The sequence below is a fragment of the Dongia sp. genome (assembly GCF_041909655.1).
Lineage (GTDB): Bacteria > Pseudomonadota > Alphaproteobacteria > Dongiales > Dongiaceae > Dongia.
Genome location: NZ_JAYRDA010000001.1, coordinates 458,770 through 515,075 on the forward strand (window position 1 = coordinate 458,770; position 56,306 = coordinate 515,075).

Annotated in this window: 55 protein-coding genes (2 of these 55 only partly in view); 25 read left to right on the plus strand and 30 right to left on the minus strand. The window is 60.1% G+C overall.

Annotated elements, in window-relative coordinates; genetic code table 11:
* Nucleotides 1-435, minus strand: partial view of a CDP-diacylglycerol--glycerol-3-phosphate 3-phosphatidyltransferase gene (pgsA, locus tag ACE3PR_RS01990; protein ID WP_374367594.1) — the 5' portion only. Its footprint begins 135 nt before the window's first position; the window shows 435 of its 570 coding nt (coding positions 1-435); its start codon is at nt 433-435; its stop codon lies off the left edge, out of view.
* A 121-nt stretch (nt 436-556) separates the two neighbouring features.
* Between pgsA and ACE3PR_RS01995 the strand changes: the two genes are divergently transcribed.
* Nucleotides 557-886 carry an SMR family transporter gene (locus ACE3PR_RS01995; RefSeq protein WP_374367596.1) on the plus strand — a complete coding sequence of 110 codons (330 nt, stop codon included), beginning with the start codon at nt 557-559 and terminating at the stop codon, nt 884-886.
* Between the two features lie 8 nt (nt 887-894).
* Here the strand turns inward: ACE3PR_RS01995 and uvrC are convergent, their stop codons facing one another.
* Nucleotides 895-2,766, minus strand: a complete 1,872-nt coding sequence (gene uvrC, locus ACE3PR_RS02000; protein WP_374368073.1) for an excinuclease ABC subunit UvrC — start codon at nt 2,764-2,766, stop codon at nt 895-897.
* On the opposite strand from uvrC, the gene ACE3PR_RS02005 reads away from it, so the two are divergent.
* Nucleotides 2,749-2,877 carry a hypothetical protein gene (locus tag ACE3PR_RS02005; RefSeq protein ID WP_374368083.1) on the plus strand — a complete coding sequence of 43 codons (129 nt, stop codon included), beginning with the start codon at nt 2,749-2,751 and terminating at the stop codon, nt 2,875-2,877. The genes uvrC and ACE3PR_RS02005 overlap by 18 nt on opposite strands.
* 426 nt (nt 2,878-3,303) lie before the next feature.
* Here the strand turns inward: ACE3PR_RS02005 and ACE3PR_RS02010 are convergent, their stop codons facing one another.
* The 3 genes from ACE3PR_RS02010 to ribB form a co-directional block, all read right to left on the minus strand.
* Nucleotides 3,304-3,723: a dihydroneopterin aldolase gene (locus ACE3PR_RS02010; RefSeq protein ID WP_374367598.1), complete on the minus strand. Its 420-nt coding sequence runs from the start codon at nt 3,721-3,723 to the stop codon at nt 3,304-3,306.
* 150 nt (nt 3,724-3,873) lie between these two features.
* Nucleotides 3,874-4,647, minus strand: coding sequence for an SDR family oxidoreductase (locus tag ACE3PR_RS02015; protein ID WP_374367600.1), 774 nt, complete (start codon nt 4,645-4,647; stop codon nt 3,874-3,876).
* Nucleotides 4,648-4,650: 3 nt separating this feature from the next.
* Entirely contained in the window at nt 4,651-5,730 is a 1,080-nt protein-coding gene (gene ribB / locus ACE3PR_RS02020; protein ID WP_374367602.1) for a 3,4-dihydroxy-2-butanone-4-phosphate synthase, read from the minus strand.
* Between the two features lie 395 nt (nt 5,731-6,125).
* Between ribB and ACE3PR_RS02025 the strand changes: the two genes are divergently transcribed.
* A complete protein-coding gene (locus ACE3PR_RS02025) occupies nt 6,126-7,820 on the plus strand; it encodes an ABC transporter substrate-binding protein (RefSeq protein WP_374367604.1) in 1,695 nt (564 codons plus the stop codon).
* A gap of 55 nt (nt 7,821-7,875) precedes the next feature.
* Here ACE3PR_RS02025 and ACE3PR_RS02030 read toward each other — a convergent pair whose 3' ends face one another.
* The 10 genes from ACE3PR_RS02030 to ACE3PR_RS02075 form a co-directional block, all read right to left on the minus strand.
* Entirely contained in the window at nt 7,876-8,124 is a 249-nt protein-coding gene (locus tag ACE3PR_RS02030) for a cold shock domain-containing protein (RefSeq protein ID WP_374367606.1), read from the minus strand.
* Entirely contained in the window at nt 8,102-8,935 is an 834-nt protein-coding gene (locus ACE3PR_RS02035; RefSeq protein ID WP_374367608.1) for an ABC transporter permease, read from the minus strand. Before ACE3PR_RS02035 ends, ACE3PR_RS02030 begins: the two co-directional genes overlap by 23 nt.
* The gene (locus tag ACE3PR_RS02040) at nt 8,925-9,845 is read right to left on the minus strand and encodes an ABC transporter permease (RefSeq protein WP_374367610.1); all 921 of its coding nucleotides are present in this window, start codon (nt 9,843-9,845) and stop codon (nt 8,925-8,927) included. The genes ACE3PR_RS02035 and ACE3PR_RS02040 overlap by 11 nt, the downstream gene beginning before the upstream one ends.
* Nucleotides 9,846-9,854: 9 nt before the next feature.
* The gene (locus ACE3PR_RS02045; RefSeq protein ID WP_374367612.1) at nt 9,855-10,901 is read right to left on the minus strand and encodes an ABC transporter ATP-binding protein; all 1,047 of its coding nucleotides are present in this window, start codon (nt 10,899-10,901) and stop codon (nt 9,855-9,857) included.
* Between the two features lie 106 nt (nt 10,902-11,007).
* Nucleotides 11,008-12,171, minus strand: a complete 1,164-nt coding sequence (locus ACE3PR_RS02050; RefSeq protein WP_374367614.1) for an ABC transporter substrate-binding protein — start codon at nt 12,169-12,171, stop codon at nt 11,008-11,010.
* Nucleotides 12,172-12,377: 206 nt separating this feature from the next.
* The gene (locus ACE3PR_RS02055) at nt 12,378-13,484 is read right to left on the minus strand and encodes a GTP-binding protein (RefSeq protein ID WP_374367616.1); all 1,107 of its coding nucleotides are present in this window, start codon (nt 13,482-13,484) and stop codon (nt 12,378-12,380) included.
* Nucleotides 13,481-14,578: a COX15/CtaA family protein gene (locus ACE3PR_RS02060; RefSeq protein ID WP_374367618.1), complete on the minus strand. Its 1,098-nt coding sequence runs from the start codon at nt 14,576-14,578 to the stop codon at nt 13,481-13,483. The genes ACE3PR_RS02055 and ACE3PR_RS02060 overlap by 4 nt, the downstream gene beginning before the upstream one ends.
* Before the next feature lie 70 nt (nt 14,579-14,648).
* On the minus strand, nt 14,649-15,134 hold the full coding sequence (locus ACE3PR_RS02065; protein ID WP_374367620.1) for a cytidine deaminase: 486 nt from the start codon (nt 15,132-15,134) through the stop codon (nt 14,649-14,651).
* On the minus strand, nt 15,124-15,723 hold the full coding sequence (locus ACE3PR_RS02070) for a Crp/Fnr family transcriptional regulator (RefSeq protein ID WP_374367622.1): 600 nt from the start codon (nt 15,721-15,723) through the stop codon (nt 15,124-15,126). The genes ACE3PR_RS02065 and ACE3PR_RS02070 overlap by 11 nt, the downstream gene beginning before the upstream one ends.
* Before the next feature lie 295 nt (nt 15,724-16,018).
* A complete protein-coding gene (locus tag ACE3PR_RS02075) occupies nt 16,019-16,372 on the minus strand; it encodes a DMT family protein (protein ID WP_374367624.1) in 354 nt (117 codons plus the stop codon).
* 346 nt (nt 16,373-16,718) lie between these two features.
* Here ACE3PR_RS02075 and ACE3PR_RS02080 point away from each other — a divergent pair, with 346 nt between their 5' ends.
* Nucleotides 16,719-17,789, plus strand: a complete 1,071-nt coding sequence (locus ACE3PR_RS02080) for an alkene reductase (RefSeq protein WP_374367626.1) — start codon at nt 16,719-16,721, stop codon at nt 17,787-17,789.
* Between the two features lie 60 nt (nt 17,790-17,849).
* On the opposite strand, the gene ACE3PR_RS02085 is transcribed toward ACE3PR_RS02080, so the two are convergent.
* Nucleotides 17,850-18,344: an Hsp20/alpha crystallin family protein gene (locus ACE3PR_RS02085; RefSeq protein ID WP_374367628.1), complete on the minus strand. Its 495-nt coding sequence runs from the start codon at nt 18,342-18,344 to the stop codon at nt 17,850-17,852.
* 295 nt (nt 18,345-18,639) lie between these two features.
* On the opposite strand from ACE3PR_RS02085, the gene ACE3PR_RS02090 reads away from it, so the two are divergent.
* The gene (locus ACE3PR_RS02090) at nt 18,640-21,042 is read left to right on the plus strand and encodes an FAD-dependent oxidoreductase (protein ID WP_374367631.1); all 2,403 of its coding nucleotides are present in this window, start codon (nt 18,640-18,642) and stop codon (nt 21,040-21,042) included.
* A gap of 176 nt (nt 21,043-21,218) precedes the next feature.
* The gene (locus ACE3PR_RS02095) at nt 21,219-21,491 is read left to right on the plus strand and encodes a hypothetical protein (RefSeq protein ID WP_374367633.1); all 273 of its coding nucleotides are present in this window, start codon (nt 21,219-21,221) and stop codon (nt 21,489-21,491) included.
* Nucleotides 21,492-21,530: 39 nt separating this feature from the next.
* On the opposite strand, the gene ACE3PR_RS02100 is transcribed toward ACE3PR_RS02095, so the two are convergent.
* Both ACE3PR_RS02100 and ACE3PR_RS02105 read right to left on the minus strand, forming a co-directional pair.
* Nucleotides 21,531-23,570: an FAD-dependent oxidoreductase gene (locus ACE3PR_RS02100; protein WP_374367635.1), complete on the minus strand. Its 2,040-nt coding sequence runs from the start codon at nt 23,568-23,570 to the stop codon at nt 21,531-21,533.
* Nucleotides 23,571-23,605: 35 nt separating this feature from the next.
* Nucleotides 23,606-25,141 carry a trimethylamine methyltransferase family protein gene (locus tag ACE3PR_RS02105; protein WP_374367637.1) on the minus strand — a complete coding sequence of 512 codons (1,536 nt, stop codon included), beginning with the start codon at nt 25,139-25,141 and terminating at the stop codon, nt 23,606-23,608.
* 97 nt (nt 25,142-25,238) lie between these two features.
* On the opposite strand from ACE3PR_RS02105, the gene ACE3PR_RS02110 reads away from it, so the two are divergent.
* On the plus strand, nt 25,239-26,171 hold the full coding sequence (locus tag ACE3PR_RS02110) for a LysR substrate-binding domain-containing protein (RefSeq protein ID WP_374367639.1): 933 nt from the start codon (nt 25,239-25,241) through the stop codon (nt 26,169-26,171).
* Between the two features lie 4 nt (nt 26,172-26,175).
* On the opposite strand, the gene ACE3PR_RS02115 is transcribed toward ACE3PR_RS02110, so the two are convergent.
* A complete protein-coding gene (locus ACE3PR_RS02115) occupies nt 26,176-27,105 on the minus strand; it encodes a diguanylate cyclase domain-containing protein (protein WP_374367641.1) in 930 nt (309 codons plus the stop codon).
* A gap of 108 nt (nt 27,106-27,213) precedes the next feature.
* A complete protein-coding gene (locus ACE3PR_RS02120; RefSeq protein WP_374367643.1) occupies nt 27,214-29,022 on the minus strand; it encodes a hypothetical protein in 1,809 nt (602 codons plus the stop codon).
* 303 nt (nt 29,023-29,325) lie between these two features.
* Here ACE3PR_RS02120 and ACE3PR_RS02125 point away from each other — a divergent pair, with 303 nt between their 5' ends.
* From ACE3PR_RS02125 to ACE3PR_RS02165, 9 genes are all read left to right on the plus strand, one after another.
* Nucleotides 29,326-29,511, plus strand: coding sequence for a Flp family type IVb pilin (locus ACE3PR_RS02125; protein ID WP_374367645.1), 186 nt, complete (start codon nt 29,326-29,328; stop codon nt 29,509-29,511).
* 116 nt (nt 29,512-29,627) lie between these two features.
* Nucleotides 29,628-30,128: a prepilin peptidase gene (locus tag ACE3PR_RS02130; RefSeq protein WP_374367647.1), complete on the plus strand. Its 501-nt coding sequence runs from the start codon at nt 29,628-29,630 to the stop codon at nt 30,126-30,128.
* 267 nt (nt 30,129-30,395) lie between these two features.
* Entirely contained in the window at nt 30,396-31,358 is a 963-nt protein-coding gene (gene cpaB / locus ACE3PR_RS02135) for a Flp pilus assembly protein CpaB (RefSeq protein ID WP_374367649.1), read from the plus strand.
* Nucleotides 31,359-31,385: 27 nt separating this feature from the next.
* Nucleotides 31,386-32,855, plus strand: a complete 1,470-nt coding sequence (locus ACE3PR_RS02140; protein WP_374367651.1) for a type II and III secretion system protein family protein — start codon at nt 31,386-31,388, stop codon at nt 32,853-32,855.
* Between the two features lie 13 nt (nt 32,856-32,868).
* A complete protein-coding gene (locus tag ACE3PR_RS02145; protein ID WP_374367653.1) occupies nt 32,869-33,537 on the plus strand; it encodes a CpaD family pilus assembly protein in 669 nt (222 codons plus the stop codon).
* 213 nt (nt 33,538-33,750) lie between these two features.
* A complete protein-coding gene (locus tag ACE3PR_RS02150) occupies nt 33,751-34,740 on the plus strand; it encodes a CpaE family protein (RefSeq protein ID WP_374367655.1) in 990 nt (329 codons plus the stop codon).
* Between the two features lie 46 nt (nt 34,741-34,786).
* The gene (locus ACE3PR_RS02155) at nt 34,787-36,208 is read left to right on the plus strand and encodes a CpaF family protein (protein WP_374367657.1); all 1,422 of its coding nucleotides are present in this window, start codon (nt 34,787-34,789) and stop codon (nt 36,206-36,208) included.
* Entirely contained in the window at nt 36,201-37,214 is a 1,014-nt protein-coding gene (locus tag ACE3PR_RS02160; RefSeq protein WP_374367659.1) for a type II secretion system F family protein, read from the plus strand. Before ACE3PR_RS02155 ends, ACE3PR_RS02160 begins: the two co-directional genes overlap by 8 nt.
* A 9-nt stretch (nt 37,215-37,223) precedes the next feature.
* On the plus strand, nt 37,224-38,192 hold the full coding sequence (locus ACE3PR_RS02165) for a type II secretion system F family protein (protein ID WP_374367661.1): 969 nt from the start codon (nt 37,224-37,226) through the stop codon (nt 38,190-38,192).
* 8 nt (nt 38,193-38,200) lie between these two features.
* Here the strand turns inward: ACE3PR_RS02165 and ACE3PR_RS02170 are convergent, their stop codons facing one another.
* Nucleotides 38,201-38,986 (minus strand): tetratricopeptide repeat protein, encoded by a 786-nt coding sequence (locus tag ACE3PR_RS02170; protein ID WP_374367663.1) that lies wholly within the window; start codon nt 38,984-38,986, stop codon nt 38,201-38,203.
* Nucleotides 38,987-39,153: 167 nt separating this feature from the next.
* On the opposite strand from ACE3PR_RS02170, the gene ACE3PR_RS02175 reads away from it, so the two are divergent.
* Complete coding sequence (locus ACE3PR_RS02175; RefSeq protein ID WP_374367665.1) at nt 39,154-39,720, plus strand: pilus assembly protein N-terminal domain-containing protein; 567 nt, start codon at nt 39,154-39,156, stop codon at nt 39,718-39,720.
* A gap of 118 nt (nt 39,721-39,838) precedes the next feature.
* Nucleotides 39,839-41,641, plus strand: coding sequence for a pilus assembly protein TadG-related protein (locus ACE3PR_RS02180; protein WP_374367667.1), 1,803 nt, complete (start codon nt 39,839-39,841; stop codon nt 41,639-41,641).
* A 6-nt stretch (nt 41,642-41,647) separates the two neighbouring features.
* Here ACE3PR_RS02180 and ACE3PR_RS02185 read toward each other — a convergent pair whose 3' ends face one another.
* From ACE3PR_RS02185 to ACE3PR_RS02200, 4 genes are all read right to left on the minus strand, one after another.
* A complete protein-coding gene (locus ACE3PR_RS02185) occupies nt 41,648-42,208 on the minus strand; it encodes a hypothetical protein (RefSeq protein WP_374367669.1) in 561 nt (186 codons plus the stop codon).
* A gap of 7 nt (nt 42,209-42,215) precedes the next feature.
* On the minus strand, nt 42,216-42,779 hold the full coding sequence (locus ACE3PR_RS02190; RefSeq protein WP_374367671.1) for a TadE/TadG family type IV pilus assembly protein: 564 nt from the start codon (nt 42,777-42,779) through the stop codon (nt 42,216-42,218).
* 207 nt (nt 42,780-42,986) lie between these two features.
* Nucleotides 42,987-43,457 (minus strand): DNA polymerase III subunit chi, encoded by a 471-nt coding sequence (locus ACE3PR_RS02195; RefSeq protein ID WP_374367673.1) that lies wholly within the window; start codon nt 43,455-43,457, stop codon nt 42,987-42,989.
* Between the two features lie 7 nt (nt 43,458-43,464).
* Complete coding sequence (locus ACE3PR_RS02200; RefSeq protein ID WP_374367675.1) at nt 43,465-44,964, minus strand: leucyl aminopeptidase; 1,500 nt, start codon at nt 44,962-44,964, stop codon at nt 43,465-43,467.
* A gap of 339 nt (nt 44,965-45,303) precedes the next feature.
* Here ACE3PR_RS02200 and ACE3PR_RS02205 point away from each other — a divergent pair, with 339 nt between their 5' ends.
* Both ACE3PR_RS02205 and rsmA read left to right on the plus strand, forming a co-directional pair.
* Nucleotides 45,304-46,590, plus strand: coding sequence for a peptidylprolyl isomerase (locus ACE3PR_RS02205; RefSeq protein ID WP_374367677.1), 1,287 nt, complete (start codon nt 45,304-45,306; stop codon nt 46,588-46,590).
* Nucleotides 46,590-47,435, plus strand: a complete 846-nt coding sequence (gene rsmA, locus ACE3PR_RS02210) for a 16S rRNA (adenine(1518)-N(6)/adenine(1519)-N(6))-dimethyltransferase RsmA (RefSeq protein WP_374367679.1) — start codon at nt 46,590-46,592, stop codon at nt 47,433-47,435. Before ACE3PR_RS02205 ends, rsmA begins: the two co-directional genes overlap by 1 nt.
* Nucleotides 47,436-47,438: 3 nt before the next feature.
* On the opposite strand, the gene gmk is transcribed toward rsmA, so the two are convergent.
* Entirely contained in the window at nt 47,439-48,044 is a 606-nt protein-coding gene (gmk, locus tag ACE3PR_RS02215) for a guanylate kinase (protein WP_374368075.1), read from the minus strand.
* Between the two features lie 66 nt (nt 48,045-48,110).
* A complete protein-coding gene (locus ACE3PR_RS02220; protein ID WP_374367681.1) occupies nt 48,111-48,983 on the minus strand; it encodes a YicC/YloC family endoribonuclease in 873 nt (290 codons plus the stop codon).
* A gap of 119 nt (nt 48,984-49,102) precedes the next feature.
* Here ACE3PR_RS02220 and ACE3PR_RS02225 point away from each other — a divergent pair, with 119 nt between their 5' ends.
* Nucleotides 49,103-49,864: an SDR family NAD(P)-dependent oxidoreductase gene (locus ACE3PR_RS02225; RefSeq protein ID WP_374367683.1), complete on the plus strand. Its 762-nt coding sequence runs from the start codon at nt 49,103-49,105 to the stop codon at nt 49,862-49,864.
* 2 nt (nt 49,865-49,866) lie between these two features.
* Here ACE3PR_RS02225 and ACE3PR_RS02230 read toward each other — a convergent pair whose 3' ends face one another.
* From ACE3PR_RS02230 to ACE3PR_RS02240, 3 genes are all read right to left on the minus strand, one after another.
* Nucleotides 49,867-50,559 carry a hypothetical protein gene (locus ACE3PR_RS02230; protein WP_374367684.1) on the minus strand — a complete coding sequence of 231 codons (693 nt, stop codon included), beginning with the start codon at nt 50,557-50,559 and terminating at the stop codon, nt 49,867-49,869.
* A gap of 172 nt (nt 50,560-50,731) precedes the next feature.
* Entirely contained in the window at nt 50,732-52,039 is a 1,308-nt protein-coding gene (locus ACE3PR_RS02235; protein ID WP_374367686.1) for a methyl-accepting chemotaxis protein, read from the minus strand.
* Complete coding sequence (locus ACE3PR_RS02240; RefSeq protein WP_374367688.1) at nt 52,014-52,538, minus strand: PAS domain-containing protein; 525 nt, start codon at nt 52,536-52,538, stop codon at nt 52,014-52,016. Before ACE3PR_RS02240 ends, ACE3PR_RS02235 begins: the two co-directional genes overlap by 26 nt.
* 377 nt (nt 52,539-52,915) lie before the next feature.
* Between ACE3PR_RS02240 and ACE3PR_RS02245 the strand changes: the two genes are divergently transcribed.
* The 4 genes from ACE3PR_RS02245 to ACE3PR_RS02260 form a co-directional block, all read left to right on the plus strand.
* Nucleotides 52,916-53,560, plus strand: a complete 645-nt coding sequence (locus tag ACE3PR_RS02245; protein ID WP_374367690.1) for a FecR domain-containing protein — start codon at nt 52,916-52,918, stop codon at nt 53,558-53,560.
* Nucleotides 53,561-53,585: 25 nt separating this feature from the next.
* Nucleotides 53,586-55,520, plus strand: coding sequence for a CHASE2 domain-containing protein (locus tag ACE3PR_RS02250; RefSeq protein WP_374367692.1), 1,935 nt, complete (start codon nt 53,586-53,588; stop codon nt 55,518-55,520).
* A gap of 69 nt (nt 55,521-55,589) precedes the next feature.
* A complete protein-coding gene (locus ACE3PR_RS02255) occupies nt 55,590-56,273 on the plus strand; it encodes a TVP38/TMEM64 family protein (protein ID WP_374367694.1) in 684 nt (227 codons plus the stop codon).
* On the plus strand, nt 56,266-56,306 hold the start of the coding sequence (locus tag ACE3PR_RS02260) for an NAD(P)/FAD-dependent oxidoreductase (protein WP_374367696.1). It continues 1,423 nt past the right edge of the window; 41 of the gene's 1,464 nt are visible here — the first part of the coding sequence; its start codon is at nt 56,266-56,268; the stop codon falls past the right edge of the window. The genes ACE3PR_RS02255 and ACE3PR_RS02260 overlap by 8 nt, the downstream gene beginning before the upstream one ends.

A 56,306-nucleotide genomic window follows, 5' to 3' on the forward strand; every position in this document is an offset into this window, starting at 1 on the left:
ACCGGCCGTGCCGACGATCAGGAAGCCCAAGGCAACCATCTGCGCTGTGGTCTTCCATTTTGCGAGCATGGTGACAGGTACGCCGACCTTGAGCTCGGCCAGGTATTCCCGCAGGCCGGAAACCATGATTTCGCGGCACATGATGATGAGTGCCGGCAGCACCGACCAACCATCGATTTGCTGCGTTGCAACCATGGCCATCAGGATGGCGCCCACCACAAGCTTGTCGGCGATCGGATCAAGGAAACGGCCGAGTGCCGAAACCTGGTCCATGCGCCGGGCGATATACCCGTCGAAGAAGTCCGTGATGCAGGCGATTGCGAACAATGTCAGCGCTGACCAGCGGAAAATCGGCTGTTCCAGGAACAGGAGCGCTGCGATCAACGGAATGGCGGCAATCCGCGACAGGGTGAGGATATTGGCGATATTAGGCATGACAGCTTTCAGCGTAGCGGAGAAGCGAGGTGACAGTAGCAGGAATGGCTTGCTATGTCACAGGGGGCAGACGCATGGCCCGCCTGCATCCAGGTCGGCTCAAAGGGCTATCGGGGACAACATGCATCAATTTCATTTGATTCTGGCAATCGTGTTCGAGGTCATTGGTACCAGCCTGCTGAAACAGGCCGACGGGTTCAGCCGGCTCTGGCCCACCCTCGGCACCGTCGCCAGTTATGCTGCGACCTTCTACTTTCTTGGGCTTGCCCTGAAGGTGGTGCCGATGGGGCTGGCCTACGCCATCTGGTCCGGCCTCGGTATCGTTCTGGTGGCGTTGATCGGTCTCTTCGTCTTTGGTCAGAAACTTGATCTCTGGGCGGTGCTCGGCTTGGCCCTGATCCTGGCGGGCGTGTTCGTCATCAATATGCTGTCGCGCAGCGTACCGCATTGAAGACGGACTCAGCTTTGATGGAAATGGTCGTAAACTTTCTTTGCGACCGTTTCCGAGATTCCTGGAACGGATGCGAGGTCCGTCAGGCCGGCTTGGGCGACGGCGCGCGCCGAGCCGAAATGCAGCAGCAGCGCTTTTTTGCGTTTGGCACCGATGCCGGCCACATCGTCCAGGGGTGATTTGGAAATGTCGGCTGATCGTTTGGCCCGATGAGTGCCGATGGCAAAGCGATGCGCCTCATCGCGCAGGCGCTGCAGGTAATAAAGCACCGGGTGCTTGTGATCGAGGCTGAAGGGCTCGCGTCCGGGCATAAAAAAACGCTCGCGGCCGGCATTCCGATCCGGCCCCTTGGCGATCGCTGCCAGAGTGACGTCGTCGATGCCGAGTTCGGCAAAAACTTCCATTGCGACATTTAGCTGTCCCTGGCCACCGTCGATCAGTACCAGATCCGGCCAGGTGTCGCGCGCATCGTCGGGGTCCTCTTTGATCGCGCGGGTGAAGCGGCGCATGAGTACCTGACGCATCATCGCATAATCGTCGCCAGGCTCGATCGGCGCCTCTCCCGCTTCTTCATTGGCCGGCCGGATGCTGAACTTGCGGTACTGGTTCTTCATGAAGCCGTCGGGGCCGGCAACAATCATGCAGCCATAGGCATTGGTGCCGGAGATATGGCTGTTGTCGTAGACCTCAATCCGCTTGGGCGGTGTCTCCAGATCGAACACCTCCGCCATGCCCGCCATCAGCTTGGCCTGGGACGCACTTTCAGCCATGCGGCGCGCGAGTGCTTCCTTGGCGTTGAGCATGGCATGCTCGACCGGCTTTCTTTTATCGCCGCGCTTTGGCTCCAGGATCTCGACCTTGGCACCGGCCCGTAACGAAAGCGCTTCGGTCAGCAAGCCAAGTTCTGCCGGCATTTCGTTGACCAGGATCAGGCGCGGCGGTGTTTTATTCTCATAGAACTGCGCCATGAAGGCCGCCAGGATTTCCGGCGGCTCGGTGGTCTTGTCATGGGCCGGGAAATAGGCGCGGTTGCCGTAATTGCCGTGATTGCGGAAGAAGAATACCTGGATGCAGGTGTGTCCGCTCTCGTGATAGGCCGCAATGATGTCGGCCTCCTCGACGCCCTCCAGATAGATGTCCTGACGGCTTTGGATAAGCGCGAAGGCTTGTATGCGGTCACGCAACTTTGCGGCGCGCTCGAACTCCAGCGCATCCGATGCGGCCTGCATCTCGGTGCTCAGACGTTGCTTGACCTTGTCGCTCTTGCCGGTGAGGAAGTCGCGCGCCTCTTCGACCAGAACTGCATAATCTTGTTCCGAAATGCGGCTGACACAGGGTGCCGAGCAACGCTTGATCTGGTACTGGAGGCAAGGCCGAGTGCGGCTGGCGAAGATCGAATCGGAACAAGGGCGCAACAAAAAGGCGCGCTGCAGGGCGACGATGGTTCGGTTGACGGCGCCGGCCGAAGCAAAGGGGCCGAAATACTGCCCTGGCCGGTTGCGGGCACCGCGATGCTTGGCAATCTGCGGCGCCGGATGATCCGCGGTGATCAGAATATAGGGGAAGCTCTTGTCGTCGCGCAGCAGAACATTGAAGCGCGGTCGATAGCGCTTGATCAGGTTCGCTTCCAGCAGCAGCGCCTCGACCTCGGTATGGGTCGTCATGAATTCCATGGTCGCCGTCTCGGCGATCATGCGCTGGATACGATTTGCCTGCCGATTGGGCAGGGTATACGAGGTCACCCGTTTCCTGAGATCCTTGGCCTTGCCGACATAGAGAACCTCGCCGCTGGCCGATATCATCCGGTAGCAACCGGGTGTGTTGGGTAGGGTCCGTACCTTGGCACGAATGATCGAGGCACCATGCGCGAGCCGACTCATGCCTTTGGGGCGAGCTTGGCCCCCTTCCAGGGTCTCGATTTCATCGAGGTCGAGGCCGTCGTCATCTGCAAGTTCTGGATCGTCAATCATGCGCATGGGCTTGTCGCGTAACGGATATTTGTTCGCGGAAAATGGTGGTGGCGGGGGCCAATTGCATCCGTCGGACCCTAGCAGGAGCATGTGGTCAAGTTAACTTCAGGGATATCCACCAAATCTGTGGATAAGTCTGTCGATATCGCCGCGACCAGCTTATTGCATGTCCGGGAATCAAGCTCTCGCTTATTCTGCTTAAAAAATAGGCATGACAGTTAACTTATTGGAATAATTAGTTTTATACTAATGGAAATGCAACATTGCGGTCATCAAGGGGATTCAGTCTTGACTCTTACGGCTGCTTGGGACTCGACCTCGGCATTGTGAACAACTTGCCTCAGGAATCGTCCTTTAGAGGCCTGAAAGGTTTAACTTTTGGTCAAAACGAGGTGAAAATTTCGACCCCGAATCGGAAAAACCTGACCGAATTGCGGAAGGGCCGGTTCAGCGCCCGATTCGGTGCCGTTCGATCTCCACGCCGACGCTGTAGGCCTCCTTGAAGACTTCCAGTTTGTCGATCCGCACCTTGGCGCTGAGCACCCGGTGGTCGCGGAGGCAGATCGTGGCAATCCGGTCCGCCAGGGTCTCGACAAGATTGGTATGGCCGTCGGCCACCACGGCCTTGATCCCCATTACCGCCGTTGCGTAGCAGACCACGTTATCAACATCGTCATTGATGTCGGGGTGTTCCAGACAGGTCATCTCGACATTGATCTGGATGCGCTGCTGCGCCAGGCGTTCATGTTGATGAATGCCGATACTGCAAGGCAGAACGAGATCACGGATAAAAACCCGCATGGTTGGAGCGGGTGCAGCTTGAGGCGCTACGCTCTGTAAAGACGTGATTTTTTCCACGGTATTCATGTTTGCTGGACCTCCTGGATCCTGGTTACGTCACCCGCGGCGCCGCACTCTGGAGCGCCTGTGGTGGATCGGAGGGCCGCACCCTGGGGCCCGCATGAATGATCAACATTATAGGCGCCGGGCGGGTTCCTGGCTATTGCTTCGGGCCACCTATTCGCGGGGCTGAAAGCCCTTGTTGGGCACTTGCCAACCGAGATGTTCGCCGCCGTCCAATGCTATCATTTGGCCGGTCATCGACGACGACCCCAAAATATAGAGAACGGTCTCGGCGATCTCTTCCGGCGTGGCGCCATGGCCCAACGGCATGGCGGCGGATTGTGCGGCAAAATGTTCGGGCGATTGACGCGGGCTGGGCAAGGTCGGGCCGGGACCGATCGCATTGACGCGGATCTTCGGCGCCAGGGCGAGAGCCATGGTCCGGGTCAGGGTCCAAAGTCCCATTTTGGCAACCGTATAGGACATGAAATAGGGGGTTAGTTTCCAGACCCGCTGATCCAGCATGTTGATGATGTTCCCGGTTACCCCTTCTGGAAGGGCGCGCGCCATCGCCTGAGAGAGCACGAAGGGGGCCCGCAGATTGATTTCGATATGCCGGTCCCAGCTCTCGCGGGTCACGGTATCGATCTTGTCCATCTCGAAAACCGAGGCGTTGTTGACCAGGCAGGTCACCGGCCCCAGTTCGCGATGGGCGGCTGGGACCAAGTCCTGGACCTGCTCTTCCCGTCCGAGATCGGCCTGCAGCAAAATCGACCGCCGGCCCAGTGCGCGGATGTCACTGGCGGTTGCCTCAGCCTCGTCTCGGGAGTGGTGATAGTGGATCGCAATATCCCAGCCCTCCGACGCCAGTTTCAGCGCGATGGCGCGGCCGAGCCGTTTGGCCCCCCCCGTTACCAGGGCGACATGGGCTGGAGATGGGGGCGCCATGCGTCAGAGCCGCTCGGTGCTGAGGATTTCGACGCCGAAACCGGAAAGACCCATATATTGCCGTTCCTTGGTGGCCAGTACACGGATCGATTTTACCCCCAGGTCTTTGAGAATCTGGGCGCCCAAGCCGATCTCGCGCCATTGTTCCAGGCGCGAGGCCTCGCTGCCGGCGGGTTGCTTGGCGGGCGGGGTGACGCCGACGGCTCCTTCGCGCAAATAGATGATCACACCGCGGCCGGCCGCCTTGATACGTTCCAGGGCGCGGGCCACGCTGCTATGGGCTGGGTCGAATACGTCGGCAACGGCGTCTTCCTGTTGCAGGCGGATCACGATGTCCGTGCCATCAGAAATGTCGCCATAGATGACGGCGATATGGTGGGCGGAATCAAAAGCCGTTGAATAAACGATGGCCCGTGCCGCGCCGATCGAGGTCTTTACCTCGCCTTCGGTGGTGCGCGTGATCAGCGATTCCCGCTGCTGGCGATAGGCGATGAGATCGTCGATCGAGACCACCAGCAATTTATGCTCTTTGGCGAAGGTCAGAATATCCGGCAGCCGCTTCACGCTGCCGTCGTCATTAACCAGCTCGGCGATGAGGCCAACCGGTGGCAGGCCGGCCAGGCGTGACATGTCGACGGCCGCCTCGGTATGGCCGGAGCGGATAAGAACGCCGCCTTCGCGGGCAATGAGCGGGAAAATATGGCCGGGGCGGACGAAATCCTCGGCACCGACATTGGGATTGGCGAGTGCGCGGATGCAGGCACAGCGCTCCTGGGCGGAAATCCCGGTGGTAAGATCTTTGGCGTAGTCGATCGAGACGGTAAAGGCGGTGGCATGCGGGGCGACATTGTCGGCCACCATGGGCGTCAGATGCAGCCGCCGGGCGTCAGCCCGGGTGATCGGGGTGCACAGGATGCCGCTGGTGTGCCGGATAAAAAAGGCCACATGCTCTGGTGTCGCCTTGGACGCGGCCATGATGAGGTCGCCCTCGTTTTCGCGATCTTCGTCGTCCACCACAATCACCGGGTGTCCGGCGGCGATGGCGGCAATGGCGTCTTCGATCTTGTCGAGCTTGCTGGTCATGCGGCCTCGGTCGTCAAAAATAGCTTGGAAATCGAGCTGTCCGGGCAATAGCGCGTCCCACCGGCGGCTGCAAGCCCCTCTGGCGGCGGCAGCCGGCCGCCAACCGGGTGGTCTGCCTGACCGTTCAGTGCCCGGCTACCCGTTCAGAACCAATGACTCAGGCTCAGGACAGGATGCGTTTTTTGCATGCACGATTGACGATGGAATGATTTTCGGTCGAGACTGTATGAAACTAAGATTAACAAGACGCCGCCAACCCAAACCAAGTGGGTAAGATCAATCGGAACGAACCAGGGTGGGCGTTCCGGAAAACAAAGGCGGTCATCACGGGATAGCAGGCCTCGATCCGGGGTCTGTTCCCTCACAGGGACGTTTCACCATAGGGAGGTTTCAAAATGACTTTTCGATCTGGCAAGGGCGACGGCTACCATCCGGAGATCCCCAGATTGGTCGAGGCGCTGGAAAAGCGGCATATCGGTCGCCGTGACTTCCTGCGCACTGCCACATTGCTGGGCATGAGCGCCGGCGCGGCCTATGCCATCGCCGGCAAGGTCATCGGCGGCGACATGATCGGTGCCGCCAAGGCGCAGACACCCAAGAAGGGCGGCGTGCTTCGAATCGGCGCCCGCGTGCCGGCAACCGACACGCCGGCGACATTCTCCTGGGTCTACGATTCCAATATCGTGCGCCAGGCCAACGACTACCTGACCCGCACCAAGGGCGATGGCATCACCATCCCCATTCTGCTTGAAAGCTGGGAGCCCAGCGAAGATCTCAAGACCTGGACACTCAAAGTCAAGAAGGGCGTGAAATGGTCGAATGACGAAGATCTTGTCGCCGATCACATCATCTGGAACATCACGCGCTGGCTCGATCCGAATGTCGGTTCGTCGGTTCTGGGCCTCTTTCAGGGCTTCATGCTGAAGGAAATCGAGACCGGCGAGAAAGACGAAGCCGGTAATCCGAAGAAGACCACCGAGCTGTGGGATGCCAACGCGATCGAGAAAGTCGACGACTTCACGATCAAATTGAATGGTCAGGCTTCGACGCTCGCGATTCCCGAGAACCTGTTCCATTATCCGGCTTTCATCCTGCATCCGAAGGATGACGGTAAATGGGGGCCGGGAGCGATCGGCACCGGTGCCTTCGAACCGGTCGAAATCGAAGTCGGCAAGAAGGCCGTGCTCAAGGCCCGCTCCAAGTATTGGGGCGAAGGACCGTTCCTCGACGAGGTGCAGTTCATCGATCTCGGTGACGATCCCGCAACCAAGCTTGCGGCTTTGGCCTCGAAGCAGGTCGACGGGCTGTATGATGCCGACATCAAGATCTACCCCAGTGTCCAGAAGCTGGAGCATGTCGAGCTGCACAAGATCAACACGGCGCAAACGGCGGTCGCCCGTATGCATTGCAACGAGAAGCCGTTCGATGACGCACGTGTCCGCAAGGCCATGCGTCTGGCCATCGATTGCGAAGCGGTATCCAAGATCGCCTATGGCGAATTGGGCACGCCGGCACAGCACCACCATGTGTCGCCGGTCCATGCCGAGTTCGTCGACATGCCGATGCCGCGTGATCTTGATGCCGCCAAGAAGCTGCTGGCGGATGCCGGCTATCCGGATGGCATCGATGTCGAACTCCATGCCAAGAAGGATCCCGATTGGGAGCCGACCGCTTGCCAGGCGATGGTCCAGCAATGGGCCGAAGCTGGCATTCGCGTGAAGTTGACGGTTCTCCCCTCGGCCCAGTTCTGGGACGTCTGGACCAAAGTGCCGTTTGGTTTCACCGTTTGGACCCACCGACCGCTCGGCATCATGGTTCTGGGCCTTGCCTATCGTACGGGCGTTCCCTGGAACGAAAGCAACTTTGCCAATCCGAAATTCGACGAATTGCTGACCAAGGCGGAAGGCCTCGTCGATATCGAGAAGCGCAAGGAAGTCGTTAAGGAGATCGAGCACCTGATGCAGGAAGAAGGCCCGATCGTTCAGCCGCTCTGGCGTCAGAGCTATCAGCCCTTCGATAAGAAGCTGATGGGCTACGAAGCGCATCCGACAGAATATTACTTCTGTGAAAAGATGTGGTGGGAAGCCTAAATCCAGGCGTTATCGCGAAAATGGGCGGCCCGGGAAACCGGGCCGCTTTTTTTGACTAATCCGCTGGCGCTATCTTGCCGATCTCGACGGCGAAGAAGCGTCCGTCGCCATGGCTGGCGCGACGGAAACTGATCCGGTCGCCCTCGTTGAGACTGGAAATTTCGCTGGCTGCCAGTTCCGCCACATGCACGAAAACATCGGTGCCACCGTCATCCGGTTTCACGAAGCCATAGCCCTTCTGTGCCTTGAACCAGAGCACAGTGCCGGTGACGAGATTGTCGCTACTTTCCGCTGCCGGCGACATCGTCGGTATCGCGGGTAAGGTAATAGGCCATCAGGATCGGCCCAAAGGTGATGATCATGACAAAGATGGCGGCCACGTTGGTGACCGGCCGTTGCCGCGGTCGCGCCAATTCGCCGAACATCCAGATCGGCAACGTCTCCTGCTGGCCGGCAGTGAAGGTCGTGACAATGATTTCGTCGAAAGAGAGGGCAAAGGCCAGCATGCCGCCCGCCAGGATTGCGGTTGCCAGATTGGGCAGGATCACATGGCGGAAGGTCTGGAAGGAATTGGCGCCGAGATCCATGGAGGCCTCGACCAATGCCGGCGACGAACGCCGCAGCCGGGCGATCGCGTTGTTGTAGACCACGACGATACAAAATGTGGCATGACCGAGGACGATGGTGAGATAGCTGAAGGGAATCTCGCCCAGCGCAAAGGCCGAGCGCAGGCTGATACCGGTAACGATGCCGGGGAGAGCGATCGGCAGCAGGATAAGGAGTGTTACTGATTCCTTGCCGAAGAAGCTGAACCGGTACATCGCCGCGGCAGCGCATGTGCCAAGGACAATGGCAATCAGCATGGCGACGAAGGCCACTTGCACCGACAGCCACAGCGCCGCCCAGAAATCGGCCCGGTTCCAGGTCACCTCGAACCACTCGGTGGTGAGGCCCGGCGGGGGGAAGCTGTAGCTGGCGTCATCGGTGGTGAAGCCATAGAGAACGATGAACAGGATCGGCAGATTGAGGAACAACACGCCAAACCAGGCGGCGGCCTTGAGGCCCCATCCTGCTTCACCCTTACTGCGGTCGGGAGCGATGGCTTTAGAGGGCATCGAACGCTCCCAGTTTCTTTGCGATCGTCAGATACACGGCCATGATCACGATTGGCACCATGGCAAAAGCCGCCGCCATGGGGATATCGCCGGCGGTACCCTGCAACTGATAGACCGCCTGGCCGATGAACGGACGCGACGAGCCGATTAATTGCGGAATGATGTAATCGCCCAGCGTGAGCGAGAAGGTGAAGATCGAGCCGGCGGCGATGCCGGGGATCGCCAGCGGAAACACCACCTTGCGGAAGGTCTCGCTTGGCCTGGCCCCCAGATCGCTCGAAGCTTCAAGTAGCGAGCGCGGCACGCGTTCGAGCGCGGCCTGAATCGGCAGCACCATGAAGGGCAGCCAGATATAGACAAAGGTAAGTGCGGTGCCGATATAGGAGGTCGAAAGAGACGAGCCCTCAACGATGGGCAGGGTGAGGACCCAATCCAGCAGGGGACCAAGGCCCAGAGCATTGAAGGTCCAGTGAATGGCGCCTTCCTTGGCCAGGATCAGCTTCCACGAATAGACGCGCACCAGATAGTTCGACCACAGCGGCAGCATGACGGCGACATAAAACAGCGCCTTGGTGCGACCGCTGGCATAGCGCGCAATGTAATAGGCGAGAGGGAAGGCGATCACGCCGCAAATTGCTGTGACCACGGCGGCCATCACGACGGTACGCCAGATGATGGCAAGATTGGTGGGGGTGAACAGCCGGGCATAGCTGTTCAGGCTGATGTCATAGACGACCTTTCCGGTGAAGTCGTCGATCGAAAAAAAGCTTTGCGCAAGCAGACTGAAGAGCGAACCCAAATAGATGACGCCGAGCCACAACAGCGGCGGCAGCAGGAGCAGGGCCAGCACGAATTTGGGCCGGTTGAAGAGGTAGGTGGAAAGCTGGCTGGAGAGGCTGGTGCTGGCCATGTTCGATCCTCAGCCGACCAGGCGCATGAGGTGGCGCGCTTCCCACCATAGCAGGACCCGCTCGCCTTCCTGAGGTTCGATATGCACCTCGCGATTCTGAACGGCGACAGTGACCTCGCCGCCACCATCCAGCGCCACGTCGTAGCGCGTATTGGCTCCGAGATAGAGGATCGCCGTTATCCGGCCTTCCGAGCCCATGGCATTGGCCGGTATCGTTCCGCCGGTCGCGGCCAGATGGATCTTCTCGGGGCGGATGGAGCAAGATTCCGCGCGGCCCGTGATGCCCTGCGCGACGGTCGGCGCCAGGAGATTGGACACGCCCACGAAACCAGCGACAAAGGCGGTCGCTGGCGTTTCGTAGAGCTCGTGTGGCCGTGCCATCTGCTCGATCCGCCCTTGATTGAAGACGGCGACACGGTCGCTCATCGAAAGTGCCTCGCCTTGGTCATGCGTGACATAAACGAAGGTGATGCCGACACGGCGCTGAATGGCTTTGAGCTCGACCTGCATCTGCTCGCGTAGCTTGAGATCGAGCGCACCCAGAGGCTCGTCGAGCAGCAGCACGCTCGGGTGATTGACCAGAGCGCGGGCGAGGGCGACGCGCTGGCGTTGGCCACCCGACAATTGGGACGGCTTGCGCTGACCGAAACCACCCAGCGCCACCATTTCCAGCATTTCTTCCGCCTGGCGCCGGCGCTCGACCAGCGGCACTTTGCGGATCATCAGGCCGTAGGCGACATTGTCGACGACGTTCATGTGCGGAAACAGGGCGTAGTCCTGGAACACCGTGTTGACGTCGCGATCATAGGGCGGCACGCCGACCATATTCTTGCCATGGATAGAGACGATGCCGGCACTCGGCTGCTCGAATCCGGCGATGAGCCTGAGGGAGGTCGTTTTGCCGCTGCCCGACGGGCCCAGCATGGCAAAGAATTCGCCATCGAGAATATCGAAGCTCACCCGGTCGACGGCTTTTACGCCTCCGTAATGGCGCGAAACCTCGCGGAAGGAGACGGCGATTCCGTTGCTGCCGGTGGGTTCGGTCGTGATGCTCATGATCTCAACTGCCGGAAATAATTAACAAGGGTTATGGAAGCCCAGTGCCGAAACAAGTTGGGGGCGGATCACGCGCGACCCGCCCCCAGGTATCAAGGCTCAGCTTTTACTGTCCGCTTTGGACGGATTGCACAGCCGAGACCCAGTCACGATAGGGCACGCATTCGCCACCTTGCGTGGGGCAATCTTTCTCTGGCGTGCGCCAGAAATGAATGCGCGAGAACAGCTGGATGCCGTTCACGACGCAGCCATTGCCCGCGAGCATCGGATCGTCGCAGGCCGCGGGTACCGCCGGGACGCTGCCGAACCAGGCGGCCGTGCCGGCTTGCGCCACATTGGTAAGCGAGTGATTGAGCCACTTATAGGCGCAGTTCGGATGCGGGGCGTCGGCATGCATCATGGTCGTATCGGCCCAACCCGTGGCACCTTCCTTCGGCACCGTCGACCCGATCTTGACCTTGCCGCCAGCACGCAGCGTGTTCACCTGGAAGGGCCAGCTGGTCGAGGCGACGACGCCTTCATTCGTAAAGTCGTCCATCTGTGCCACCACGTCCGACCAGTAGCGGTTGACGAGGCCACGCTGCTGACGCAACAAATCGACCACAGCGTCGAACTGTGTCTGGTTGAGCTCGTAAGGATCCTTGATGCCGAGCTCGGGTTTGTTGGCCATCAGATAGAGCGCCGCGTCGGCAAGATAGATCGTGCCGTAATAAGCTTCGACCCGGCCTTTATTGGACTTGCCATCCGGCAGGGTCTGCTCTTCGAACACGACCGACCAGCTCTGCGGCGCATTCTCGAAAACGTCGGCATTATACATCAGCACATTGGCACCCCATTGCCATGGCACGCCGAAATGCTGGCCATCAACGGTGTGCCAGCTGGCATTCTGCAGCTTGGGGTCGACCTTGGAATATTCCGGGATGAGGGACAGATTGATCGGTTGTACCGTGCCACCACGGATGAGACGCACCGAGGCATCGCCCGAGGCGGTGACGAGATCGAAGCCACCGCCATTCATCAGCGACACCATTTCGTCCGAACTGCCGGCGGTCTTTACAGTCACCTTGCAGCCGGTCTCCTTTTCGAAACCGGTGACCCAATCGTAGTTCGGATCCGTTTCGCCGCGCTCGATATAGCCTGGCCAGGCGACGATCGCGACTTCGCCCTCTCCTTCGCCGATGCTCTCCAGCATATCGGCCTGCGCAACACCCGCGCCTAGCAGCAAAGTGGTGGCAACACTGGTGATTGCCAGCCGTGATTTGACGGACATGATAGCCTCTCCCTTTGGTTGGCGATGGAGGGTTGGTTGGTTCTTGTCAGCCCAGGACAGGACGCCTGGAAAGCGACCGCCCCGCCCCTCGATCAAGAGGAAACCTAGCAACCTTCATGAAATTGCAAAACTAAAAAGCGTCGGTTGCCGATTAGTTCGTGGCGCTTATGCGCGGTTTCCGGGGCCGACTGGCCCGATCGCCTCGTTCAGGCCGCGTCGCTCAGGAAAGCGTCCAGGGATTCCTGGATCGTGGCCGGAGCAATATCCCGGGTGATGAGCACGATCTTGGAGCGCCGGTCGGTATCCGGCCAGGCGGGCAGGAGCACCGGCGGGTGGAAGAGGTGCTGGACACCGTGGACCGCGACGGGTGCAGCTTCGCCAGCAACGTTCAGAAGCCCCTTCATGCGCAGGAGGTCCGGCCCCCGTGTAGCTGTCAGCATGTCGATCCAGGCGCAAAAACGCTGCCAGTCGAGGGGCTCGTCCCGGGTAACGCAAAAAGCGCGGATATGATCGTCGTGACGGTTCACGTCGAGGCCGTGTGCATGGTCGTGAGCGTGATCATGGCTATGATGGTGGTCATGGCCGTGCTCGGCGTGATCGGTCGCGTGTGAATGACCCTCGACATAGGCTTCTTCGTGCAGCCAGCGTTGCACGTCGAGGCTTTTGGTTTCCGGATTGTAAAGGCCGGCATTGAACAAGGCGCTTGGTTCGACGACGCCCTGTGCGACCCGCAGGATCGGAGCCGCGGGGTTAAGTTGACGCAGGCGCGCCTCAATTTGCGCGATGGCGGGATCATCGGCGAGATCGCATTTCGTCAGCAGCAGACGGTCGGCGACAGCCGCCTGCTTGACGGGCTCCATCTGCCGATCCATCTGTGACATGCCGTTGACGACGTCGATCGTCGTGATGATGCCGTCAAGCCGATAGACCGAGGTCAGTACCGGATCCTGCATCAATGTGTGCAGAATCGGCGCGGGGTCGGCCAATCCGGTGGTCTCGATCACAACGCGCCGGAATGCCGGAATCTCGCCCTTGTGACGACGGCGATAGAGCCGGCGCAGGGCGTCGATGAGATCGCCGCGCACCGTGCAGCAGAGGCATCCGGACGAAAGCAGCACGGTGTCATCGGTCGCCGGTTCCACCAGCAAATGATCCAGCCCCGTCTCGCCGAACTCGTTGATGACGACGGCTGTCTCGCCCATGTCTGGATGCGCCAGCAAATATTTGAGCAAGGTGGTCTTGCCGCTGCCCAGGAAGCCGGTGATGACCGAGACGGGCAATCTTTCCGGCGGTGTCTGATCTGTCTCGTTCATGCCGCACCTGTCAGGCGTCGCTGCAAGCCATGCTGCAGGGCCAAGCCGGCACCCAACAACACGAAGGCGCCTAATTGATGAAGAACAGCGAGCGAGATGGGAACTACCAGCATCAGCGTGGTGATGCCGAGAAAGGCCTGCGCTGCCAACGCGCAGGGCAGGGCAATGGCACGCCTCTTTAAGACAGGGTCGATATCCCGTCGGCGTAACCGCACCAGAAAGGAAATGACGGCGATGGCGACGAAGCCCGAGAACAGGCGATGCTGGAACTGGATCGTCGCGACATTCTCGGTGAAGTTAGTCCACCAGGGGGACAGCAGGAACAGATCGGGTGAAAGCCAATGACCGTTCATGCGGGGAAAATCATTGTAAATGAAGCCGGCATCGGTCCCGGCGACCAGACCGCCCAAGGCGATCTCGAAGGCGATCACGATGTTCATCCAGCGTGCATGCCGGGCAAGTGCGACCGTTTCATCGCGGTTGCCACGCAAGGGCGCAGTGTCGAGATAGTCGAGGGCATACCACAGCATCAGCCCGAAGATAGCGAGCGCCAGCATCAGATGAATCACCAGGCGGTACTGGCTGACATCGATCCGGTCCTGGAAACCGCTTGCCACCATGAACCAGCCGGCAACACCTTGCAGGGCGCCCAGGGCGAAGAGGCCGAAAAGGCGTGGCAGGTCACGTCGGCCGAGATAGCCCTTGAACCAGAACCACAGCAGCGGCCCGGCAAAGGCGACCGCCAGCAGGCGCCCCCAAAGGCGGTGAAAGTATTCCCACCAGAAGATTTCCTTGAAGGCATCCAGAGTCATGCCGGCATTGACATGTTTGTATTCGGCGATCTGGCGGTAGAGGGCGAAGACTTCTTCCCATGCCGCGTCACTGAGCGGGGGCAGAGTGCCCATGATCGGCTTCCATTCCATGATGGAAAGGCCGGAATCGGTCAGGCGCGTAACGCCACCCAGCATGACCATGACCATGACCATGACGCAAAGCATGACCAGCCAAAGGCCGATAGCACGGCCTGCGGCAGCCAAGGGACGAGCCGGTGCGGTCGCACTTTGGCTACGGGATTGGGTCAGGATTGTGGTCATTTCTATCTCGGTTTCAGGCGCCGGAGCATAGCCATGCTGACGTAAAATGAAAGTCCTGCCAGGCGAGGGCCTAAAGCTCCCGACGGTACTTGTCCGGTAACAACTCGCCGACCGCTACGCGGCGCAATACGCCCGCCCGCGACATGATGATATCGGCTCCCGGCGCAAAATCGGTCAACATCTCGCGGCAGATGCCGCAAGGCGAGACGACTTTGGGTTGAGCATGCTGCTCTCGCGGTCGCGGATGACGCACCGAAACAATGGCATCAATCGTCGTTTCGCCGGCGGAGAGCGCGGCACCCAAAGCCACGGCCTCGGCGCAGACCGAGCAGCGACCGACATACGTGTCCAGGTGCAAACCCAGATAGATTCGGCCCGAGCCACCGCGGATGGCGGCGCCAATATGGTGCCGGTTTTCGACGTAACGGGCGCGGATGAATTCGATTGCCGCCTCGGTGAGCGCACGGTCATCAGGTGGCAGGTTACTCGTCTCGTCGGCAATCCGATGTTGCCGCTCGTCGCGAAGCGTCACGATGTGCAACCCATCAATCGCCACCTGCGGCAAGTTCCGCGAGCTGGTCGGCTTTCCGCAATTCAATGGCATGACTGCCATTGATGGAGATAACGCCGGCGCTCTTGAGTTTCGACAATTGGCGGCTGACGGTCTCGATGGTGAGGCCGAGGTAATCGGCGATCTCGCTGCGGTTCATCGGCAAGTCAATGGGCGCGCCGCAATGGCCGCGTTTCTTGGCCTTCTCGAACAGCAGGCACAGGAAAGTGGCGACGCGCTCCTGGGCCGTCTTGCGCCCCAGGAGCAGCATCCATTCCTGCGCCAGGTCGAGATCGTCATGCGCCAGCTTCAGCATCTGGTGCTCAAGCGCCGGGATTTCCGACATCAGGCGTTGCAACGACGCGTGGGGAAAGACGCAGACTTCGACCGGCGAGAGGGCCTCGGCAAAGCAGCGATTGGTCCGGAAAATAGCCGATCCGATAAAATCGCCTGGGAACAGGAAGCCGACCACCTGCTGCCGGCCATCAGGCAGCAGCTTGTAGGTTTTGACGGAGCCTTTTACCAAGGTGCCGATGACAGTCACCGGATCCTCGGCGGAGAAGAGCGTGTCCTCGGCGGCGAAATGGCGTGTCATCGCGATCGCCCGAAGACGCTTTTGCTCCGCTTCGCCCAGAGCAACGCAAATGCCTAGTGATCGAACGTCGCAATTCTCACACGTATGGACGGGCGCGTCCGGACGGGAGGTTCCTGTCACGCCTGACCGCTCACTTCCTTTGGCTTCAGTGCCGGGTAGCTGTCGCATTGCGTCCCCATATTGTGCTAGCGCAATGGTTGCTCCTTGACCTTGATCAAGTCAAGCGGTCCGCCCTGCGACCGATCACCTCCCCGCTCCTGGCGCCCTGCAGCGGCGCCGGGAGCGGGGAGGAATTTCACCATTTATGGAAAATGAAGAAACCGGCGGCGGCGATGAAACCAAAGCCGACGGCATGGTTCCAGCGAATGGTTTCGCCGAGATAAGCCCAGGAAAAGAAGCAGAAGACAATGAGAGTGATAATCTCCTGCATCGTCTTGAGCTCGGCCGCAGTATAGACCGAATGGCCGATCCGGTTCGCGGGCACGGCAAAACAGTATTCGACGAAGGCAATACCCCAGGAGGCGATCACGACAAGCCAGAGTGGCGCGGCCTTGAATTTGAGGTGGCCGTACCAAGCAAAGGTCATGAAAACATTGGAGAGAATGAGCAGGACAATAGGGGATAGTTGCGGCGTCATGAAAGCCGGCATGGTCGGTTTCCTCAAAAGGCATGTGTGACCCTGGCGGGCCGAGTTCTAGCAAGTTCTAGTTCAGGGCGACAATGGTTGCGTTGGGCCGGCAGGCAAGAACCAACCCGGGCGGATGAGGTGCAAGCAAAAGGACCGTCAAGCCGTCGGCGTGGCCCTGCTCGGACCATGTGTTGCTTCCATAGGCGACGGCACACCGAAACATGTGTGAAATGCGGGCCTGCAGAAAAAGCAGGCCTCCAAGCCGGTTTGGCCACTTGTCGCAATGCCGACCGCTCCGTATCTACACAAAGTAAAGGGGAGAAGTCGCGTTTCTGCCGTTTTACCCATTCATTGAGGGATACCATCCATGGCTCATCTTCTCGACCCGATAACGGTCGGTGATCTACGACTCCCCAATCGTGTCTTCATGGCGCCGTTGACCCGGTCGCGTGCCAGCGCAGGCCGGGTGCCGAATGCACTGATGAAAGAATATTATGAACAGCGCGCAAGCGCAGGTCTAATCCTGACCGAAGCAACTGCCGTGACGAGGCAGGGTGTCGGTTATGCCGATACGCCGGGTATCTGGTCGGCGGAGCAGATTGAGGGCTGGAAGGCCGTCACCAAAGCCGTTCATGACAAGGGCGGTCACATCTTTCTTCAGCTATGGCATGTCGGCCGGATATCGGATCCCTCTTTCCTCGATGGCGGTCTGCCGGTGGCACCGAGTGCCATTGCCCCAGCCGGACATGTCAGTCTGCTGCGACCGCAGCGCCCTTATGTCACGCCGCGCGCTTTGGCGCTGGACGAAATCCCGGGCATTATCGCCGCTTACGCACAGGGTGCGGAAAACGCCAAGAAGGCCGGTTTCGACGGGGTCGAATTGCACGGTGCCAATGGCTATCTGCTGGATCAGTTTCTACAGGACAAGAGCAATCACCGCACCGATGCTTATGGCGGATCGATCGAAAACCGCGCTCGTCTGATGCTGGAAGCAACCGATGCGGTGCTCAAGGTCTGGGGTCCGGGCCGGGTCGGCATGCATCTGGCGCCGCGCGGCGATTCCCACGATATGGGCGACAGCAATCCGGCGGCGACCTTCGGCTATGTGGCCGAACAACTGGGCAATCGCGGCCTTGCCTTCCTGTGCGCCCGCGAAGCCAAGGGTGCCGATTGGCTTGGACCGAAGCTGAAAGCCGCCTTCGGCGGCACCTATATCGGTAACGAAAAATTCACGCGCGAGAGTGCCGAAGCGGCGATAGCTGCGGGCGAGGTAGATGCTGTCGCCTTCGGCAAGTCCTTCATCGCCAACCCCGATCTGCCGAAGCGATTTGAGTTGGGCGCACCGCTCAACGACCCGCGTCCCGAGACCTTCTATGGCGGTGGTGCAGACGGCTATACCGACTATCCAGCCCTGGAAGATTCTCTCGTGACTGCCTGATCCACAATAAAAAAGCGGGCCTGCCAGGATGGGCAGGCCCGTTTCTATGTTTTACGCCAGTCAGCGCGATTTAATGTCAATCTTGCGGGTCTTGGCGGCGACTTCTGCGGGGCGGGGACAGGTCACCTTGAGTACGCCCCTGCTGAATTCGGCAGAAACCTTGTCGTTCTCCGCTGCATAGGGCAGGCGGATCGCACGCTGGAAGCTGCCATAGCTTCGTTCCATCACGTGATAGCCCTTGTCCTTGCTTTCGTCGGTCCGCTCGATCTTTTTTTCGCCGCGGATCGTCAGAAGATCATCGACCAATTCGACTTCGACCTCCTTCTCGTCGACCCCCGGGAGTTCGGCTGTTAACTCGATACCCTCCTTGGTCTCCTTGATATCGATCTTCGGGACCGCCGCCCCCTCGCCCCATACCGAGGGCAGCGAGCCGAAACCCTTGAACATATCGTCGAACAGACGATCAAATTCGCCGCGCCAAGCGGTTGGATCATTCCGCTCGCCATTCTTGGCAAGGGACGAACGGCCGAACGGTGTCAGTGCACGAAACGACATCTTTCCCTCCATTTGATTTTCGTCAGGAAAACCCGCTCTGCCGCTTCCGATGGGCTCGATACAATTTACGGCAGATTGCGGGGTCTTCCTCTACATGGGAATGAAAGGAGCTGCCTGCAAGCATGGTGGCTGCGGCCGGACGACGCGTATGTCGAAGCCGGGAAATAGGAAAGGAAAACTCACCTGATTTATGAGATTTCCGGACTTTGTTTCAGGCGAGGCTTGAGGCTAGCTAGGTGCCGGGCAGGCGCCGGATCGACCGGCCATCTATCTGAGCGAAAAGGGATTTGAGATCATGAAGTCGCAGGCGCGCGTGGTTGTCATCGGGGGTGGCGTGGTGGGTGTCAGCGTCCTCTACCACCTTACCAAACGGGGCTGGACCGATGTCATGCTGGTGGAACGGTCGGAACTGACCTCCGGTTCGACCTGGCATGCGGCGGGTGGCATGCATACGATCAACGGCGACCCCAACATGTCGCATCTGCAGGCCTATACCGTGAAGCTCTATGACGAGCTGGAGCGGGAATCCGGGCAGTCTTGTGGGTTGCACCGCGTGGGCTGCCTCTATCTTGCCGGCACGGAAGCGCGTGCCGAATATTTCAAGACGGAACTTGCCAAGGCGCATTACCTCGGTATCGGGCTCCATGAGGTCAGCATGGAGGAGGTGAAGAAGATCAACCCGCTGGTGGATACATCGAAATTTACCAAGGCGATGTTTGATCCTGCCGATGGGCATGTCGACCCCTCCAGTGTCACCCATGCCTATGCCAAGGCGGCGAAGAACAAGGGTGCCACGATTTCACTGCGCAACCCGGTCATCGAGCTTCATCAGAAACCGAACGGTCATTGGCTGGTCGTGACCAAGGAAGGCACGATCGAGGCGGAGTATGTGGTGAATGCGGGCGGCCTGTGGGCGCGCGAGGTCGGGCGCCTGGCCGGAATCGATCTGCCCATCCTGCCGATGGAGCATGAGTACATCGTCACCAACGCGATCCCCGAGGTCGAGGCGCTGGATCACGAGATCCCGATGACCATCGATTTCGAGGGCGAGAGCTATATGCGGCAGGAGCAGAAGGGCCTCCTGATCGGCACCTATGAACATGATTGCCGGCATTGGGCCCTCAAGGGAACGCCGCAGGATTTCGGCCATGAATTGCTGCAGGAGGATGTCGATCGCATCTGGTCGGCGCTGGAATTCGCGATGACGCGCTATCCCTGCCTCGAAAAGGGGGGCATCAAGCGGACGATCAACGGGCCGATGGTCTTTGCCCCCGATGGCAATCCACTGATTGGCCCGGTTCCGGGCCTCACCAATTACTTCTCGGCCTGTGGCGTCATGGCTGGCTTCAGTCAGGGCGGCGGCGTCGGCATGGTGGTTGCCAACTGGATCGTGGATGGTGAACCGGGCATGGACGTGTTCGCGATGGATGTGGCGCGCTTCGGTCCGCATAACAACCGCGCCTTTACCATCGAGAAGACGACAGAGAATTACCGCCGCCGCTTCACCATGACCTTCCCCAATGAGGAATTGCCGGCGGCACGGCCCCTGAAGACCTCACCAATCTATTCCAGCCTGAAGGCGGAAGGTGCCTTGTTCGGCGCGGCCTTCGGCTGGGAATATCCGCTCTGGTATGCGCCCAGTGGTGTCGAGGCGCAGGAGCAGCCGACCTATCGGCGTTCCAATGCCTTCCAGCACGTGGCGGCGGAAGTGCAGGCGGTGCGTGATCATGTCGGCATCTGGGAGACCTCCAGCTACGGCAAGATCGAGGTGGCAGGGCCGGATGCCGCCAAATTCCTCGATCGCATGGTCAGCAACAAACTCCCGGCGTTGGGCCGCACCGTACTCTGCCCGATGCTGTCCCCCAATGGCCGCATTTTTGGAGATCTCACTGTAACGCGGATCCGGGAAGATGCTTTCCTCATGATCGGTTCGGGCACGGCGGAAACCTATTACATGCGCTGGCTCAACGCGCATGCGCAAGGTGAGCGGGTCTCGATCCGCAATGTGACGACCGAATATTCCGGCCTGTCACTCACCGGGCCGAAGGCGCGGGAGGTGCTGCAGCAACTGACCGATACCGATCTTTCGACCAAGGCTTTTCCCTTCCTGAACGCGCGGGAGATACAGGTAGGCCTCGCCGATGCTTTGGTAATCCGGGCAAGCTTCACCGGCGAACTTGGCTATGAAATCTATGTGGCGCCGCAAAATCTGCTGCATGTCTATGAGCGATTGCGCGCCGCGGGCGATGCCTTCGGCCTGCGGCTCTTCGGCGTCCGTGCGCTGCATGCCATGCGGGTCGAAAAAGGTTATGGTTCCTGGGGGCGCGAATTCACGGCGGATTACAACGCCGCCGAAGCCGATTGGGGTCGCTTCGTCAAACTCGACAAGGGCGATTTCATCGGGCGTACGGCGGCGGAACGTCATTTCAAGGAAGAGGTGTCGCGCAAACTGGCTCTGCTTGAAGTGGCGGCCGACGATATCGACGTCATGGGGGCCGAGCCGATTTTCAGCGGTGGCAAGGCGGTGGCACGAGTCACCTCGGGCTATTTTGGCCATTCCGTTGGCAAGCAATTGGCGCTGGCCTATCTGCCCATCGCCGGCGATCAATTCGAAATCGAGGTGCTGGGCCGGCGTGTGTCTGCAAAGCGCCTCAAGGAAGCGCCGTTCGACCCGGCTTCAGTCCGGCTTCGCGGGTAGAATTTTTTCGGTAACCATCTGTAACAGCGGCGCGTGGCGACACGCGCCGTTGTCATTTGGAACATCCTGCGACATCTCGGCGTTACCGAGGCGCTCTAGCCTTCTAGTCACGAGCGAAGGCCTAGACCGCCCGGAAAACGGCCGACCTCCACTCGCTGTCAAAAAGGAGATTCGTCATGAAAACGTATCTGCTGATCAGCACGCTCGCCGCATCTCTGCTGGCTTCCGGCGTCGCCTATGCCGCCGGCACCACCAATGCCGAGAAATGCACCGCCCTCACCACGCAATGGAATGAGGTAGCGCTCACCCACAAGACCAATGCGAAATTCCCGGCGGCACAGAAGGAAGCCGATGCCGGCATCAAGATGTGTCACGCCAGCGACAGCCCCACCGGCATCCAGTCGCTCGACAAGGCGCTCAACATGCTGGGCGTCAAACCTTCGGCGTGATCCTGGTCGCTCCCTCGCCTCAGGGGCGAGGGAGCATGATCAGAAGGTCTTGCACAGCCTCAATCCGTCATAGATCGCCGCATGGATGTTGCGGGCGGCCACGGCGTCGCCGATCCGGAAGAGCTGAAAGGAGCCAGCGCTATTGGGGGCGAGGCTCTGCGGTCGGCCCTCGATGAAGGCATCCAGATCCATCTCACCGCGATTGCGGCTCTCTTCCTTCAAATCGAAGTAAACGCCATCCGCCGGCAGATTGCCGTGTGCCACGATGATCTGCTGGGCGCGGCGCTCAACCGTCGATTTGTCATAGGGATTGGACAAGGTTGCGACCAATTGATTGCCGTCCTTGCGGATGCCGGTCATGCGAAGGTTGAGCGTCATGCGCACGCCCGCCTGATAGAATGCTTTGTAATAGGCGGGATAGTTCAACCCGCCGACTTCGACGCCGATGGCGCGTTCCGGCGTCACAATCTCGAATTTGACGCCTTTCCCAGCAAGATATTCGGCGGTCGAGAGGGCCTCATGGCCGGATTCATCGTCATAAAGAAGAACATCATCCGATAGCGCGACCTGACCCGACAGCACGTCCCAGGTCGAGGTCGCAAGATCGGCACCTGTCGCGAAGGGCGCTGTATTGGGGGTGCCGCCGGTGGCGATGATGACGATGTCCGGTTCCTCGGCGAGAATGTCGGCGGCTTCGGCATAGGTGTTGAAACGGAACCGAACGCCGGCCAGTTCGGCCTCGGCATAGAGCCAATCCGTGATGCCAATCAATTCCTTGCGCCGGTTCACCTTGGCGGCGATGGCAACCTGGCCGCCGGGGCGGTCGGTCGCCTCGAAGAGTGTCACATTATGACCGCGCTGGGCCGAGACGCGGGCCGCTTCCAATCCAGCAGGTCCGGCACCGACGATGACGATCTTCTTCCTTGGTCCGTCGCTCTGGCTGATGACGTGTGGCAGGGTTTCCTCGCGGCCCGTCGCTGGATTGTGCAGGCACAAAGCCTCGCCGCCCTGATAGATTCGGTCGATGCAATAGCCTGCGCCAACGCAGGGGCGGATGCGTTGCTCCTCACCGCGCATCATCTTGGCGACGATATGCGGGTCGGCCATATGGGCGCGGGTCATGCCGATCATGTCGACCGCGTCGTCGCTGACCCAATGCCGAGCGGTGGCGAGATCATTGACGCGGGCGGCGTGGAAGATCGGCATGCCGGGGAGGACGTCGCGCACGGCCTTGACCTTGGCGAAATTAGGCCCGGCCGGTGTTCCCATCAGGGGAATGACGTGTGAAAGAGATTCGTCGGTGTCGATGGCGCCGACAATCACATTGATGAAATCGACCAGCTTGAGATTCGTCAGGCGTCTGGCGATCTCGACGCCTTCGGTAAAGGGCAGGCCATCGGGCATGGTTTCATCGACCACCATGCGGATGCCGATGATGAAATCTTGCCCGACCTCGCGCCGCATCTCCTCCAGCACCTCAATGCCGAAACGCATGCGATTCTCGAGGCTGCCGCCATAGTTATCATCGCGCGTATTGGTGCGTGGCGACCAGAAGGCGTCGAACAGATGGCCGTAAGCCTCGATTTCGATCCCATCGAGATCGCCCGCACGGCAGCGCCGCGCGGCACTGCCATAGGCTTTGACTATACGGCGGATGTCGAAATCCTCCATTGTCTTCGGGAAGGCGCGATGGGCGGGCTCGCGCTGATGCGAGGCGGAGACGACCGGCAGCCAATGCTCCTTGCTCCAGGAGGTGCGCCGGCCGAGATGGGTGATCTGACACATCACCGCGCAATCATAGGCATGGACGCGTTTCGCCAGCGCCTTGAAATCGGGGATGATGGCATCATCGTGAACATAGAGATTGCCGAAGGCCTGGGGTGAGTCCTTCGCGACGACCGAGGAGCCGCCGATCATGGTCATGGCGGCGCCGCCCTTGGCCTTCTCCTCATGATAGAGCTGATAGCGGAGGCCCGGCATGCCGCCCACCGAATAGGCTGGCTCATGCGAGGTCGAGAAGATGCGGTTCTTGAGGGCAAGGTGTTTCAGCCGGAACGGCTCAAGCAATGGATCTGTCATGTTCGGCGCGGGCTTTCTTGCTGGCTCGGTGGATCTCAGTACCAGGCATCCGCCATGGCTTGTTTCTTGCGGTCCATGAAATCGTTGAGTGCCTCGTCGATCGCGGGATCGAGGACGGGGTCGACATGTGATTGCAGCAATGCCTTCCAGCGCTTGTCGGCACGGACATCCGCCGGGCGCGAACCGGCATCGCGCCATTGTTCGAAGGAATCGTTGTCGGCGAGATCCGCGTCATAGAAGGCGGTCTGGTAGTTCGCCATGGTATGGGCGCAGCCGAGGAAATGCTTGCCCGGCTCCACCTCGCGGAAGGCATCCATCGCCATCGCATTATCGTCGAGGGTAAGGCCGCCCATCAGTCTGTGCATCATGCCGAGGTGATCACAATCGAGCACGAATTTCTCGTAACCCATGACCAAGCCGCCCTCGAGCCAGCCGGCAGCATGCAGGATGAAATTGGCACCGCCCAATAAAGCCGGCCAAAGTGAATCAGCGCTTTCCTGCGCCGCCTGCGCATCCGCAACCTTTGAGGCTGTGAGCGACCCGCCGCAGCGCAGGGGTACGCCCAGCCATTGCGCCAATTGTCCGATGGCGAGGTAAGCCAGGGCCGGTTCCGGCATGCCGAAAGTGGGGGCGCCGGAGCGCAGTGACATCGAGGACAGGAAGTTGCCATAGATGACCGGTGCGCCTGGCCGTTCAAGCTGTGTCAGCGCCACGCCGACCATGGCTTCGGCGTGGGCCTGGGCGATGGCACCAGCCGTCGTCACAGGGCCCATGGCGCCGCCCAGAATGAAGGGCACGACGACGGCGGCCTGATTGGCGGCCGCATAGGCGCGCAAGGCCCGCGACATGACGCCGTCGAAGATGAGCGGCGAGTTGGTGTTGATGTTACCCAGGATGACGCAGTTCTTGTCGACGAAATCGGCGCCGAACAGGATGCGGCACATCTCGATGGAATCGAGCGCGCGTTCCGGCGCCGTCACGGATCCCATGAACGGTTTCGCAGAATGCTTGATATGGGCATAGACCATGTCGAGATGGCGCTTGTTGACAGGGATATCTACCGGCTCGCAGATCGTGCCGCCGGAATGGTGCAGCCAGGGCGACATCCATGTCATCTTGACGAAGTTCTTGAAGTCTTCGAGCGTGCCGTAGCGTCGGCCGTTGTCGCGATCATAGACGAAGGGCGAACCGTATGCGGGCGCGAAGACCACCGCATCACCGCCGATCTCGACCGAATGCCCGGGATCACGCGCATGCTGGGTAAAGGTCTTGGGCGTGGTCTTGCGGATGATCTCGACCACATGGCCGGGCTCGAAGCGCACCCGCTCGCCCTCGACCTTCGCGCCAGCCTTGCGCCAGAGATCCAGCGCTTCGTCATCGCCGCGGAATTCGACGCCGATCTCAGCCAGGATCAATTCGGCCTGGGTATGCAATTGCTGCAAGCCGTCGGGCTGCAGCAAGGCATAGGTGGGCACCTGGCGGCGGATGAAGGCCGGAGCGGCGATCGCCGGGCGGTTGCGGGTGCGATTGCGCTGGCGGCCTGAGCCGCTGCTGGCTGTCGTGTCAGTCATCTTACTGCCGATCTAAGGCGTTGAATTTTGCTCATGATAGCGCCCGATTTCCCCAAATAATCCTGGAAAATCATATCGAAGTTGATAAGTTTCACTTATGATCCAGTTGCGCAATCAATTGCCGCCTTTGAACGCCCTCGTTGTCTTCGAGGTCGCCGGCCGGCTCGCCAGCTTCACGCAGGCGGCGCGGGAACTCAATATGACCCAGGCGGCGGTGAGCTACGCCGTGAGGCAGCTTGAAGAAGCACTGGGCAGCGCTCTCTTCCAGCGGGAGCGTCAACGCGTGCATCTCACCGAGGAAGGCCGACGCTATCATCAGGACGTGACCCTGGCGTTGGAGCATTTGCGCCGCTCGACCGAGGCGCTCCAGAGCCGGCGCCGGGGACGCTATGTGACGCTTTCCTGCTCAACTGCCTTTGCTTCGTGGTGGATGCTGCCACGTCTTGCCAGCTTCCGCCGGGATAATCCCGGGATTGATTTGCGGCTGCAGACCACGGACCGGGATATCGACCTCATTGCCGAGGGCGTCTCGCTGGGGATCCGGCGCGGTAATGGCCGGTATCTGGGCTATGACGCGGTTGAGCTGGTGGAAGAGGCAATCATCCCGATCTGCAGTCCCGCCTACCTGGCGCGGACCGGGCCGATCCGGTCCTTGGCCGATCTCGCGCGCCATCGGCTCATTCACCTCGACGAGCCCTATCGGCCGCGGCCCGGCTGGGACGATTACCTGCGCGCTGCCGGCGCACGGCTCGGCAAGGACGATCCCGGCCTTCACATGAATGATTACGCCTTGGTCATCGGTGCTGCGTTGGAGGGGCAGGGCATTGCGCTCGGTTGGCGGCACCAGACCGATCATCTGGTCGCACGCGGCCTGCTCACGCATCCCTGGGATTGGCCCTGGGTGACGGGCCTGGCCTTTCATATCGTCTGGCCGCACGGCGCGGAGTTGATGCCGGAAGTGCTCGCCGTGCGCGACTGGCTGGCGGCCAATCCGTCGATCCCTGCGCCCGATTACGAACTGGCGGGGTAACGCGTCAGATGGCGTTGGCGGCTTCCGGCATTTCAAAGATGCGTAGCTGGTTACGCCCGCCTTTTTTGGCGGCATAGAGCGCATCGCCGGCGAGCTTGAACAGGCTGGCGCGGTCCATCTGTACACTCGGTCGGCAAGTAGCAGCACCGATCGAAACGGTGACGATGGGGGCGACACCGGAATGAGCGTGTGGCAAGGAGAGGGCGCGCACGGCATTGAGCAGGCGCTCGCCGACGATGGCGGCGCCAGTGGCGTCGGTATCGGGCATCAGGCCGACGAACTCCTCGCCGCTATAGCGCGCCAAAAGATCGCCGGGACGCAGGATGGCCTTGGTCATCGCCTGACCGAGGATGCGCAGGCAATCGTCGCCGGCCAGATAGCCATAGGCGTCGTTATAGGTTTTGAAGTGATCGATATCGGTCAGGAACAGGGCGATGGAATTCTTGAGCCGCATGGCACGGCGCCATTCCCGGTCGAAATCCTCTTCAAAGGCGCGGCGATTGGCGATGCCGGTCAAACCGTCGATGGCGGAAAGACGGCGCAGATAATCGCGCTGCCGCTTCAGTTCCAGCTGATTGCGCACGCGCGCAAGGACGATCGGCGGGCTCACCGGCTTGGCAATGTAATCGACGGCACCCAAGGCGAGGCCTTTCGCCTCCTGCCGTTCCTGATCCATCGCTGTCACGAACATGACGGGAATATCGCGGGTAAAGGGATTGGCCTTCAGCCGGTCGCATATCTCGTAGCCGTCCATGCCGGGCATCATGATGTCCAGGATGATGAGATCCGGTTCTTCCGAAGCGGCAAGGGACAATGCATCGGCGCCGTTATTGGCCGCGATAACCTGATACGCCTCGCGAAGGACGACGTTCAGAATCGCGAGATTGGTGGGCGAATCGTCCACCACCAATATGAGTTCCTTATCCCGTGCCATCGCGCGCTCGACTCTTGATCAGACTGGGCCGGCCATCGCCGCGTACTTTGATAAGAAGTCTTCTACCACTGATTGATGTGGACGCAAAGCAAGTTACGAAAATCGGAACTACGGTTTCACGGCGAAAAGACGATACTCCTTGTCGACATCGGCCGACATGGGAACCTCGGTGAGCCAAGCCGGAGCGTCGCCTCGCGACAGGCGATGATACAGCGATTCCGACGGAGATTCACGAATGGCTTGAAGGGCGAAAGTGGTGCAGATGAGGACCAGGTCGACCTGGCGTCGGCGAATGATCTCCAAGCTGTCTTCGGGGGTGGAACTGGCCATCGCTGAGATCATGTCGGCGACGTCCTCATTGCCGCGATGATAGGGGCCGCCGACCAGCCGATAATCCGTCATATAGGCAATCATCGGCGGTGAATCGATGCTGTCGGTCAGAATGATTGAGGCGGGATGGGCAAGTCCGGACTGATTGTCGCGCAGCCAAGTTGCGACGAGTGTCGGGTCGCATTTCCCCTTTTCCGTCGGATCCTTTGCAGCTCCTTCGATCATGCCGACGATCTGGAGGCCGAAGGCGACAACAAAATAGCCGACAAGACGGGTGGCCAGCATTGTGAGGTGACCACGTCCCGTCGCGATTTGACAGATCATTGCAAATAATCCGCACCCCAGAATGGCGCCGAAGACGCTGACCGAAATTGCTAGGCGCAAATGAAACATCGCCGCGGCAAGGGTGACAGCATATCCGATGGAAAGATAAAGTAGTGCGCTAAAACGGGGGCTGCGGCGCGATATCCAAAGATAGTAAGCGGCAGCGGGAATGGCAGCTAAGGTATTGCCGACGAGCCGGAAAAATTCCATGGCAGAGTCGAAATTTCGCGGCCAAAGGGGCTGCATTTCCGATATTTCACGAATAAACACCGCTACTCCGGCGGAATCGATGTTGCCAAGCGACCCGAGATAGAAGCGAGGGAAAAAGGTGTCCAGAATTGCGAATGAAGCGATCGCCAACGCCAGTCCGGCTGCTATACGTCGCCAATCTTTCCAGGAGATCTTTGCGGCAAGATAGAAAGCGACCATCGAGATGACGGCAATCGCTAGATAGAGAATGGAAACCTTGTCGTACTCGGCAACGAGCCAATTTCTTGGCGGCTGTTCGGTGACGATTGCCATCAGAATGATTGCGGTCATGCCTATGCTGAAGCGGTACCCAAGCAATGCCCATGGCTTGCCATTTCCGGCAAACATCCAGAACAGACCTGCGGTAGCTATCGCGGGCGCGATCGTCAGAAGAATCTCTGGCGCCACCCATATGCCGACGCCGGCCCAGAGACCAGCAAAGACGGCGGGCCGTGCCCTGTCAGGTGCCAGCATGGCTCGAACGACATAACCGGCACTCAGCGCAATTGTCAGAATGCAAAGGGGGTGGTGGTCTGGCCGTCCTGCGAGCGAGTAGCCGAGGGCAGATCCGTTAAGGAGAAGAATAAGAGCGGCGAGGCGCCATGCGCCGTGCTGCGGGAATAAGGGTTTTGCCGCCCAAGCGACGCCCATGCATGCCAGCATGTGCAAGATCGGTGGAATGGCCACGCCAACCCAGTAGATGGCGCGATGCATGTCGATGCCAAACAACGACAAAAAAATGGCTGGCACGAGGATCAAAACATCGAAGGGCCTGGTCCAGTGGAGCGACAATCCGTCCGGGGCTCCAAGCTTTGCCGTGACGGTTTGGTACCAATCGCCGCTCTTCCAGAGTTCTTCCACCCGGATAAGCCGCATATATGCATCCGTATCCAGCAAACCACCCGCATGCAAAATCTCACGATTAAAGCCAATTGCGGCATGGAGCGCGATGGTGGCTATGAATAGAGCCAAGAGATCGATGGCGACGTGACTGCGTTGCTCTTGAGTGGGCATTTAAATGTCGATGCAATGTTACCTGGGATGCCGCAATTGCGGCTGGAATGAGTTAATAAATAGTTGTTATGTTTTATGACTGCTCAAAAATGACTAAGATTAATGATATTTCAACTACTTTCACACACCATGTTGTTCGTCCGATCGCAGGAAACACTTGCGGGCTGTGTCGGCTCGACAGATGATTTCCGACAGCGTCATGCTCGCTCTTCGTCTGAGAGCCGACGCCAATAAGGTTAGACAGCGGCCGATTGAGCCGCTGCTGGTTGCAACGTCATCAATTCATTTTGTGGAGAAGAGCTCATGCGTAAGTTTGCAAAACTTCTGAAGTCTGAATCGGGCGCCACCGCCATCGAATACGGTCTGATCGCAGCGTTCATCGCGTTGGCGATCTATGTCGGCGCCCAGGTGGCTGGTAACGGCCTCAACACCATGTTCCAGACCGTCGGCGAGAAAATGAACAACGCCGCTCAGACGATCGCTCAGTAGCGCCGTCCAGACGTCAACTCGAATTACCGATTATCTCGGGTATTCCAGGGATAACGTCGACGCGCCGGCCCTCCTCGGGCCGGCGCGTTTTTTTACGGATATGTCAGTTCGACTGAATGAACATGTTTGTTGGTATCTGTGAAATTGCCATGTTCGCGCTCCTGATTTGGGGGGGCGGTAACGACATCCTGGCCTTCAGGTTGCCCAATTGGTTGACGCTGTCGACAGCAGTCATTGCTGTGGCTTTGGTTATTGCTTCCTCTAATGTGCTCCCCCCAATCGCTTGGCATCTGGGGTTCGGCCTCGTCGTCCTGGTAGTGGGACTTGTTTTATTTCGGTTCAATCTCCTCGGCGGCGGCGACGTAAAGTGGATTGCGGCGCTGGCCATCTGGCTTGGTCCAAACCTGAACTTCCTGCGGTTCATGCTCCTGATGGGATTCGCTGGCGGATTGCTGGCTATGGTGATGGCGGTTGTCGGGCATCTTTGGCCTCATTACGGTCGGCAGGAAGGCCGGTTGCATATTCCCTATGGTGTGGCCATCGCGGTGGCTGGGATGGAATATTGGCTGCGCGGCAGCGTTCTCGGTCACAGCATCACGGCGTGGCTGGCGTCTTAGAGTCGACACGTGACCGCGTGTGTTCCTATAATGTTCTTATTTAAACCAGAGTCTCCGTATTCCCCGACAAGATACTGACTCACAGGCAAGATTCATGCCTGACAACGCATGATTCATAGTCTTTCGGCTGGCTTCTTAACCAAAAATTGGTAATAATGCTTTACGGGGCATAGTGGCGAAGAAATCAAACGCTCGATCGGCGGGCGTGACATCTTCCCGGTATGGGTTTCCTGGCCTTCATCGGTGGGCGGGGAAAAGAGGGGCCGAATGCGACCGATCGTGATCGTGCTGATTTTGGTGGCGCTGGGGGCGGCCGGCCTGACCGCGTTCCTGGCTTTGCGCTTTTTGACCGACCTGCAGCAGCAACAGCAGCAGCAGGTACAGGTGACCCCGGAACAGGCTGTCGGTGGCGTCGAGGAAGTGCTCGTAGCGGCCCGTGATATCGGGCCTGGCGAAGTGCTAACCGAGGCGGATGTCCGCTGGGAACAATGGCCGAATGCAGTGATTGATCAGCGCTTCGTGGTGAAAGCCAATGCGGGTGAAGATCCGCTTGCGGGATTCCTCGATACCATGGCGCGGCGCTCCATCATGCTGGGCGAGCCACTGACCCAATCCATGATCATCAAACGCGGCGATGCTGGCGTGACATCTGCTGTCCTGGCGCCTGGTATGCGCTCGGTGACTATTGAAGTCTCGGCGCGCACCGGCGCTGCGGGCCTGATCCTGCCCGGGGATCACGTCGACATCATGCTGATCACCAATGCCCGCGATCTTGCCGGGGTGCCGGAATCTGTCGGCCGGGATTCCCTCAGCCGTTACGCTGCCGAGGCCATTATGCGCGACGTCAAGGTGATCGCGATCAACCAATTGCTGGCCAAGGAGCCGGGCACCGGGCCGGGGATCAATAGTCAGACAGTGACCCTCGAGGTTACCTCTGAACAGGCGCAAAGAATTCTGGTCGCCAGCCAAATCGGCACGATGGTGCTTTCGCTGCGCGGTTGGGCGCGCAATGAGGAGGCGGCCGAAGCTGATGCGAAGGCGCCAGTTTACGTAACCGATCGAGAAGCCAGCCGGGTTCTCGATGAATTGATGCAGGGTGGTCTCGACGAACAGCTTTTCGAGATGCCCGCGGCTGAGAGCGAAGAGTCAGCCCCTCTGCCCGTCATGCGGGTCAAGTCGATCCGGATAAATCGAGGTGGCTCGGTAACGGTTCAGAGTCTGGGGCAATGAGCATTAGTGGGGACGGAATGGGCAACCATGTCAGGTAATCTTCCGCGCATCGGCCATGCCGGTCGGCGGCTCATCGCGCTGAACCTGCGCCTCGCCCTGGCTATATATCTAGCGCTGGCTTTCGGGTTCGTGGACGCTCGAGCGCAAGACGGCAGCCTTAGCGCCATCGGTGGCAGCACAGTTGATGCCCCGGAAAAAAGGATTGATCTGCCGATTAACGGCACGCGCGAATATGCACTTACCGCGCCGGTGCGGGATATCATCATCGGTAACCCCGACATTGCCGATGTCATCATTCGCTCGCCGACCAAATTGTTCTTGGCCGGCAAGACGGTCGGGTCGACCAACCTCTTCCTGCTCGATGCCAGCGGTAAGATGGTTGATCACTTCCAGGTCTCGGTGAATCCCGATGCCAAGGCAGCACAGGATGCTGTTCGTGCCGCCTTCCCGGAGGAAACCATCAACATTACCGGCGCCGGGGACGCGCTGGTGTTGAAGGGATCCGCGAGTTCGGACGCCGTATCACAACAGGCTGTAACGATCGCGCGGCGATTTGTCGGCGGTGATGCCCAACTTATCAACACCATGCGCATCAATTCCGAACAGCAGGTCCTGATCAAGGTTTCGGTGGCTGAAGTTCAGAAGTCCGCCCTGAAGGAACTCGGCCTCGAGAATCTGATCAGCCCGACCACGGTCGGCGATCTGGCCATTGCCGGTGTCACGGGCGGTGCCAATGCCGTCCTTGGCGGTGTTTTGCTTACGAGCGGCAGCGCGCTAACTTCGACGCCTGCCGGTTCGCTTTTCATTGACGGGCCTGGCGCGATCGATACGACGGTTCGCATCCTGGAACAGCACGGCTTGGCAAAAAAACTGGCGGAGCCGAACTTGGTGGCTGTTTCCGGTGAATACGCAACCATGCTGGCCGGTGGCGAAGTGCCGATACCGGTTGCTCAGGACGACGACACTATTACGGTTGAGTTTCGGCCGTTCGGCGTATCGCTTACCTTTCTGCCCGTGGTGCTCGACAAGGGTCGCATCAGCCTGAAGGTGGCAACCGAAGTCAGCGCACCGACGGCGACCGATATCGTTTCGTTGGGGCCTGATATTTCCATACCCAGTTTTGTCGTCCGGCGTGCAACCTCGACCGTGGAATTGCCCAGCGGCGGCAGTATCATGCTCGCCGGCTTGCTCAACAACGATATCACGCAGTCATTGCGTGGGGTGCCGGGGCTGATGAACATCCCTATCCTTGGTACCTTGTTCCGGTCGACCTCGTTCCAGCAGGATGAATCCGAACTGGTAATTGTCGCCCGGGCATTTCTGGTCCAGCCCACGGATCCTGGCGTTTTGTCCTTGCCGACGGACGGCTTTGCGCCAGCCAGTGACCTCGATCTATATCTCTTAGGCCATCTGCAGAATATTTACACCAACAGGCCTGGCGCGGCACAGGATCAGGTTCCGCAGCTGCAGGGGCCAATAGGGTATATCATCCGTTAAGGAGGGCCATCTCATGTTGCGCCATGTTGCGATTGTGGCACTTTGCCTTGCCGGCCTTTCTGCGTGCGAAGCGGATATGCCCAATTATGATTACGCGACTCGCTATCCGATCAAGGTCGAGACGCGAACCGCGCTGCTGATTCTGGAACCGGGACCGGGCGGCCATATCAAGCCGATGGATGTTGCCGCCATTGACGAATTTGCGCGCGACTATGCCAATCGCTCGGCCGGTGGCATTACCTTGCAGATCGGGGCGAACTCGATCAGCGATGCGCTCGCCACGGGCTTTGCCGCCGATATCGGAACCGCTCTCTCCGGCCGCGGGGTGCCTGTGGCCGCGGTGCAAACATCTTTTGCTACCGATCCTGAATCTGCCAAATACGGTCGGGCAATTTTGCAGTTCCCGATCTATGTCGCGATCGCGGATGAATGCGGTTCTTTCAAGGACCAGCCGGGCTTTACGCCGCTTAACGAAAACTCGTATGGCTTCGGCTGTGCCAACCAGCGTAACCTGGCTGCGATGGTCGTCAACCCCCGCGATCTCATTGATGCGCAAGCCTCGAGCGGCCGTTTAGCAGCCCGATCAGCCGATGTTGTCGGTAAATACATAATCGGCAGCAAGATCGGCGGTTCCGCTGAATCGCCCGTTCTTACGATTGTGAACACGACCGGGGGTCTTTAAGTGCTCTATCGCTTCAGTATCGAGGCATTTCCCCTAACGAAGGAGGCCGAGGCGGCTTTTGAAGGGTTGACCGCACAGCGGGAGTTTGCCCGCTCCAAGGTGACGGTCCATTTCGGCGGGTTGGCGCGTGCAGTAAAGCACTATGTCGACAACCCAAGCCCTCAAGTCATCATTGTTGAGGAGAGTGGCGGGCCAGAGGAAATTCAGAAGGGTTTGGAAGCGCTTGCGGAAGTTGTCGAGCCCGGCCGCAAGGTCATTGTCGTCGGTGGCGTCAATGATGTTCAGGCTTACCGCCGCTTGATCAGCCAGGGTGTCAGCGAATATCTGGTGGCGCCGGTCAGTTCCGAAGATGTCGCCAACGCCATCATTGCCTGTGTGAAGGATCCGGGTGCCGCGGCCCGCGGTCGCGTCATTTCATTCATCGGCGCCCGAGGTGGTGTTGGCAGTTCGACGCTCGCCGTCAACATGGCCTGGACCCTGGCAGAACTTACCCAAGAAGCTGTGATAGCCATCGATCTCGATCTCAATTTCGGCACGATGGGATTGTCCTTGAATTTGGACCCCAAGCAATCTGTGGCTGATGCCTTGACCGATTCCGATCGCATCGATTCCGTTCTGGTCGAGCGCACCATGATGGAGCACGGACCGAATCTTTCAATCCTGTCGACCGCCGGTTCCTTGAAGGAACTGGTGCCGCCCAGCGCGGAGGCGGTTGAAAGGTTGGTCGACATTTGCCGTACCATGGCACCTTTCGTGGTGGTTGATCTGCCGCGACGCTGGAATGCCTGGGTTACCGGTACCTTGCTGCAATCGGACGAAGTTGTGATCGTTGCCAGCCCCGACCTCGCCAATTTGCGCGACGCGCGCCAATTGGTCGAATGGCAAAAGGCCCGGCGCAGCAATGCAGCGACGAAGCTCGTCATCAGCAAGTCGGATGCAGCCAAACGAAACCAATTGTCGACCAAGGATTTCCAGGATACGCTTGGCACCGTGCCGAGCATGACTATTGGGTTCGATGCGACCCTCTTTGCCCAATTGATGAACAATGGGCAAATGATCGGCGAGGGCGCCAAGGCGCACAAACTGAACGAACAGCTACGGCAATTCGCACGTCAATTGGGCGCCCGTCGTGGCATCGCCAAGGAAAGTGCCAAAGGACTTAAGCTCATGACTTGGCTCAAGCGTCCGAAATCTCCCGCCTGAACTGCGCGGAATGCGTATCGACTAGGGATCGTCCAGGGAAATCGGCATGTTTGGCAAGCGCAATACACCCATCGGAACAAGCAAAGGCGAGGGCGCGCCAGCGACCGATGCGTTGGTGCCGGTTGCTGCCTCGTCGCCGCCTGCCGTTGTTGCGCCGGCTTCCCCCACACAGGCAGCGCCCAGAACGGGTGAAATGGACCAGCGCTTGACCGAGATCAAGCTCAGCGTCTTCAACGACCTGATGGCGACCGTCGATCTCGGCGAGTTTGCCAAGTTGGACCACAAGGCGGTTCGCGAAGCTATCGGCGAGATCGTCGCTGAAATCATCAATATGCGCAATCTGATGCTCTCGGCCACCGAGCAGCAGGCGCTTATAACCGAGATCTGCAACGACATCTTGGGACTAGGTCCTTTGGAGCCCCTGCTGGCGCGCGACGATATCGCCGACATCATGGTGAACGGCTACAACAAGGTCTACATTGAAACCGATGGCATGATCACGCTGACGGACGTCAAATTCCGCGACAATCAGCAATTGATGAATATCTGCCAGCGCATCGTGCAGGCGGTGGGGCGGCGCGTCGATGAATCGAGCCCGATCTGCGATGCGCGCCTGGCAGACGGTTCTCGTGTCAACGTGATTGCACCGCCGCTTGCCATCGATGGTCCGGCCCTCACAATCCGCAAGTTCAAGCGCGAGCGGTTGACCCTCGACAAACTGATGAATTTCGGAACGATCTCTCGGCCCGGCGGCAAGCTTCTGGAAATCATTGGGCATTGCCGGATCAATGTCATTATTTCGGGCGGTACAGGCTCCGGCAAGACGACCTTGTTGAACTGCCTTACCAACTATATCGACCGCGGAGAGCGCATCATCACCTGCGAGGATGCGGCCGAGTTGCAATTGCAGCAGCCGCATGTCGTCCGGTTGGAGACGCGCCCCCCCAATCTTGAAGGGGTAGGGCAGGTGACCATGCGCGACCTGGTGCGAAACTGCCTGCGTATGCGTCCGGAGCGGATTATCGTCGGTGAGGTGCGCGGTCCGGAGGCCTTCGATCTGTTGCAGGCGATGAACACCGGCCATGACGGATCCATGGGCACGATTCACGCCAACAACCCGCGCGAATGCATATCGCGCGTGGAAAACATGATTGCCATGGGTGGCTACAACTTGCCGGCCAAGACTGTTCGCGAACAGATCGCCGGTGCCGTCAATGTGATCGTCCAAGCCTCGCGTCTGCGCGATGGCTCGCGCAAGATCACGCATGTGACGGAAGTGGTCGGCATGGAAGGTGACGTTGTGACCTTGCAGGATCTATTCATCTACGAAATCCAGGGCGAAGATGCGCAAGGCAAGATCATCGGTCGGCATCGTTTCACAGGGCTGCGGCCCGGTTTCTATGATCGTGTCCGCTATTTCGGCAAAGAGCGCGAATTGGTCGAGGTGATGGAGGCGGCCAGTGCTTAGCCAATTGGCCGGGATCGATCCACAGATTTTGCTGCTGGTTGCCATGATTGCCGGCATGACGGTGGCCATTATTCTTGCCGTGGCGGCGGTGGTGGCGGCGCCGCGCGCGCGCATGAAGAAGCGCATTGCTGCGGTTGTGGGTACTGGGCCGATGATCGTTACAGATCCGGCTGCGAATGCACAGGCGAGGAAACTTCAAGGTAGCAAGCGGAAGGTCGCAGAGAAGCTCAAAGAGGCGGAATCGGAAGGAAAGCGCCGTCGCGGTGCGCGGCTGGGACAGGCATTGATTCATGCTGGTCTCACCATGCAGCCAAATAGATTCATTATGCTGTCGGCGATTTCTGGGGTGGTTCTGACTGCTCTCGTTTGGGCCATAGGCGCACCGCCTATTTTCCTGCTCGCCGTTGCACCGATCGGTGCCTTGGGTATACCGAAGCTGGTACTCAATTATCTCATCAAGAGGCGGCTGAACAAATTTACTGCGCTCTTTGCCGATTCGATCGATGTGATTGTTCGTGGTGTGCGCTCCGGCCTCACAGTTGGCGAATGTCTTGCGATCGTTGCCAGAGAAATACCCGCGCCGGTCGGATCCGAATTCGCCCTGGTCAACGAAGGAATCCGGCTGGGTATGACTACCGGTGAGGTTCTGCAGCGATTGTCGGACCGCGTCCCGACGGCTGAAGTCCGCTTTTTTACGATTGTCCTGATCACGCAGCAGAGCACGGGTGGCAACCTTGCCGAGACGCTGGCAAAGCTGTCAGATGTTCTGCGCCAGCGAAAGAAAATGAAAGACAAGGTGCAGGCGCTATCAAGCGAAGCCAAGGCTTCCGCCAGCATTATCGGATCCCTGCCGTTCATCATGATCGCCGGCATGAGCTTCACGCAGCCGCATATGGTGGCTCTTCTTTTTACACATCCAACCGGACACATGCTCCTTGGTATTGGTGTCGGCATGATGGTGACCGGCATGCTGGTGATGCGCAAAATGATCAATTTCGACTTCTAGGGCCAGATCATGGATGAGATCGAATTTGGTGCCAATCTGCCGACCTTGATCGTGGTCGTGGCATTCATGGCCGCGTTTGCGTCGGTGCTGGCGGTGACTTTGCCGTTCGCGGTCCGAGACAGTTTTGCCGATCGCCTGCGGTCGGTTGCCGCACGCCGGCAGGAATTGCGAGCAAAGCAGCAGGAGCAGTTCCAACAGCGCCGTCGCTTGATGCCGAGCCGGCAAGAAGGAATGATGCGGGCGATCGTCAGCACCTTCAAAATGGAAAACCTGCTGCAGGCCAAGGAGCTGCGGCTGAAGTTGATACAGGCTGGTTGGCGCCATCCGTCGACCCCGGTCAAATTTATCTTCGCGCGCATTGTGCTGCCGATTGCTCTCGGTCTGGGTCTCTATATCTACCTTCGCGTTACGGCGCCCGAGAAGGAGATCGAAATACATCTCGGCGTGGCTCTGGCGATTGCGGCTCTGGGCTACTATCTGCCAGCATTGGCGCTCACGAATGCGATCCAGAAGCGGCAGGCCGCGATACGGCGCGGCTTTCCCGATACGCTCGACCTGATGGTCATCTGCGTCGAGGCCGGTATGTCGATCGAAGCCGCGTTCCAGAAGGTGACGGAAGAAATGGCGGAATCGGCGCCCGAGCTTGCCGAGGAAATCGGCCTGACCGCCGCTGAACTGGCATTTCTGGGGGATCGCAGCCAAGCGTTTCAGAATCTGGCCGAACGCGTCGGTCTGCGCTCATTCAAATCCTTGTCGACAACCCTGGTTCAATCGGAAAAGTACGGTACTCCGATCGCGGTCGGCTTGCGAGTGATTGCACAGGAAAATCGCGACGAGCGCATGATGGCGGCAGAAAAGAAGGCGGCATCATTGCCAGCCAAGCTGACCGTGCCGATGATCGTGTTCTTCCTGCCGGTTCTCTTCATCGTGATCATTGGGCCGGTCGCGATCAAGGTCTCTGAAGATATGCTGAAATGATGATGCCGTTATTCGAGACCCGCCAGATACCGATAGTATTTGGCATTCTCGTCGGCAATCTCGCGCGGCAGATCCTTGCGGGCCCACCTGTCGGCAGCGTCGGGATCGCCTTTCAGCGCCAATAGCAAAGCCAGGTTCTGGCGCACCTGGGATGAAGCGCTCGGTTGGTCGGCGGCCTGATTCATCGTGGCAATGGCGCCGTCAAGATCGCCGGATTGCGCCTGCGAGAGGGCGAGATTGTTGAGAATATCGGGATTGCGCGGCGAGAGCAGCATGGCGGCGGCATAACTTTGGCGCGCTTCGTCGAAGCGCCCCTCGTAATCGTAGGCGACACCAAGTGCCGCATGTATGTCCCACAGGCTTGAATCGATCCCTCGGGCTTCTTCCAGAACCGGTATCGCCAGGTTCATCTGGTCAGCCGAAACGTAGGCCTTCCCGAGTTCGGACAGGAGTGCCACCGTCCGGCCCTCGCGGGCGATCAGGTTATTGAGAACCTCGATCGCCTGCTGGTTGCTGCCGCCATAACGGAGATTCCGCACCAGCCCCATGGCGAGGTCGAGGTTGCCGCCATCGCGGGCGAGCAGGCTCTGGTAATGCTGGGCGGCCTCAATGTAATTGTGCTGTGCCTCTGCGCGGCGCGCCGCCTCCAGAATTTGTGGGTCGAGTTGGGTCGAGCCAGTGGCCTGCGCCTCGCTGGCCTCGTCTCCGTCCAGGCCGACTGTTTCGCAGCCGGTCAGGGCCAAAGTCAGTGTGATCGCTGTGATCGTGGTGACGAGGTATTGCCGTGCCAACATATGGTGTCCCCCCCTTTGGTTTGGACGCCCGAATCGATCTAAACCATTTTCGCACAAATATTCGCTAAATCCAAATACTGTATAGGAAAATTCATTGAGCGATCGGTCGATTGGCGGTACCATCTTTCTGCTCAATTGGCAATTTCCTGCGATGGATGAGGTACGGTATGCGCGCACTTCCGGCGGTCGTTTTATCGCTTCAAATAGCGGTCTGTGTCTCGCTGGCGCCTGCGGCTCTGGCGCAGGACGTCATTTCCGTGGTTTGGCGCAAGGCGCAATTCCTGCCGATCGAGGGCGATCCGGCGACCATCATTATCGGCGATCCCAGTGTCACCGATATCTCCATCGAAGGGCCGGGCAAGATCCTGATCTTCGGGAAGGTGCCGGGTGAAACCAGCCTCATGGTTCTGGCGGCCAATGGTGATGTCCTCATCGACGCGGCCGTGGTCGTGATGCCCGAGAACGAGCGGCATGTGTCGATCATCTCTCCATCCGCCTCCGCCTATACCGAGCGGACCTGGAACTGTTACACACGTTGCGTCCAGGTCGTGGGGCCGGGCAGCATTGAATACAAGGCGCCGGCGCGTGCTGGTGGCGGCGTCGGCGGCGGGACTGCCCCCGGCCTGGCCGATGCGGCGGGACAAACGGCCGGCGGCATTGCCACGATGAACCAGGATGTCAGCGAAGGCGCAAACGCCGTTGCCGGCCAATCGGACATGCTGGTCACCCCCTAAGGGCGCGGCCCTGTCGGCAAGGCTGACGCAAACCATCAATGCTTCCTGCTCTGCCTGCGAAACAGAGCCATGACTGAGCGTAGAAACCGATGCAGTTGAACTCGAGAGGTCCGTGAGGATGAAAATCTTCAAGCGATGCGGTGATTTTCTGCGGCCCGGCTATCACGCCCGCCCTTTGCGGCATCTGGTGCGTGATGATCGGGGCTCGGTTGCAATCTGGGTCGGCCTTTCACTGATCACCTTCGTTGGCTGCGCCGGATTGGCCATCGATACGGCGCGGGGCTACATGGTGAAGGCGCGTCTGTCGCAAGCGCTGGACGCCGCCGCACTCGCAGGTGCCAAGTCGCTCCTGAGCGACACACGTGATGCCGACATCCAGATGCTCTTCGATGCCAATTTCAATGCAGCTGCTTTCAGTGCCGAGGTGGTTGGGCCGACCATCAACGCCGATACCACCAAGAATACGGTGAAAGTCAGTGCGACCGCGACGATCGACACAACGCTCATGAGCGTTCTCGGTTTCACCGACATGACGGTGGCAGCGGAGGCGACCGCGATCCGCGCTATCAATGGTTTGGACGTTGTTATTTCGATCGATATGTCGCTCTCAATGGAGCAACCGGCGTCCAAGATTGATGGCGCCATTAACGCCGCCAAGATCATGGTTGATACGCTCTACAACGACCCGAACCCGAAGACGGTGACGATCGGATCGACGACCTACGACCTTCTCAACATCGGCATGGTGCCCTGGAACGGCAAGGTTAACGTGCGAACAAATTCGGTGATTAACGGGAATAGTTATGATCCAAGCGTGCCAGGCTCTGTTCAAGAAATCAGCGTACCTGACGGATTTGTCAATCCACTCGCTGACCCGATCGATCCTACGGCGAGCACTCTCACCTACCCGAAACAGTATGTTCTCTACAAGACGAACATCTCCGAGGTTTTGCTATTAAGTAAGCCGGAAGCTGGTTGGGCGGGTGGCGTTTATGCGCGCTATATCGATGACAATATCATGACCAACGATGGCGACATGACATTGGGGTATGGCCGGATCGGGAATGCCGCCGATGGGAAAGACTGGTTCGGCTATGAGCCGGTCGATCCGACCATGGGCGAGCCGCAGCCGACAAGTGGCTCAGCCAGCAAATGGACCGCAACTACCGGTGGCCAGGAAGGCGCAAGAGTTTGGACCAATCGCAGCAAGAAATGCAAGAATGCCTATTGGAACGATAATCGGGCGGATCCGGACCGGCCGATTTTCGTTGGCAATGCACCATATTACTGGAAGAACGCCAGCGGTTTTAATGATGCCGAGAGCAGTGAATGCTATCCGACGCTCAAGCATGGCATTCTGCCATTGCAGGGAGTGAAGGACTCGGCCTCGAAGACCATCGTCACCACAGCAATCAATAACCTGAATTCCGGCACCAGCACGCCGGACGGCAACACGAATGCGACTCAGGGCTTGTTCTGGGCGTGGGAAGTGCTGATGCCCGGCGAGCCGTTCAGCCAGGCGCGTGTTTCGGTCCCCTTCAAGCGGACGCAGGCGATCGTATTTCTGACGGATGGCCGCACCACTGGATTGAACGGCGATGCGTATAAGGGTGTTTTCGGGGAAATGTACGATGGAAACACGACAACCAGCCATGGCACCTTGCCGGATGGTCAGCCCAATAATCACTATAATCGGCTGCGGGCTCTAGCCGCCAAGATCAAGGGGTCGAATCCGGATCAGGGCGTCAAGATCTTCGTCGTCCAGTATGAGGACAATGACAGCAGTCTCAAGGCCCTCTTGAAGCAGGTCGCCACCGAACCCAACGCGCCGTACTATTTTTATGCACCAGGGGCGACTGAACTGCAGAATGCCTTCAAGCAGATCGCAGCCAGCCTTTCGGTTCTGCGACTGGAGCAGTAATCCGGATCAGTTCGGCGCCGAAGTGAGATTGGTGAAGCGCGGCCTCGTGAACGCTGCACGGTAGAGCGTCTTCTCGTCATAGACGATCGAACCGAAGAGTGGCTTGTATTCGTAGATAACTTCAGCCGCGATGATGTTCTCGCCTTCGCGGACCACCAGGGTGCCGGGGAGATTGGGCACGCCTCCTTGCACGCCAATACTGCTGGCCACATCCAGTCCCGTCGCATTCTTGCGCTGCCAGAGAATCTGCTCCTGGTCACCCGTCGGATTGCCGATCGAGCTGATGATGACGCGCCCGTCCATGCCGAAATCGTAAGGCGACATCAGGCTATCGGCGGCCGTCATCAGGTCATTGATCTTGGCCTGTACATTACCGTCGGCCGGGTCGATCTGGGAGACAAGATCTGCCATGGACGCGGAGGCGCGTTCCAGTTTCTGCCCGATCAGCAACAGGCGCGGCACTTCGAAAGTGCCGAGGATGAGGACAGACAGAAAGAACAGGACGCAGGCCATTTCGATGGCGATCGAGCCATCGTCACGGCGCAGGCACAGCTTTGCTGCCTTCATGTGGAGATCACTCCTCATAAAGATTGGGCTCGTTGCGGACAACAATGGTGGCGGCCAGCGGCAAGATGCCGTTTTTTGCGATCCAGTCTCCCGCAAAGGGAGTCATGATGTGATAGGGAACCTTGACGGAATAGGAAACCACCTCGCCACCCATGCCGGCGCCGACTGTGCCCAACTCACCCCAACTATTATCTGGATTGAGGTCACTATACGGCTCGCCGTCGTCCCATGTGCCGTTGCCGTTCATGTCAGTAAACGGTTCCATCTGCCCGACCCCTGAAAAACTGGGATAGGTCTTCACCACAAACTCGGCCTCACCCATGTCGACGAGGTCCAGCGTGTGCTCATCCAGGATCTGGCGAATCTTCTCGATGCGGGTGGCATCGTTCGGGGTTTTGCCGGTGATGCCGTAGCGTGAGGCTTCTTTCAGCCCGCCTTCCAAACTGGTCATGGTCGCCATGATCATGCCCATCTCGATCACGCCGAAGGTCAGGAGAAGGAGGAGCGGCAGCACCATGGCAAACTCGACCGCTGCCACGCCGGACTCGTCGAGCCGGCGGCGCTGGTTCACAGGGCGCTTTCTAAAAATCCATCGCATGGCAAAAGCCGATCGTCCTCATCCCAAATGGGCCGCCAGGGCGCTGGCGCTGCGGAGAGCATTATTCCCGGGATATATCAGGAAAAGCTTAAGCCAACCCTTATCCATGTCCAGGGGCAGGGCTCACGGAACGGATTTTCTCACACGATAATATGTTGAAAAACGCCGATGGCGTGGCGATTACGCCTGGGTTTTGTCGACCCAGCCACCTTCGTCATTTTGTTGAAAATACGCGATTTTATGCCCGGCCTCCCGATAGAGGCGCCAGTGGGTTCTTGCCTCGGCGACAGCCTCGTCATCATGGCCATTGAATAACTCGCAGACCAGCTCGTAGCCGAGGGCGCCGAGGGCCTCCGTGGCTGGGGCCGGCGCACCGTCGCAGAGCATGAGCAACTTCGCGCCGTTGGGATTCTCCAACTGGGCCGTGAGGTAGATCGGTTGTTCCGCGGCATGACCGTCCTTGGCCGAGCCATGGGGCAGGAAGCTGGCGGGATCATAGGTCCATAGATGGGCGTTGAGGGCCTCCACCCGTTCGCTGGTCGAGGCCATGATCACCGCGCGGTCCTGCCGTTCCAGAACGCGGCGGAGGAGGCGTGTGAGCGCCTCCTCCAGCCGGTAACGAGTCAGGTGATAAAAGCGGATCTCCGCCATCGGTCGCTTATTTGTCTTCGAATTCGCGCTGCACGAATTGCTCAAGCAGGCGCACGCCGAAGGCTGTGGCGCCCTTCGGGATGGTCGGCTTGTCCTTGTCGCTCCAGGTGACGCCGGCAATGTCGAGATGGGCCCAGGGCGTCCCTTTCTGGATGAAGCGCTGCAGGAACTGGGCGGCGGTGATCGATCCGCCATAGCGTCCGCCGATATTCTTCATGTCGGCGGCGGGGGAATCGATCAGGCGGTCATAGGCTGGAGCCAGCGGCATGCGCCAGAGCAGTTCTCCGGTCGCCTTGCCGGCGGCGGTGAGCTTCTCCGAGAGCGCATCGTCATTGGAGAAGAGGCCCGCATGCTCGGTGCCCAGTGCCACCATGATGGCGCCGGTGAGGGTGGCGAGATCGACGATCAGGCTGGGGCCGAAATTTTCCTGCGCATACCAAAGCGCATCGGCCAGCACCAGGCGGCCTTCGGCATCCGTGTTCAGGACTTCGATGGTCTGTCCCGACATCGAGGTGACGATGTCGCCCGGGCGTTGCGCATTGCCGGACGGCATGTTTTCAACCAGGCCGATCACACCGACCGCGTTGACCTTGGCCTTCCGCGCGGCGAGGGCGCGCATGACGCCGATGACCACGGCGGAACCGCCCATGTCCCATTTCATGTCTTCCATGCCGGCCGCGGGCTTGATCGAAATGCCGCCGGTATCGAAGGTGACGCCCTTGCCCACAAAGCAAACCGGCTTTGCCTTGGAATCGCCGGCGCCGTTCCATTGCATGGTGACGAGCTGGCTTTCGCGTTCCGAACCCTGGCCGACGCCCAGCAGCGCGCCCATGCCCAGCCGCTTCATTTCCTTTTCGCCGAGGACGGAAACCTTGACGCCGAGGCTGGTCAGTTCGCCGGCCTCACGGGCCAGCGTTTCCGGATAGATCACGTTCGCGGGCTCGGAGACCAGGTCGCGCGTAACGATGACCGAATCCACAACCTTGTCGAGTGGATCGAACAGCTTTTTGGCGGCATGTGGGTCGCCCAGGGTGATGGTCAGCTTTTTCAGGGTCGGCTTGTGTTCCGGCTTTTCCTTGGTGCGGTATTTGTCGAACCGATAGGCCCGGAGGCGCGCACCCATGGCGATCCGTGCCGCGATTTCGGCCTCACTCAAGGTGCTGCCGGCGGGAGATTCGATGGCGATGGTACCCTCGCGGTCGCCGGCATGATTGAGTGCCGCCACCAGGCGGCCGCCGATGGCTTCGCAGTCGAGCGCCGTCAATTTGGCCGGGTTGCCGAATCCCACCAGAATCAATCGGGAAACGTCCAGGCCCTGGGGGGCGAGGACAATGAGCTGCTCGTCCTTGCCGCCCTTGAATCGGCTGGCATTGAGTGCCCGCGCCACAGCGCCCTTGGTCGCCTTCTCGGCCTGAGCTGCGGCGGCGGAGAGCTTGCGCCCCTCCTGAACGCCCACGGCATAAGCGCCCTGGCTCGGTGTTTCCGGCTTGGCAAACGTAACCTTCATCTTGATTTCTCCCGATTTTTCGAGCGCGATGCAGTCTTCGGGCGACGGTATTCCCAACGCCGCTGACGGAGGATTCGACCGGTCCCGCTATGGTTCAGCCTTAGCACAATGTGATCGGGCTCGCCATTGCCGGCCGATGCCTAATATTGCATGCCAAGCCCCTGAAAAATGTGGACGAATGGCTTCGGCATGCTAGTTTAACGGCCAATCCGGGGTCCCTTGTGGCGCCGGCGAAAACGATGAGCAGGGTGGTTGTCGGGCGTGGTTGCTTTGGTTCGATTGGCCGAGCCCAGCCGTTATTGGCCGTCGCAAGGTTTGGCCCTAGGAACTATAGAGATCATGAGCTTACGACTGGGATTTTGGCGGCACATCTTCTTCATTGCATTGCTGATTGGGCTCGGCTCGACATCCTCGGTGCCTTCGGCAAGGGCGCAGGATGCGCTGAAGATTGTCGCCGTCGTCAACGAGGACGTCGTCACCGAGCTTGATCTCTACATGCGCCTCCGCCTGGCCATGCTGTCGGCGCGCCTGAGCGATACGCCCGAGACACGCCAGCGCCTGCTGCCGACCCTGCTGCGGACGATGATCGACGAACGCCTGCGTGCGCAGGAAGCCAAGCGCCAGAACATCCGGGTGAGCGACGACGAAGTGTCTTCCCGGGTCAATGATCTGGCGCGCCGGAACGAGTTGAGCCTCGAACAGTTTACTCAGGTTCTGGGCCAGAACGGCATTCTGATCGAGACGTTGCAGGACCAGATCCGCGTCGAGCTGGCTTGGGCGCGTCTGGTGCAACGACGCCTGCGACCGCAGGTCAATATCACCGATGAAGAGATCGACTCGGCCCTGGCCGCCATTCAGGCGGCGCAGGGACAGACCGAGTATCGCCTGTCGCAAATCTTTCTTGCAGCCGGCAGCAGCAGCGACGAAAGCGCCTTGCGCCAATCCGCGCAACGCCTGAAGGAACAACTTGATCAGGGCGCTGATTTCGCGGCGATCGCCTCCGAGTTTTCCCAGGACCAGGGGGCCATTCGAGGCGGTGATTGGGGCTGGGTCCGTCTCGACATGCTGGATCCGCAGGTGGCCGAGACCGTCCGTGCGCTGCCCCCGGGACAGGTCGGCGGTCCGGTGCGCGGGACAGGCGGCTATTACATCGTTCTGGTGCGCTCGACGCGAGTGATCGACGTCCGCGCCGTTTCGGCCGGAACCGTGGCGATGGAGCAGATCCTATGGTCGCTTCCGGCCAATGCGGCGGAATCGGAAGTCAACAAGGTGATCTCTCAGGCCAACACTTTGACGCCGCGCATTCAATCCTGCGCCGATATGGCGGCCTTGGCCGATCAGGCCTCGCCGGGAGTCTACCGGAATCTCGGCAACGTGCCGGTCGCCGATTTGCCGCCCGCCGTGCAGTCTTACGCGCTCAACCAGCCGATCGGTGTGCCCACGCCGCCGCTCCGTACCAATCGCGGCATCGGCATCTTTGCCATCTGCAATCGTGGTGGCGGCGACGAAGCGGCTCTATCGCGGGTGGGCGTGGCCGACCGGCTGGGCCGTGAGCGGTTGGAAACCTTGGCGCGTGGCTATCTCTCCGACCTGCGGCGCGCAGCGGTTATCGACATCCGCCTCTGATGGAAAAGGATCCGCCCGCCGCGGTGTCCTTGCCGCCGCTGCGTGATGTCATTGCGCGCCATGGTCTCTCGGCGAACAAGGCCTTCGGCCAGAATTTTCTGTTCGATCTCAACTTGACCGGACGCATCGCGCGTTCGGCGGCACCGTTGGATGAAGGCAGCGTCATCGAAATCGGTCCCGGTCCCGGTGGTCTGACGCGGGCCTTGCTCGATCATGGCGGCAAGGATGTGATCGTGATCGAGCGCGACCGACGTTTCCTGCCGGTCCTCGCTGAAATATCGGCAGCCTATCCCGACCGCCTTACGGTAATAGAAGGCGATGCACTGAAGGTCGATGCCGCCAAGCTTGGGAGAGCGCCGCGCCGGATCGTGGCCAATCTGCCCTACAACGTGGCGACGCCGCTGTTGCTGAACTGGCTGGCGGCCGGCGCCGCCTTTGCCAGTCTGACGCTGATGTTCCAGAAGGAAGTCGCCGATCGGCTGATCGCACAGCCGCGCAGCAAGGATTACGGGCGGCTCACCATCGCCACGCAATGGCGGGCCGAGGTCCGGCGCCTGTTTGATGTGCCGCCGCGTGCCTTCACGCCGCCGCCCAAGGTCACCTCGACGGTGGTACAGTTGATTCCAAGGGCAACGCCCCTGTTTCCGGCGGATGCCAGCATGCTGGAACGGGTCGCCGCCGCCGCCTTCGGCCAGCGGCGCAAGATGCTGCGGCAATCTCTGCGCAAAGTCTCGCCACGCGCCGAAGAAGCACTGATCGCCGCCGGCATCGCGCCCACGGCGCGCGGTGAGGAATTGTCGATCGAGCAATTCTGCGCGCTGTCGCGCGCCTTCGAGGCGCTCTGAGGGCTATTGCCCTTCTCTAAGGCCCTTCACGAAATCGGTGAGCCCGATCTGGCGTTGCCGGCGCAGGCGCTCGGCACGCAGAATGGCGCGGACACTTTCGACGCTCGACTCGATGTCGTGATTGACGATGATGTAATCGTATTCCGCCCAATGGCTCATCTCGTCGGCCGCCTTGGCCATGCGGCGCGCTACGACCTCGGCACTGTCCTGGGCGCGGCTGTGCAGACGCCGTTCCAATTCCCGGGTCGAGGGCGGCAGCACAAAGACGCTGACAAGATCCTCGCGCGCATTGTGTGCCAGTTGCTGCGTGCCCTGCCAGTCGATGTCGAACAGGATGTCGCGGCCTTGGGCTAGTTCTTTGGCCACTTGTGCCTTGGGCGTGCCGTAGTAATTGTCGAAGACTTTGGCGTATTCCAGGAACTCCCCCCGATTGATCATCAGGTTGAATTCGGTGAGGTCGACGAAATGATAATCGATGCCCGCGGTTTCGCCCGGCCGCTTGGCGCGGGTCGTCGCCGAGACGGAAAGCGCCAGTTGCGGCTCCAGTTCCAGCAGGCGGCGAGAGATCGTGGTCTTGCCGGCGCCTGAAGGCGATGAGAGAACAAGCATCAGGCCGCGACGTCGGATGTCGACAAAGCCGGTAGCGTGGTGGGTGGAATCGGACAAGGTCGGCACTCACTCGATATTCTGGATCTGCTCGCGAAGCTGCTCGATGGCTGCCTTAAGCTCGATGCCGATATTGGTCAAGGCCAGATCCGCTGCCTTGGAACAGAGCGTATTGGCTTCACGGTTGAATTCCTGGCAAAGAAAGTCGAGCTTGCGCCCGACCGCACCACCTTGTGCGATCAGTTCGCGTGTCGCGGCGACATGCGCCGCCAGCCGATCGATTTCCTCGCGGACATCCGCGCGGCCGGTCATCAGTGCCAATTCCTGCGCCAATCGTTCCGGGTCGATCGGTGCACCCTCCGGCATCAGCTCGCGCAATTGTGCGTCCAGACGGGCACGGATATTGGCCGGTTGAGCGCCGGCCGATTGGGCGGCGGCGATCCGCAGCCGTTCGATCTCGTCGAGATGGCCGAAGACGACCTCGCGCAGCCGGTTGCCCTCATTGCGCCGCATGCCGCTCAGTTCCGTCATGGCTTGCCGCAAGCCGGCCTCAACGGCCTTTTGCCGTGCCGCCATGATCTCGGGTGCCAAGGGCGGGGTCTCGAGTTCCAGGACACCCTTGAGGCCGAGAATGCCGTCCAAGCTGGGTGGCGCGGCATCGAGCTTTCCGCTCATATCCCTAAGCAGGGACATGATCTGATCGAGCGCCGCACGATTGACGGTGAGTTGGCCGCGGCTCGATGCATCATCGACACTGAGTGTTGCTGCCAGATTGCCCCGCTTCAGATGTTCCGCGGCAATTTGCCTGGCCAGTGCATCCACCGCCTCAAACCCCTGCGGGACTCTGCAACGCACATCGAGCGAACGGCCATTGACGCTCTTCAACTCCCAGGTCCACAGGAAGTCGCCGATGGCGCCGCTGGTGCGCGCAAATCCGGTCATGCTGGCGATCGACAAAATTCCCCCCAAAAGGCCCCTGTTGCAAAGTGCCGCCATCATCAAGGATGCTCGGGCGGCTGGCAAGCTCGGCCGGCATTGTTATTTCAGGGAAAGTCCATCCGATGCCGCCCTTCCGCTCGATCCTCATCACCGGCGCCAGTTCAGGCCTGGGGGCCGCCTTGGCAGAGGCCTATGCAGCGCCTGGCGTCTTCCTTCATCTGGGCGCTCGGCGTGGGGATTTGCTGGCACAGATAGCCGGCGCCTGCCGTGCGCGCGGCGCCGAAGTGGGCATTGCCAGTATCGATGTCGGCGACGCGGCGGCGATGGAGGCCTGGGTTGTCGGCGCAGATGACGGACGGCCGCTCGATCTCGTCATTGCCAATGCCGGCATCTCTGGCGGTACATCGGGCGGGCAGGAGAGCGCGCAGCAGACGCGCGATATTTTCCGCATCAATGTCGATGGAGTCCTTAACACCGTGCTGCCCGTCCTGCCGCGCATGGCCGCGCGCGGCGCCGGCCAGATCGGTATCATGGCCTCTTTGGCCGGACACCGCGGCTTTCCAGGCGCACCCGCCTATTGCGCGTCGAAGGCGGCCGTGAAGGTGTGGGGCGAGGGATTGCGCGGCGAGATGGCCGAGTCCGGCGTCGGCGTCAGCGTCATCATGCCGGGGTTTGTCACCACCCCGATGACCGCGGTAAACGACTTCCCCATGCCGTTTTTAATGTCGGTCGAACAGGCGGCCAAAATCGTTCAGTGTGGCCTTGCCGCGAACGGGGCAAGGATTGCCTTTCCCTGGCCCATGGCAGCGATCGCCTGGGCCATCGGCGCGCTGTCGCCGGCCCTGACCGATCGGCTATTGCGGGCGGCGCCCAAGAAAGGCTGAGTTCAGGGCTGGACCCGCGGCACGCGGCGCAGCATGCGATAGTAGAGCGGCTGGTTTTGTTCCCCGGTCAGGATCATCAACATGTCGCCGGGAATCGCCTGCATGCCCAGCATGAGACCGGCATTGGTCACCATGTAGGTCCGCCAGGTCTGTGTCCCCTGGGCCGACCAGCCGGTGATGGCGACCGGTGTTACCGAAACGGTGCCGCCGCCCATCCGGTAGGTGTCGAACATGGGCGACTGGGCCCAGGCGTCGGCCAGGGCCTTGTCTGTCACCACGCCCTTGGGTGGTTCCACGCGCGAGACAATGCCGATACGCCCAACCCCGGTGGCGTCGACGGGGCTGAAAATGAACCATTGCCACGGATTGCTGAACGGGGCGGTGGGGCGCGTCGGCTGCAGGAAATTGGGGGGCAGTTGCACCATCTGCCAGGAGCCGATGACGTCGGCGGGCTGCGCCGGGTTCATCAGGGCTTCGGGAGCTGCGCTTGGGGCCGGCGCAGCGGGGGTGGCCGATACGACAGGCGCCCGCTTGGCGTCCGGCATCACCCCATGGGCTGGTGCCGGCTTGGGCGCGATGCCGCCTTGTGTCTGGCTGCCGGGCTGTACAGGCTGGCTGGCGCCACCTTCCCACGCGCAGCCTGCGAGCAATGTGGCGCCCAACAGCGCTGAGATGAGCAGGCCGCGTGCAATCATAGTCGATCTCCCCCGGAATTCGCCGCAGATGGCCGGCCCGTCTCCCGGGCCAGGATGGGGGCCAGTGTAGCGGGCCGAATCAGGCCTGAGAAGCGTCCAACGCGCGAGTCGAGCGATGAATGCCATCGACCTTCGGCGCTGAACAGCTGGCTTTTCCCCGCGCGACGCGGTTTCAGACCACCTTTTTGAGTTCCGTGAGGAAGTTGCCCAGTTCCGCCCCCAAGTGATCGGATTGGGCCTCCAGATCACGCGTAGCGTCGAGCAGCTCTTGGGTCGAATGGTCGATTTCGCTCATGGCCTGGCGCACATCGGCGACATTGTGGGCCACTTCGCTGGCACCGGCCGAGGCCTGCTCGACATTACGGGCGATTTCGCCGGTGGCTGAAGATTGCTCCGTGAGCGACGAGGCGATCGCCGCCGAGGCGTCGTTGATGCTGCCCATGATCTCTTTTACGGTGCGCATGGCGGTTGCCACATGGTCGACCGCCGCCTGGATCGTGCCCACCTGGCCCGTGATGTCGTCGGTCGCGCCCGCCGTTTGATTGGCCAGGCTTTTGACCTCGCCGGCCACCACCGCGAAGCCCTTTCCAGCCTCGCCGGCCCGGGCGGCCTCAATGGTCGCATTGAGGGCCAGCAAATTGGTCTGCTCGGCAATCTCGCGGATGAGACGGACAACCTCGCCGATCTTGTCGGTACTGCTCACCAGGCCTTCAACCTGCTGGTTGCCTGAATCCGTACTGGCTGTTGCCGTCTTCACGATCTCAACCGAATGGCGGGCTTGCCGGTTGATCTCGCCGATCGACGTGGTTAGTTCCTCGGTCGCAGCGGCCACGGATTGCAGGCTCGCTGAGGCCTGGGCCGAGGCGGTCGCCACGGCCGCCGCCCGGCGATTGGTATGCGTGGTCGCGTTGTTGAGGCTGTTGACCGTGCCTTTGAGCCGTTCGGCCGCGGCTCGTACGCGATCGACCACCGAGGCTGCCATTGCCTCGAACCGTTCTGTGGCGGTAGTGAAATCCTTGACCTTCTGCTCCATCGCGCCAGTAGCATTGTTGATGGTACTGGCTGCCTGCTTGAACGACCCCTGCATCCCGGTTTCGATGACATGCCGGTAATAGATCCGCTTGGTCACAGCATCGAGTGACGCGCGCGATTCCCGCACATAGGCGTCGGCCCGGTCGGCAAAATCGTTGACGCTCCACATCAATTCGCCGAGCTGTCCGCCCGCACGTACATGTGTCAACCGCGCCTCGAAATCACCGGCCTGGAGCTTCTTCAAGACCGCAATTGTCTGCTCGATCTGGCGGCTGGCATTCGCGCAGGCAGCGAGGGCGGCAAGAGCCGCCAGGGCAGCAAGTGCCGCAGGCAGAATCTGTGCCCAAAGCGGCACATCTACGACAGCCATGCCGACCGCAATGATCGAGAGCAGCAGCGACAGGGTGATCGCGGTTGCCGGGCTAGAGCGAAAAGATGAATTGATCATAGGTCATCCGTAGACTTTTGAGCTTCTCTTGCAAGGCGTCATAAGCGCGCGCCATACCGATCTTCCGGTCGGTGGCCTGGGTTTCGATTTTCAGCAAATCGGCATAGAGCGGCTTGATGGCTTGCTCGATTGCCGATCGTTTGGGAACGCGTCGGCTGGAATGGTACCCAATGATTTTCCCATCGGCACCGAAGGACGGCGTGACATGGGCGAAAACCCAGTAATGGTCGCCATTCATCGCACGATTGATGACATAGGCGAAGATCTCGCGCCCGCTTTCCAGATAATCCCATAGCAACTTGAAAATGCACCGCGGCATGTCCGGATGGCGGATGATGCTGTGTGGCTGCCCTAAAGCCTGTTCCTCGCTCAAATCCGAGATATCGAGAAAGCACTGATTGGCGTAGGTGATCCGGCCCTTCAGGTCGGTTTTGGTGACAATCACTTCCTCTGCTGGAAAGCTGCGTTCATGACCGGTGAGGGAAAGGCCTGACTTCATGGGAACCTGGGTGGGGAATACGTGCTCATCAGCGATCTTTGGGAGTCACTCCCAATTGCGCCAAGTTAAGTAGGCACCCTAGCGACAAGCCGTTTACGAAAGATTGACGAAGATTGAGGCGCGACATGATATTTTTACCCGGATCGGCTGTCTGTGGTCTCTGATCGCCTGTGGCCGTTTCTATTTTTACACTTTTGAATCAATTAGTTAATGTCGCGCTGCAAGACTTGCTTCACGGACGGTGAACCGGGTCACAGTAAGACCCGCCAACCTGACCACATGCTGTTTACCACGCAAGGGCGGAGGGTCCGGCCAATGGAGAGATCCGGGGGCGATCTATCGAACCGCGTGAAGTGAATTGCGATAGGGAGTTTGAGATGAGAATGCATCGACGGGATTTTGTGGGGTTGTCTCTGAGCGCCGTCTCGGTCGCGGTTTTTGGTTTGTTCATGGCCGACCGCTCGGCACGGGCGCAGGAACTCGCCATCGGTCGGGTAAGCCGCAGCGTCGGGGCTGTTTCGGTGATCCGGGGCGGTGCTGTTCAGGCCGGTGCGATCGACGCACCCGTTTCCGAATCCGATCAGATTCGTACCGGTCCTGACGGCCGCGCCGAGATAACGTTCAGCGATGGCTCGGTACTGACGGTCGGACCGGATAGCGAGGTCGCCCTTTCTGCCTTTGCACCCGATCCTCAGGCATCGAATGCCGTCATCGATCTGCTCTCGGGCATTGTGCGCGTAACGGTGAACAAGGCGACGGAGTGGGGCCGCTTTGATGTCCGCACCAGCACGGCCGTAGCCTCGGTCCGCGGCACCGATTATCTGGTCGAGGAAACGGGTGCTGCCAGTGCGGTGTTCGTGGCCGAAGGGCGTGTTGCCGTTTCCAGCCGTGCCGGTGCTGGCACCGTCGTCATTCGCGCGGGCCAGGGCGTCGATGTGACCGGCGATCTGGCGCCGCTGGTTGTGAAAACCTGGGGCGCGAACCGGCGCGAGGCCGCCTTGGCGCGCGTAACGTTCCCGTAAGCTCGCGCGCGACCGGCAGGAGATCGTGCTCATCAACGCAGCAAAGCGGATCGATCGTCGCGGCTGGCTAGGCTTTGTGGCCGCTGGGCTGTTGGGGGCATTCGTCGCCTTGCTGCACCTGACTGCTAACGCTGCTCTCGAGCGGATCGAGGGGGCGACCCTGGACTGGCGTTTTATGCTGCGCGGCGCGATTCCAGCGCCCGATGATGTCGCGATTATCGCCATTGATGATCGGTCCCTGGCCGAATTGGGGCGGTGGCCTTGGCCGCGCGAGAAATTGGCGGATATTGTCGATCGGCTCGGCGATGCGGGCGCGACGACGATCGGCATCGATATTTTGCTGCTGGAGCCCGATACCCCATCCGGTGATGCCGCCTTGAGTCAATCCCTGAAGCGACAGGGCAATGGGATACTTGCCCTGGGCATGCTGGTAGACGGCGGAGAGCCCTCAGCGGAGGCTCAGGAGGATGTGCGATCCTTAGCGTTGCCAGCCTATCTCAAGCCGGAGATAGGCGCCCTTGAACCACTACGCGCCAGCGGCGTCTTGCGCCCAATTTCAGTATTTGAGGCTGTGGCCAAGGTCGGCCATGTCAATTTGCAACCCGATGCCGGTGGTTCGCCGCGGCTGCATTTCCCAGTCATCGCATTGGGCGAGGCATTGTTGCCCTCCTTTCCGCTCCTGGCGGTTGCTGGCCAGCGTGGATTGCCGACCTCCGCCATCTCGCTCTCGCTGGATGGCAGGCTGGTTCTGCCGAGCGGAGATTCAACGCCGCGCCAGGTTGTCGATCTCGGCCCCAATCTTGGGCTTCCTCTCAATTTCTTCGGCAGCGCCGGCACAATTGCCACCTATTCCGCAGCCGATCTCCTTGCTGGGGGACTCTCGGCTGACAAGCTGCAGGGGCGTATCGTCCTGGTTGGTGCGACCGCGACAGGATTGCGCGACGATTTCGTCACCCCTTTCGATTCCGCTCTGCCGGGCGTCGAGATACTCGCGACCTCCATGGTCAATTTGCTCGATGACAATTATTTGCGGCGCTCGACCGGGCAAATCCTGCTGGAAGCAGGCGTGATTGTTCTGCTGACCCTTTCGGCCTGGGGGTTGGGACAGGCACCTGGGCCACGTCTCGGTCTGGGTCTCAACCTGGTGCTTCTCATCGCCTGGCTTGCATTGTCGCAGGTGATGCTGGTGACGTCGCTGCGCTGGATCGCTGTTGCTGGTCCCAGCCTCGGCATCGTGCTCGGCTCGACGATTGCCGTCGCCGGGCGCATGGTGCGGGAGCGACGCTTGCGGGGCGAAGTCGAGCGGCAGCGTGGCAACCTCGCCCGCTACGTGCCGCCAAGCCTTGCCGATGCTCTTGCCGACAAGGAGGGCTCAGCCTTTGATGGCCAAGAACAAATGGCAGCGATCCTGTTCGTCGATCTACAAGGCTTCACCACGGCCAGCGAAAGCCGGTCGCCCTCGGAGACGGCGCATTTTCTCAAGGATTTTCACGCGCAGCTTGAGGGAGTCGTCTCGAAGCATCGTGGCATCATCGCGCAATTCCTGGGGGATGGTGCGTTCATTATGTGGGGCTTGCCGCAACCGACCTCAGATGATCCCGCTTTGGCTCTCGCCTGCGCGCGGGAAATGCTGCAGCGCCTGCGGGATTGGAAACCCGAAATGACGGCCCGTATCGGGGTTCATTTTGGCCCTGTTGCAATGGCGCAATTGGGCGGACAGAACCAGCTGCAGCTAGCCGCCGCTGGAGATACGGTCAATGTCGCCAGCCGACTTGAGGCCATTGCCAAGGAGGTTGGCGCCATCCTGACCATCTCCGATGTCCTCGCCAGCGCCATTCGTGCCTTGGGCCGCCACGATCTGCTCCTCGGTTTGACGGCGCAGCCAGCGCGCCGCGTGCGCGGCCGCGATCAACTGCTCGGCTATTGGTCCGCCAAGAGCGTGCCCGAATTGAACGTGTAGGGCGTTGCCAACATGACCAATTCGGATCGTGGAGCGGGGACAGGATGGACATGGCGCCGGCTTTGGCCGGTGGCCGTGATCGCTCTCGGCGTCGCCTTGTTCTTTGTGTTGAGACTCGATCGCTATTTCGATTTCACCTTGCTCCAGCAATATCATGGAGCTTGGCGTGATTACGTCGCGGCGAATTTCCTGGCGGCCAGCCTCTTTTTTTTCGTCGTCTATGTCGCGCTGGTGGCCTTCTCGCTCCCCGGTGGCGTGTTTCTGACTTTGGCGGGTGGCTATCTCTTCGGCGCCGGTCTGGCCACAGCCTATGTGGTCGCCGCGGCCACCTTGGGTGCCAGCTTGCTGTTTCTGGCGACACGCACCTCACTCGCGGCACCGCTTCAGGCGCGGGCCGGCCCCTGGCTGGGGCGGCTGCAGGCGGGCTTCCAGCGTGATGCCTGGAGCTATCTTCTGATGCTGCGGCTGGTGCCGCTGTTTCCGTTTTTCGTGATCAACCTGGTGCCGGCCTTCCTGGGGGTCTCCCTGTCATGTTTTGTGGTGACCACTTTCTTCGGCATTATTCCAGGGACCTTTGTCTACGCGCTGGTCGGCAGCGGGCTGGGCGACGCGCTGCAGGCGGGGTCGGGTATCGCGCTCGGATCGGTGCTCTCTCCCAAGGTGCTTGCCGGCCTGTTCGGACTTGCCTTGCTGGCCGCGCTGCCCATAGTGATAAGGCGCATGGCGCTCGGCCGGAACGGAAAACATGACTGATCACGAGATCGCGGAGACGACTCCGCCCTCTGA

Coding starts and splice junctions, on each gene's coding strand:
- ACE3PR_RS02220 (WP_374367681.1), bottom strand. CDS start 48,983: ATGACCGGATTTGCGCGCACCAGCGGCGCCATCGGCGACTTCCTGTGG.
- ACE3PR_RS02110 (WP_374367639.1), top strand. CDS start 25,239: ATGATCCAGTTGCGCAATCAATTGCCGCCTTTGAACGCCCTCGTTGTC.
- uvrC (WP_374368073.1), bottom strand. CDS start 2,766: ATGAGTCGGCTCGCGCATGGTGCCTCGATCATTCGTGCCAAGGTACGG.
- ACE3PR_RS02180 (WP_374367667.1), top strand. CDS start 39,839: ATGAAAATCTTCAAGCGATGCGGTGATTTTCTGCGGCCCGGCTATCAC.
- ACE3PR_RS02165 (WP_374367661.1), top strand. CDS start 37,224: ATGGATGAGATCGAATTTGGTGCCAATCTGCCGACCTTGATCGTGGTC.
- ACE3PR_RS02105 (WP_374367637.1), bottom strand. CDS start 25,141: ATGACTGACACGACAGCCAGCAGCGGCTCAGGCCGCCAGCGCAATCGC.
- ACE3PR_RS02170 (WP_374367663.1), bottom strand. CDS start 38,986: ATGTTGGCACGGCAATACCTCGTCACCACGATCACAGCGATCACACTG.
- ACE3PR_RS02240 (WP_374367688.1), bottom strand. CDS start 52,538: ATGAAGTCAGGCCTTTCCCTCACCGGTCATGAACGCAGCTTTCCAGCA.
- ACE3PR_RS02070 (WP_374367622.1), bottom strand. CDS start 15,723: ATGACACGCCATTTCGCCGCCGAGGACACGCTCTTCTCCGCCGAGGAT.
- ribB (WP_374367602.1), bottom strand. CDS start 5,730: ATGACCAGCAAGCTCGACAAGATCGAAGACGCCATTGCCGCCATCGCC.
- ACE3PR_RS02035 (WP_374367608.1), bottom strand. CDS start 8,935: ATGCCCTCTAAAGCCATCGCTCCCGACCGCAGTAAGGGTGAAGCAGGA.
- ACE3PR_RS02025 (WP_374367604.1), top strand. CDS start 6,126: ATGACTTTTCGATCTGGCAAGGGCGACGGCTACCATCCGGAGATCCCC.
- cpaB (WP_374367649.1), top strand. CDS start 30,396: ATGCGACCGATCGTGATCGTGCTGATTTTGGTGGCGCTGGGGGCGGCC.
- ACE3PR_RS02030 (WP_374367606.1), bottom strand. CDS start 8,124: ATGTCGCCGGCAGCGGAAAGTAGCGACAATCTCGTCACCGGCACTGTG.
- ACE3PR_RS02080 (WP_374367626.1), top strand. CDS start 16,719: ATGGCTCATCTTCTCGACCCGATAACGGTCGGTGATCTACGACTCCCC.
- ACE3PR_RS02015 (WP_374367600.1), bottom strand. CDS start 4,647: ATGGCGCCCCCATCTCCAGCCCATGTCGCCCTGGTAACGGGGGGGGCC.
- ACE3PR_RS02225 (WP_374367683.1), top strand. CDS start 49,103: ATGCCGCCCTTCCGCTCGATCCTCATCACCGGCGCCAGTTCAGGCCTG.
- ACE3PR_RS02185 (WP_374367669.1), bottom strand. CDS start 42,208: ATGAAGGCAGCAAAGCTGTGCCTGCGCCGTGACGATGGCTCGATCGCC.
- ACE3PR_RS02235 (WP_374367686.1), bottom strand. CDS start 52,039: ATGATCAATTCATCTTTTCGCTCTAGCCCGGCAACCGCGATCACCCTG.
- ACE3PR_RS02175 (WP_374367665.1), top strand. CDS start 39,154: ATGCGCGCACTTCCGGCGGTCGTTTTATCGCTTCAAATAGCGGTCTGT.
- ACE3PR_RS02010 (WP_374367598.1), bottom strand. CDS start 3,723: ATGAATACCGTGGAAAAAATCACGTCTTTACAGAGCGTAGCGCCTCAA.
- ACE3PR_RS02115 (WP_374367641.1), bottom strand. CDS start 27,105: ATGGCACGGGATAAGGAACTCATATTGGTGGTGGACGATTCGCCCACC.
- ACE3PR_RS02090 (WP_374367631.1), top strand. CDS start 18,640: ATGAAGTCGCAGGCGCGCGTGGTTGTCATCGGGGGTGGCGTGGTGGGT.
- ACE3PR_RS02230 (WP_374367684.1), bottom strand. CDS start 50,559: ATGATTGCACGCGGCCTGCTCATCTCAGCGCTGTTGGGCGCCACATTG.
- ACE3PR_RS02095 (WP_374367633.1), top strand. CDS start 21,219: ATGAAAACGTATCTGCTGATCAGCACGCTCGCCGCATCTCTGCTGGCT.
- ACE3PR_RS02050 (WP_374367614.1), bottom strand. CDS start 12,171: ATGTCCGTCAAATCACGGCTGGCAATCACCAGTGTTGCCACCACTTTG.
- ACE3PR_RS02120 (WP_374367643.1), bottom strand. CDS start 29,022: ATGCCCACTCAAGAGCAACGCAGTCACGTCGCCATCGATCTCTTGGCT.
- ACE3PR_RS02100 (WP_374367635.1), bottom strand. CDS start 23,570: ATGACAGATCCATTGCTTGAGCCGTTCCGGCTGAAACACCTTGCCCTC.
- ACE3PR_RS02200 (WP_374367675.1), bottom strand. CDS start 44,964: ATGAAGGTTACGTTTGCCAAGCCGGAAACACCGAGCCAGGGCGCTTAT.
- rsmA (WP_374367679.1), top strand. CDS start 46,590: ATGGAAAAGGATCCGCCCGCCGCGGTGTCCTTGCCGCCGCTGCGTGAT.
- ACE3PR_RS02005 (WP_374368083.1), top strand. CDS start 2,749: ATGCGCGAGCCGACTCATGCCTTTGGGGCGAGCTTGGCCCCCTTCCAG.
- ACE3PR_RS02045 (WP_374367612.1), bottom strand. CDS start 10,901: ATGAGCATCACGACCGAACCCACCGGCAGCAACGGAATCGCCGTCTCC.
- ACE3PR_RS01995 (WP_374367596.1), top strand. CDS start 557: ATGCATCAATTTCATTTGATTCTGGCAATCGTGTTCGAGGTCATTGGT.
- ACE3PR_RS02085 (WP_374367628.1), bottom strand. CDS start 18,344: ATGTCGTTTCGTGCACTGACACCGTTCGGCCGTTCGTCCCTTGCCAAG.
- ACE3PR_RS02145 (WP_374367653.1), top strand. CDS start 32,869: ATGTTGCGCCATGTTGCGATTGTGGCACTTTGCCTTGCCGGCCTTTCT.
- ACE3PR_RS02140 (WP_374367651.1), top strand. CDS start 31,386: ATGTCAGGTAATCTTCCGCGCATCGGCCATGCCGGTCGGCGGCTCATC.
- ACE3PR_RS02130 (WP_374367647.1), top strand. CDS start 29,628: ATGAACATGTTTGTTGGTATCTGTGAAATTGCCATGTTCGCGCTCCTG.
- ACE3PR_RS02075 (WP_374367624.1), bottom strand. CDS start 16,372: ATGCCGGCTTTCATGACGCCGCAACTATCCCCTATTGTCCTGCTCATT.
- ACE3PR_RS02205 (WP_374367677.1), top strand. CDS start 45,304: ATGAGCTTACGACTGGGATTTTGGCGGCACATCTTCTTCATTGCATTG.
- ACE3PR_RS02155 (WP_374367657.1), top strand. CDS start 34,787: ATGTTTGGCAAGCGCAATACACCCATCGGAACAAGCAAAGGCGAGGGC.
- ACE3PR_RS02060 (WP_374367618.1), bottom strand. CDS start 14,578: ATGACCACAATCCTGACCCAATCCCGTAGCCAAAGTGCGACCGCACCG.
- ACE3PR_RS02125 (WP_374367645.1), top strand. CDS start 29,326: ATGCGTAAGTTTGCAAAACTTCTGAAGTCTGAATCGGGCGCCACCGCC.
- ACE3PR_RS02040 (WP_374367610.1), bottom strand. CDS start 9,845: ATGGCCAGCACCAGCCTCTCCAGCCAGCTTTCCACCTACCTCTTCAAC.
- ACE3PR_RS02195 (WP_374367673.1), bottom strand. CDS start 43,457: ATGGCGGAGATCCGCTTTTATCACCTGACTCGTTACCGGCTGGAGGAG.
- ACE3PR_RS02245 (WP_374367690.1), top strand. CDS start 52,916: ATGAGAATGCATCGACGGGATTTTGTGGGGTTGTCTCTGAGCGCCGTC.
- gmk (WP_374368075.1), bottom strand. CDS start 48,044: ATGCTTGTTCTCTCATCGCCTTCAGGCGCCGGCAAGACCACGATCTCT.
- ACE3PR_RS02055 (WP_374367616.1), bottom strand. CDS start 13,484: ATGAACGAGACAGATCAGACACCGCCGGAAAGATTGCCCGTCTCGGTC.